We start from the raw sequence: 56,011 nt of genomic DNA on the forward strand, positions 1-56,011 counted from the left end.
ACGCCTACCGCACCTATAAGGGCATACCCGAGCACGAACAGGCGCGCACCGATATCGAGGCCGAGGGCGAGGCGCCGTCAGCCTTTCGCAGCATGCGGCTTTACGAGCGGACGCTGAAGAACGATCGGCCACCGATCCGCCTACTCGGCCTGTTCGATACGGTGGCCTCGGTCATCGAGCCGGGCAAATGGCGCCCGCAGTGGAAGACACACCCTTTCACCCATCGCAATACATCGGTTGAAACCGTTCGCCATGCCCTCGCCATCGATGAGCGACGCACCATGTTCCAGCCGGAACTATGGCCCCTGGATGGCGACTACTGGGGTGGCCCCTTCCGGCCGGCAGATGAGGCGTGCATCCGCAAGCAGGATGTGCGCGAACTGTGGTTTGCCGGCGTGCATGCCGATGTCGGCGGCGGTTACCCCGAAAAGGAAAGCGGCCAGATCAAGATCCCGCTGCGCTGGATGATTGCCGAAACGCGCGGCCTTGGCCTTGTCTATGACCAGCGCTCCATTGACGAACTGGTGGAAGGCAAGGGTGACGCCAAATATGTCCCACCCAACGACCGCACGGACCTGCATGATTCGATGCGCAAGATCTGGCCCCTTGCCGAATATATACCGCGCAGAATACCGAAAACCTCCTGGCGACGCCGCGATCAACCGGGCCGCCTCTACCTACCGCTTTGTGACCATAGACTGATCCCGACGAATGCCTTGCTGCATAGCTCGGTCCAACACAGGCGGGATGCCGGTGGCTATCATCCACCAAACCTGCCAACAGATCCGAATTTTACGTCTTGAAGCCAAAGAGCGCCTGCACCGATGCAAGGCGACCAATAGGGGGCTCACCGACAATGCCTCTTACAAAACGAGTGGCGCGCCTATCTCGAATTTTCTGGAAATACACGTCGTGATTCTGTTATGATTCACGGCACTAGAGTTTTCGCATGGTTCCGGGGTCACGCTCCGGGACCTGTTTCTTTTTGTGGCCGCAGGTTCGGCCATGAGACTGAGGATAAGGTAAAATGGTTGAAAAGGTACCGATGACGCCGTCCGGCTTCGCCAAGCTGCAGGAAGAGTTGCGCTGGCGCCAGCAGGAAGAACGTCCCCGCATCATCGAAGCCATTTCCGAGGCACGCGCCCATGGCGACCTTTCGGAAAATGCGGAGTACCACGCGGCCAAAGAAGCACAGAGCCACAATGAGGGCCGCGTCACCGAGCTTGAGGATCTGACGGCACGCGCCGAGGTAATCGATCTGACGAAAATGTCCGGCACGAAGATCAAGTTCGGCGCCCGCGTCAAACTGGTCGATGAAGATACGGATGAGGAAAAGACCTATCAGATCGTTGGCGATCAGGAAGCCGATGTAAAGGAAGGCCGAATCTCCATCTCGTCGCCGATTGCGCGCGCGCTGATCGGCAAGGAAGTCGGCGATTCCATCGAGGTGAATGCACCGGGCGGCTCCAAGGCCTATGCGGTCCTGCAGGTCACCTGGGGCTGATGCACGGTCAAGCCGCATGGTGAAGCCTGACATCGCGCACGTGGACCCCGCCGGGGTCCACGTCATCGCGCCGAATTTCAAGGTCCGCCTTTCGGGCGTTACCTCCACCATCATCCAGCTCGTGCCGATCCAGAACAGCCTTCATCAGAAGGTCGCGGTGCTCGGTCCGGGCTTGCCACCGCATTTGCCGCATCTGCGCTTCCGCGACCTGTGGAAACTTTGGAAGCGGCCGGCAGGCCACAGCCACCGCATCTGGCACGCACGCCGCAATATCGAAATGCTGCCGGGCATCGTGCTGCGCGATGTGTTGCGAATCCCGCTCAAGCTCGTCTTCACGTCAGCCTCGCAGCGTCATCATAGCGGCTGGACGAAGTGGCTGATCTCGAAGATGGACACGGTGATTGCCGTTTGCGAAAAGACCGCCTCCTATCTGGAGCGCGACAGCACGGTCATCCTGCATGGCATCGATTTGCAGCGCTTCTCGCCGGCAGCCGACATGGCCAAGGCAAAGCGTTCTTTGGGGCTCGACCCGCAAAAAAAGCATATCGGCTGCTTCGGGCGCATACGGCACCAGAAGGGCACGGATCTATTCGTCGATGCGATGATCCGACTCTTGCCAAAGAATCCGGATTGGGTGGCGGTAATTGCCGGTCGCGCAACACCAAAGCACGTCGCCTTCGAAGACGATCTGAAAGCCCGTGTGATAGCGGCCGGCCTGTCGGACCGCATCCTGTTTGTCGGCGAACACAAGAATATCAATGACTGGTACCGGGCGCTCGATCTGTTCGTCGCGCCGCAGCGCTGGGAAGGCTTTGGCCTCACCCCACTGGAAGCCATGGCAAGCGGCGTGCCGGTCGTCGCATCCGATGTCGGCGCCTTTGCCGAACTCATCCTGGATGGCGTGACCGGTCGCATGGTCGAGCGCGGCTCGCTGGACAGCTTCTGCGATGGCATTGCAAGCTATCTTGCCGATGAAGACCTATGCCAGGCGCAGGGCAGCACGGCCCTGGCACATATGCGCGAGAATTTCTCGATCGATCGCGAGGCAAGCGCGATCGGCGCTGTTTACAAAAGCCTTGGGTGACAAAACGGCCTGACGAGGGATTCTTCGTCAGGCCGCAATCAGATCCGGCAAAACCTGGAAAAATGCTTAGGGCTTGCGCTTGAACAGCTCGATATAGGCATTTGCAACAGCCTCTTCCGAAAACTGACCGACAAGCGTCTGGCGCCCCTTTTCGGCAATGCTGGCGGCAAGCTGCGGATCGGCGATCAACTGGTTGATGGCGCGCGTATAACCGGGCACATCGTCAATATCGACCAGCAATCCGTTTTCGCCATGCTGCATGAACCAGGACGGGCCTTCCGAGCGGGAGGAAATCACCGGCTTTTTCTGCGCCCAGGCTTCGAAAATGACATTGCCGAGCGGCTCATGGCTGGACGGCATCACGAAGATGTCGCAAGCGGCAACGAAAGGTCTCGTATCCTTATGCCAGCCGAGGAAGCGCACACGGCCTTCCATCTTGTGCTCGCGCACGACGGCTTCGAGCGCCTCGCGCTCCTCGCCTTCGCCGGCAATCCACAGATAGGCATCCGGCACTGCGGCCACCGCCTCGATCAGCAAATGGAAGCGTTTGCGCTTGACGAAGCGCCCCATGGTCATGACCAGCGGCACGCCTTCCGGCGTATCGGCAACGGAGCGGGAAACGGGCGCCACGGTCGTGGTATCAGTGAAGTTGGAAATCACCTCAACGCCGCGCGTCCAGCCCAGCGTGTTGCGCACATGGTCGGCAATGCCCGGCGTATTGCACACCAGGATGTCGGAATTCTTGAAGTAGCCAAGATGCGTGGGATAGTCGCCGAGACGTGACAACTTGATGCCGCCCTTGTAGGCTGGCATCAGGCGCGCGCCGCGCGTCGACCAGGAAATAATGGCATCGGCCTTTTCCTGCTTTGCCAGTGAAAGAACCTTCATCGGCAAAAGGATGCGGTCAATCGACAGATTGCGGAAATTGCTTTCGATGACGCGGGCATGTGGCTCTACATCCGGCTTCCAGCGACGGTTCCAGCGCATGACCGCTGTCTGCTCCACGCCACGGCGGGCAAGCGCCCCGACCAGATGAACGAAGAACTTCTCCGCTCCGCCATCCTTGCCGAAAATATACTGATGCACGCGCATTGGCCGTCCCCCAAACTTGTGTCCTGCCGCCTGACCCTGACAGCCTATCGGCAGCGCGGCCTATATGTTCCGGTTTCCGCAGAGGCGCAAGAGCAAAGCAACGGGCTTTTGTCGAGGATCAGCCCACAATATTGCAGGAGATGACTTCCCCGGAACAGAGGAAGGAGCTACCGCAAGGAACCGATTTTTTAGGGCATGGCCAAGACATTCGCCGCCGTCTTCTCGAAAGGGACATCATGCAGTCGCTCGAAACCTATGTCATCAATCTGGATAGCAGCTCATCTCGCCTGCAGGAGATCAAGGATCGCCTCAATACCTATGGGCTGTCCTTCCAGCGTGTGTCAGCCGTGGATGGCCGTGGTCTCGATCTGGAGACGCTTGCCGACTATGATGGCCTACGTGCTGGCCGCTACATGGGCCGCAGTCTGGTGGGTGGCGAGATCGGCTGCTATCGCAGCCACTTGAAAGTGGCCGAACAGTTCCTCGCCTCGGATGCCGCTTACGCGCTGGTTCTGGAAGATGACGCTCTACCGCTCTGCAATCCCGTGGAATTGCTGGCGAGTGCCCTACCCGATCTGGAACGCGCCGACCCGGACTGGATGTTGATCAATATAGGCAACAACAAGCTGAAGATCGCAACACCTCTTTCCCGCTATACCGTGGGCACGCATGCATGCGAACTGGTGGCCGCCCATTACTTCCCGATGACGACAAGCGCCATTGTCTGGTCCCGCAAGGGTGCAGCAGAATTCCTCGCACAGCACCGGACGATCTTTGCACCGGTTGACAATTACTTCCGCTACTGGCTGACCCGCACCGGCCACGGCTATTCCTTCTGGCCATCTCCCGTCACCACGACGGATGCCGCGAGCGACATTCTGGCCAGCGCCGGCCGCTCACGAAAGACCAACAAGCGGAAATGGTATTATGGGCTGGCCAAACAGTTTCGCCTGTTTCAGGACAAGCTGATTGCCTCGGCAAAAAAGCGTGCCTTTCACCCGAAAGCTTAGAGACGAGCCGCCGTCAGACTTCGACGAGTCCGAGCTTCTTCACCTGGCGAATGGTCAGCATAGTACGCACCGTATCGACATGCTCGTTGGCGGCCAGCACCTCAATGACGAAATCCTGGAAGCTCGTCAGGTTTTCCGCCGTGCAGCGCAGCAGGAAATCGCTGTCGCCGGACACCATCCACGCCTCGCGTACAATAGGCCAGCTCTGGGCCAGCGCGGAAAACGCCTTCAGATTGGCTTCCGACTGGTGCTTCAGGCCGACAAGACAGAAGGCGACCAGATCATAACCGAGCTTAGGCCCGTTGAGGATTGCCGCATAGCCCTCGATAATGCCAGCCTCTTCCAGCTTGCGCACCCGGCGCAGGCAAGGCGGCGCAGAAATGCCGACGCGCTCGGCCAATTCCACATTGGTCATGCGTCCGTCGCGCTGCAATTCCCGCAGGATCTTGATGTCGATGGCGTCGAGTTCGGCTTTGAGCACGGAAACCCCCTGTCGTATTCCGGCTTGCTTTTAGCCAATGCGCCCCCGAACGCAAGGATTTCGCGCAAGATTATGTCGCCGTCACGAACCATTGTTGTGCGTAAACCCCTCTCACGCCCTGCCATTGCAGAGCCGACCTTGAATTGAGGCGGGGAACGATCATAAATGTTGAGGAAAGGCGCCGTCTGCAGGGAACCGCCCGTCTGGCTGTGTTCCGCACCATCCTGCTGCGCCATCTGAAAGGATCACGATATGTCTGCCCGTCACGCCCAGGTTCTCATCATCGGCTCAGGCCCTGCCGGATATACCGCCGCCATTTACGCCGCACGCGCCATGCTGAAGCCGGTTCTGATCGCCGGCATGGAACAGGGTGGCCAGTTGATGATCACCACCGACGTGGAAAACTATCCGGGCTTTGCCGATCCCATCCAGGGTCCCTGGCTGATGGAACAGATGCTGAAGCAGGCGCAGCATGTGGGCGCCGAGATCGTCAGCGATCTGGTAACCGAGGTGGAGATGAATGGCCGCCCCTTCACGCTGAAGACCGATTCCGGCCAGGTCTGGACCGCCGATACGCTGATCATTGCAACCGGCGCCAAGGCCAAGTGGCTGGGCATTGAAAGCGAGCAGCAGTTTCAGGGCTTTGGCGTTTCCGCCTGCGCCACCTGCGACGGCTTCTTCTATCGCAACCGCGATGTGATCGTGGTCGGCGGCGGTAATTCGGCCGTGGAAGAAGCACTCTATCTGTCCAATATCGCCAAAAGTGTCACGGTCGTGCATCGCCGCGACAGCTTCCGTTCGGAAAAGATCCTGCAGGAACGGCTGTTCCAGCGCCCGAATGTCGAAGTGCTGTGGAATGCCGAAATTGCCGAAATCACCGGCGATGCCGCCAAGCCGCCCATGCCGCCCTCGGTGACCGGCGTCAAACTGCGCAACACGCTGACCGGCGCCATCACCGAGCGGCCGATCCACGGCGTGTTCGTCGCAATCGGCCATGCGCCGGCCACCGAACTGTTCAAGGACAAGGTCAAACTGAAGTCCAATGGCTATATGTGGACAGCGCCGGATTCCACGGCGACCAGCGTGCCCGGCGTGTTTGCCGCCGGCGATGTGACCGACGACACGTTCAGACAGGCAATCACCGCTGCAGGCTTGGGTTGCATGGCGGCCCTTGAAGCAGAACGCTATCTGGCTGGCATACAGCCCATGGCGCAGGCGGCGGAGTAAAAATGGGCGTGCCACTCGATTGGGACAAACTGCGCATCTTTCATGCGGCGGCCGAAGCCGGATCCTTCACCCATGCGGCCGACAAGCTGCACCTGTCCCAATCGGCGATCAGCCGACAGGTGAGCGCGCTGGAGCAGGACGTGGGGGTCAAGCTCTTCCACCGCCACGCGCGCGGCCTGATCCTGACCGAGCAGGGCGAACTTCTCTACCGCACCGCCCATGACGTGCTGCTGAAGCTGGAAACCGTCAAGGTACAGCTGACCGAGACGACGGAAAAGCCGAGCGGCAAGCTGCGCGTCACCACCACCGTCGGTCTCGGCCAGGGCTGGCTGACAGACAAGGTGCAAGAATTCCTGCAGCTTTACCCGGAAATGGCGATCCAGCTGATCCTCGACAACGAGGAGTTGGACGTCAACATGCGCCATGCCGATTGCGCCATTCGCCTGCGCCAGCCGCAGCAGTCGGATCTCATCCAGCGCAAGCTGTTTACCGTGCACATGCATGTCTATGCCGCGCCCTCCTATATCAACCGGTTCGGCGAACCGCAGACGATCGAGGATCTCGACCAGCATCGAATCATCACCTTCGGCGAGCCGGCACCCAATTATCTGCTCGATGTGAACTGGCTGGAATATGCGGGGCGCAATTCCGACAATCCGCGCCTGCCGCACCTGCAGATCAACAGCCAGACCTCGATCAAACGGGCCTGCCTGCTGGGAATCGGCATCGCCGTGCTGCCCGATTATATCGTCGGACGTGATCCGGGACTGATTCAGCTCGCCATCAATGCCGATATTCCCTCCTTCGACACCTATTTCTGCTATCCAGACGAGATGAAAAACGCGGCAAAGCTGAAGGTATTTCGGGATTTCATCGTCTCCAAGGCGCGCAACTGGACGTTCTAAAAGTACCAAAACAGGCAGATGGGATAAGGTAAAACCTAGATAATCCAACTGGTTGGTAGGTTTTAGAATGACCTTGTAGAAGTACTGCCAAATCTACCCTGCGCTCAGCGCATAGCTGGCCTGCACAAAAACGGATTGTTCACTGCACAAGAAAGCACCATATCGCACACAGCTGATGCACATGGTGGCTTTTCCTCCCAGTTCCACCGCAGCAGCTGTTCCCCTCTGGAGGTTAATTGACCTTCACAATTATAAGGGCCCTGGAGCAATCCGGTGGCCCTCTTTTTTTAACCTGCCATTGTCCTAAAATGACAAAATATACCGAAACCGAAGGGCAATACCCTTGTCGGCTGGTCCCTTGGCATCCATATTAACGGTAGCTGGCGCCACTTGGTAACATCCCCTCGTTGCCCGCGCCGGCTGTTCCCCTCTGGAGGTTCTATAACCTTCACACTTTACGGGCCTCGGAGCGATCCGCAGGCCCTTTTTTTTGCTCCGCAGCAATCTGCCCCTTTAAATCGAAATTTCCCGATCCATATATCGATCATAAACGATTTAAGGTTTGCACCGTGGACAAGACTGAAATTCTGAAAGCGCTGTCGCACCCGGTGCGCGTCGATTTCCTGGAATGGATGCGTGCACCAGAGGCGCATTTCTCATCGCAGGCTCACCCGCTGGATATGGGCATCTGTGCCAACCAGTTCGAAAAAAGGTGCGGCCTGTCGCAATCCACCGTTTCGGCCCATCTCTCCACGCTGGAAAAATCCGGCCTGGTGAAGACCACCAAGGTCGGACAATGGACCTTCTACCATCGCGACGAAGACGCGATCCGCGCCTTCATCGACACCCTCAGCGCGACGCTCTGAGGCCTTCTCCTGCCGATCCCTACCAATGAAAGAGGTATCCCATGCCTACTCTGTTTGACGCTGTCACCTTTGGCGACCTTGCCCTTGCCAACCGCATCATCATGGCACCGCTGACCCGCAACCGCTCGCCGCATGCCGTACCGAACGACCTTAACGTCGTCTATTATGAACAGCGCGCTACAGCCGGCCTTATCGTCTCGGAAGGCACGCCCATCACCCACCAGGGTCAGGGCTATGCAGACGTACCAGGCCTTTATCTGCCGGAAGCGCTTGAAGGCTGGAAGAAGGTTACCGATGCTGTCCATTCACGCGGCGGCAAGATCGTTGCCCAGCTCTGGCATGTCGGCCGCATTTCGCATGTCTCGCTGCAGCCGAATGGACAGGCTCCAGTTGCTCCCTCGGCCATTACCGCAAAATCAAAGACCTATATTCTCCATGAGGATGGTTCTGGCGCCTTTGCCGAAACCTCTGCGCCGCGTGCGCTGGAACTTGACGAGCTTCCCGGCATTGTCGCAGATTTCGCCAAGGCCGCCCGTGCCGCCGTGGATGCCGGCTTTGACGGCGTCGAGATCCATGCCGCCAATGGCTACCTGCTCGACCAGTTCATGAAGGACGGCGCCAACCAGCGCACCGACGCCTATGGCGGCTCGATCGAGAACCGCGTGCGCCTGACGCTCGAAGTGGTGGACTCAGTCGCCAAGGCCATCGGCGCCGGCAAGACGGGCATTCGTCTTTCGCCCACCACACCGGCCAATGATGTGACCGACAGCGATCCGCAGGCCGTGTTCAACATGGTTGTCGAGCATCTCGCTTCGCGCAACCTGGCGTTCATCCACGTGATCGAAGGGGCAACCGGCGGCCCGCGTGACTACCAGTATGAAGGCACAAGCTTCGACTACGCAGCCTTCAAGGCGGCCTATGTCAATGCCGGCGGCAAGGGCGCCTGGATGCTCAACAATGGCTATTCGGCAGAGACAGCCAAGGAAGCCGTGGAAAGCGGCAAGGCCGACCTCGTTTCCTTCGGCAAGCCGTTCATCGCCAATCCGGACCTCGTACGCCGCATCAAGGATGGCGCTGCCTGGAACGACATCAACCCGCAGACACTCTATGGCGGCGGCGCTGAAGGCTATACCGATTATCCGGCGCTCGCAGCTGCCGAGTAAGCGTCAAGCCCTTCCCAGCCTAAACCGGGGCCCGCAGCAATGCGGGCCTTGTCAATCGGGCGACATGCGACGGTCTTCAAGGCCAGACCGGGAGAGCTGACTGGTTCTTTCGTGTGAGCCGCGATACTCTAACCATCCTCCGGATCAAGACATCCAAGCGCGACCAGCGTGTCCCGGACTGCCTTATCCAGCGGCGTGGACGGCTCATCGCCGAGAAACTGCAGCAGCCTGCTATTGGACATGCGTACCGGCTGGCGCCAGAGATAGCGCATTTCCTGCAACTCGAAGAACAAAGGTACGGCGGGGCTGAGCAACTGCACCAGCCACCAGGGAAACCGGCTGTATTTTTGCCGGCGTCCGGTCACCCGCGCGATAGCCGCAGTCATCTGCGTGCCGTCCCCATCCCAGACACCTGCCATCTGGAAGACGGCAAACATCGGCAAGCGCTGAGCTTGCCCCAGCAAACGCACCACGGTTTCGGCAACATCCGGCAGGTAAGCCCATTGATGGCCGATACCAGGTGCCGCCGGCAACGTGACGCGCATCACCGGCTTTCCCGGTTTGACCAGGCCCTGCGAAAACCAGCTGCTGCGGGCATCTGGCCCAAAAAAATCACCGGCGCGCACGATCAGGACCGGCACGCCCTCGCCTGCCGCCGCCCGCAGGCGGCGCTCAAGCTCCACCCGAATAGTACCCTTGCGCGTTTTCGGGTTTTGCGGGCTCTCCTCGCTAAGGTTGGGAAGCGCATCCGGCCCATAATTATAGACCGTTCCGGGTAAGAAAATGCGTGCGCCGCTGGCCTTTGCTGCGATGATGCTGTTGTCGATCATCGGCAGCACCAGCGTGCCCCAATTGCGGTAGCCGGGCGGATTGACTGCATGGACGATGAGGCTTGCGCCCATCGCCGCTGCTACCACCGCATCGCGGTTCATAGCATCGCCCTTGATCCACTGGAAGGCGGGCTGGTGTGCTGCAACCGCCGGGGGATTGCGATGCAGCGCCCGAACATGCCAACCGTCTGCCATCAGGCGGCGGGCAACACTGCCGCCGATACCGCCCGTTGCACCGAGAACCAGGGCAATGGGTGGGCAGTTTCCGGAATTGCCGGCACTCTCTGTCATTTGCTGAAGGGTCATGAGGTTCAACTCCTTGTCTGATGGCTGGAGTATCGCTCGACGATCCGCTATACGGAACTGACGCAATGAATATAGTATCCATTCAAAAATGAATAACCCGGACTGGAACCTCTACCGCACGCTGCTTGCCGTTCTGCAGACCGGCTCGCTATCTGCGGCGGCCCGCAAGCTGGGTCTCACCCAGCCGACGGTCGGACGGCACGTGGACGAACTCGAAGCGGCACTTGGCTATCCGCTGTTCACCCGCTCGCAGCAGGGCTTGATGCCGACTGAGGCCGCGCTCGCGCTGCAACCCTATGCGCAAACGCTGTCATCCACGGTCGCAGCACTCCTGCGGGAAGCCTCCGGCACACTCGGCGCGGTGGATGGCGTCGTGCGTATCAGCGCCAGCGATATCATCGGCATCGAGGTGCTAGCGCCGATCCTTGCCAAGCTTCAGGCAGAACATCCGCACCTCATCATCGAGCTTTCGCTTTCCGATACGGTGGAGGACCTTTTGCGACGGGAGGCGGATATTGCCGTGCGCATGACTGAACCCCGTCAGGATGCGCTGGTGGCACGCCACATCGGCGACATCGAGCTTGGATTGCATGCGCAGAGGGATTACCTTGAACGCAACGGCTATCCGGCGGATCTCGCGGCCCTTGCCCACCATCGCATGATCGGTTTTGACCGCGAGACAGCCTTCATCCGCGCAAGCCTTGACCACATCCGCCGCGTGGCGCCGGATTTTCCAACCGATATCACCCGGTCTTATCGCTGCGACAGCAATCTGGCACAGCTTTCAGCCATCCGCGCCGGTGCGGGCATCGGCATCTGCCAAGTCAAACTTGCCGCGCGCGATCAGGGCCTCGTGCGCCTGCTGCCAGAATTTTCGCTACCGCTGGAAACCTGGGTTGCCATGCACGAAAACCTCAAGCAGTCGCGGCGCTGCCGGACAGTGTTCGACGCTCTCTGCAAGGGGCTGCTCGAATACACGCGTGGCCGACCGGATCACCAACTGTAATGCGCCTCAGCGCGCCTGGCGCGTTTCCGGCTCCATATCTTCGACTTCGGCCTCCGGTCGATCGCCGCCATCACTATATTCGATGTGCCAGATGCCTTTTTCGTCCTGCCAGCTGATCTCTTCGGCATCGCCGCCCACCTGCTGCTCGGCGGCCACGATGCGCGCGGCCGCAAGCGCATCCGAATGGCTTGGAAACGTTTCCGAATAGACATCGCCCAGCCGATAGGCCCAGCCTCCGTCGTGCTGCACCACTTTGTAGATCACCTTGGTCATAGCGTCCTCCTGATGTCGGTCTTGTTGTTTGAACAGTCGAGCATGCAATGTGCTCAAACCGCTGCGGTTCCGTTGAAATCGAAAGCCGGTGGCCAATGCCAACGTGAAGGCCGGCAATGCCGCCATAGATTGCCCCTCACACAGGAGCACAAGCGCCAGCATGCCATCTCTCGTCCGGCAGGAAAAGTTTCTTCTCATCGCCGCTCTGGTTAGCCTTGGCACCTTCTTCGTCGAGCATAGCCTGCTTGAAGCGGGAAAGGTCGTTGCGATCGCAGCAGCCATTCTGCTGATCGGCGTCACCGTGATGGTGTCAACGCGGGTCGCCCACCATGCCGAAGTTCTGGCCCACAAAGTGGGCGAGCCCTGCGGCACGATGATCCTGACGGGAATGGATATTTCCATGGTCGTGCCGGAATTCGTGCCGGCGAACCGCTGGCACTATTACTCGGCCTTCACCATCTGCGCCATGATCGCGCTCTATGCTCTCTTACTGCGCATGCAGGTGGGCGTGCACAGCTACTTCTTCAGCTACAGCTATCCGGCGGCCAAACCGTCTGGCCAGCCCCGTGCAGACGGTGATGGTGACCATCACCCTGATCGCCGCGGCCATCAACATCAATGATGGAGAAACCAATGCCATCGAGGGCATGACGCATTTCGTGTTGTTTGCCACCTTCATTACGCTGACGATGATCGGACTTTAGCGTTTCAGAAACATGGACTTATCCGGAAGCGGTGAATCAGATCGGCAGGTACTTGATTCACACTTTCAAGACAGTGTTCAACCGCTGATAAAGTAAACTTGAACGCCCGCCATAAAGGCATTCGGCGAAAATGCCCTACATCTTGGTGACAAGATCGCGCAGGAGCGACGCGCGATATGGGAGCCGAACCGTCAAGGTTCGCATACGACCGGGAGAAGATCATGAAGCGCCTGCCCCACATCCTTTCCAGCACCATTCTGTCTGCCGCCCTTTCCGCTCTGCTTGCGACTGGCCCTGCCAGCGCCCAGAGTGCCGGCAAACCTGTGGAGACAAAGGCGCCCAACGCACCCAACCAGCAGCCGGCCTTTGCCGGCCAGACGCGCGCACCGCAACCAGCCGCGATGCCGAAGATTGCAACGCAGGTGGTGGCAAAGGATCTGCCGCATCTCTGGGCCATGGAATTCCTGCCGGATGGCCGCATGCTCGTGACCGCCAAGCGCGGCGCCATGCACATCATTTCGAAAGACGGAAAGGCAGGCCCGGAACTCTCAGGCGTGCCCAAAGTGCTGGCCAGTGGCCAGGGCGGCCTGCTCGATGTGGCCCTTGCCCCCGACTACCCGACGAGCAACCGCATCTTCTTCTCCTTCTCCGAAGAGCGTGAGGACGGCAATGGCACCTCGGTCGCCTCGGCCAGTCTCGTTCCCAATGCCCAAGGCGGCGGCGCGCTCGAGGATGTCACCGTCATCTTCCGACAGATGCCGGGCTATGCCGGCAACAAGCATTTCGGCTCGCGCCTCGCATTCGGGGCGAAAGGCGAGCTATATGTAACGGTCGGAGAACGCTCGGATGCCGAACCGCGCGAACAGGCGCAGGACTTGAACAGCGGTCTCGGCAAGATTTTCCGTATCAGCCAGACGGGCAAGGCCTTGCCGGACAATCCATTTGCCAATCAGAAAAATGCCCTGCCGGAAATCTGGTCGCTCGGCCACCGCAATCTGCAATCAGCGGCTATCGATGACCGCGGACGCTTGTGGACGGTGGAACACGGACCGCGCGGTGGCGATGAGTTGAACCTGCCGGAGCCGGGCAAGAACTATGGCTGGCCGGAAGTCACCTATGGCGTCGAATATAGCGGCCAGCCGGTCGGCAATGGCGTGACGCGCATGGCCAATACCGAACAACCCGTCTACTACTGGGACCCGGTCATCGCCCCCTCCGGCATGGCCTTCTACAATGCCGATGCCATACCCGAATGGAAAGGCGCCTTTTTGGTCGGCGGCCTTGTGAGCCAGGGCGTCGTGATCCTGCACATGGAAAACGACCGCGTGAAATATGAGGAGCGCGTGCCGCTGAATGCCCGTATCCGCGATGTGAAGGTCGGGCCGGATGGCGCGGTCTATGCCGTCACCGAACAGCGCGGCGGTGGGGCTTCCACCATCGTCAGGCTGACAAAGACGTAAGGCACGGCAATCCAATCCGGTTCTGACGGTCTCAGGCTTTCAGAACCGGAACGCCAGCGGGTGACCGACCAGCGCCCGGTCGATCGTCACGAGTTAAAGATCCTCGACCTGGCACTGCGCCAGTAAAAGCCGGTCGAACGGATCACGTGTTGGCGGCTCGGGTTGCGCAGCTGTGAGGACGTGTCCAATAGTAATCGGCAGGATCGCTAGTCCGCTTGCCTGCAGACTGTCCGGCATGCGTTGAAGAGGCATGTCAATGTTCAGCTTACCCAACCTGTGTTTGATCGCGATTTCCCAAAGGCTGGCCACAGAGGCGTAGCCCTGCCCGACATGTCCCGACAGCATCCGATGTACCTGCGGATATTGCATAGGAAAGGTCTGTCGCAGGAAAGCGATGACGAAATGTGTATCCAGCAAGACGCCCATCGTTCACGGCAAAGGCTGGAGAAGGAAATCCTCGGGCAACGGATCATCAAAATCATCGGCGATATAGGGAAAGGGATCGGTGACACCGATGGAGCGGAGGTAAGCTTGCCCCGCCTCCCAATCAAATCCGCCTTTCTTAGGCACCGCGCCTTCGCGCGGTACAAGATCAAAAACCGGCCTTCCGTCGCGCGTCACGGTCACGGTTTCGACCTGCTCCACATCCTGGGCAAGTTCGTCAAAACGATCCTGAGCTTCGCGAATGGATACGGTTTTCATGATCGAAACATACGCGCGTAGCGTGAAACCGTCAACGATGGCCGGGCACCATGCAAAAGGGCCCGCCTTGCGGCGAGCCCTTTCGGATATCATTGATGCAAAGGTTTACTTGCAGGCGTTGCAGAAACGCTGGATGCGGCGGCAAGCCTCTTCCAGCAGGTCTTCCGACGTCGCGTAGGAAATGCGGAAATTCGGGCCAAGGCCGAAGGCCGAACCATGTACGACGGCGACGCCTTCGGTTTCCAGAAGTTCGGTAACGAAATCCTCGTCCGTTTCGATGACCTTGCCGGACGGCGCCGTCTTGCCGATGAGCCCGGCGCAGGACGGATAGACGTAGAAGGCACCTTCCGGGTTCGGGCAGACAATGCCCTTGGCCTGGTTCAGCATCGAGACAACGAGATCGCGGCGGCCTTCGAAGATAGCCTTGTTCTTTGCCACGAAATCCTGCGGACCGTTCAACGCTTCGACAGCCGCCCACTGAGCGATGGACGAGGCACCCGATGTCTGCTGGCCCTGGATCATGTCCATGGCCTTGATCAGCTCCAGCGGGCCGGCAGCATAGCCGATACGCCAGCCGGTCATGGCATAGGCCTTGGAAACGCCGTTCATCGTCAGCGTGCGGTTATAGAGCGACGGCTCCACTTCCACAGGTGTTACGAACTTGAAATCACCAAAAGTCAGGTGCTCGTACATGTCATCGGTCAAAACCCAGACATGCGGATACTTGACGAGAACATCAGTCAGCGCCTTCAGCTCGTCATGCGTATAGGCAGCGCCCGACGGGTTGGATGGCGAGTTGAACAGGAACCACTTCGTCTTGTCGGTGATCGCCTTTTCAAGCTGGTCCGGCTGCAGCTTGAAGCTGTTTTCCTGGGTGGTCGTCACAATCACCGGCGTTCCACCGCACAAAGCTACCATTTCCGGATAGGATACCCAGTAAGGTGCCGGGATGATCACTTCATCGCCGGGGTTCAGCGTTGCCATGAAGGCGTTGAACAGGATCTGCTTGCCACCGGTGCCGACAATAGTCTGGGCTGCCGTGTAATCGAGATTGTTCTCGCGCTTGAACTTCTTGGCAATCGCCTCGCGCAGCTGCGGAATGCCGGAGATCGGCGTATACTTCGTCTCGCCGCGATTGATCGCATCGATGGCCGCCTGCTTGACATTGTCCGGCGTATCGAAATCCGGCTCGCCGGCACCAAGCCCGATAACGTCGCGGCCGCTGGCTTTCAGTTCGCGGGCTTTTTGCGAAACGGCGATGGTGGCGGACGGCTTTACGCGGGAAAGTGCATCGGCAATAAAGGCCATGATGATGTCATCCTGAAGCTGTTGAAAACGGCAGGCCGTCTCGGCTCTGCCGTCAGGTTCTATGTCGAAAGAAACGGAAGGTTTCAAGGCCAAACCCGGCAATTTTGACGGTTTGTCGCACGGCAAGAGAACCGTCTTTCCGGCAAGCTTGCGCTGCGGAAAGCAGGGCGCTTTGCGTGATGTTTCAGCAACACAGCCTAGCGCCTTGATTCTGCCCTAATAAATGCCGGCAACAGCCCCATTCCGGTCCTTCTGACGACGCTTTCCGGCGGTCTTCTGGCGTCATTGAACGCGCCTTGAGAGGATTGACCATGTTTCTGGATGATGAAGAGGCCACCGCCCGGATCCGGTTGCGTCGCAAGAATACCAGCCTTTGGGTGGCCGTGACCGCCCTGACGGCCTGCGTGGTCATGATGCTGGCCCTGATCGGAACCGCGCATGCCGATGACCTGCCAACCTTCTCGCAGGTTCTGACGCCGCAACTGCTGGTCGGAAACGGTCCGAATGCAGATCAGCGTATTCTGTTCAGCGCATTGATGGTGGCATTCTCGGTGGCCGCCGCCGGCCTCTGGCGCTTAAGCTTGCGCCCGCCGACCAGCGACCGCCGCAAGAAGCGCTCCAGAGACCATATCAACCAGTCGTAAGGCAGGTCCCCAAGCAAGTCCCCAACAGGACTCTGGCGCCTAGCCTTCTGCCGCTTGAAGCCACCAGCACCTGCTGATAGGAACCGCCCGCAAGGCCAATGCCTTCCATCAGGATATCTCCCATGTCGCGCATCAAGGCCAATCTCGTCCTGCTTCTGGCGGCAGCCATCTGGGGCGGCGGTTTTGTCGCCCAGTCGACGGCCATGGACACCATTGGCCCCTTCTGGTTTGTCGGCCTGCGCTTTGCCATCGCGGCCATTGCCGTTCTGCCCTTTGCCGTGATGGAACAGAAGCGTCTGGGAAGCGCACCGAACGCAAATGATCTGCGCGCCTTCCTGCTCGTCGGTCTTGCCTTGTTTGGCGGCGCCATCACCCAGCAGATCGGGCTGCAGACCACCACGGTCACCAATTCGAGTTTCCTCACCGGGCTTTACGTGGTCTTCGTGCCGATCCTGTCCATCCTGCTGTTTCGCCGCGCACCGCACTGGGTCATCTGGCCGGTAGCGATTCTGGCGCTCATCGGCATCTTCCTGCTCGGAGGCGCAACGGTTGAAACCATCTCGACAGGCGATCTGTGGAGCATCGCCTGCGCGGCATTCTGGGGGTTGCAGATCGTGCTGGCCGGCCATGTCATGAGCCGTTCTCCCCGGCCTCTCGCTTTGTCGGTCACACAGTTTGCAACCTGTGCCGTCTTGTCCCTGGCGGTGGGCCTGATGCTGGCCGAGCCGATTTCGATGCAAGCCATCTCCGCATCACTCGCCGAGATCCTTTATGTCGGGCTCATCTCATCCGGGCTCGCCTTTGTCCTGCAGGTCATCGGCCAGCGCTATACAACAGCACCGCAGGCAGCGATCTTCCTGTCCTCGGAAGCCCTGTTCGGCGCCTTTTTCGGCGCGATTCTGCTTGGAGAAACCCTGCCCTCAATCGGTTATGTCGGCTGCGGTCTCATTTTCATTGCCATGCTGACCGTGGAAATCCTGCCGGAATTGCTCAGTCGTCGGCGGCAGCACGCTTGAAACTATTGATTCGCGCAGCGCTGTAATAACGCTATTTTAGCGTGTATACCGACGAAGGAAAACAGGAACCCCCGGCTTCTCGGGGGCCGGAAACGTAGCGTTTGTGTTGCAAAGAAGCTTCAGAAAACTTTTTCTTGCCAATTTACGATAAACACAGCACTCTGTGCATGTTCGGGCAATTTACGAGCATGGGAAGAGCTATAATGAAGCGTTTCGGAAGCGCCAAAACTTCCGGGCGGGGGATGCGGGGCAAGATTGCAGTGATCTTTTCTCATGTCCCACGCGGTAATACGGGCCCCTTTCCTCCATTTCGAAATGCCTGCCGCCCAGCCCCCTTCGGGGCAATATCGTAATGCTGTCCGCCGCTGAACACGGACAGAGGAAAAAGGACCTGATGCATGGCCGAGACTGGCACTGTAAAATTCTTCAACACCGACAAGGGCTTCGGTTTTATCAAGCCAGACAATGGTGGCGCTGATATCTTCGTACACATCTCAGCCGTACAGGCTTCCGGCCTGTCCGGCCTTTCGGAAAACCAGAAAGTAAGCTTCGACACTGAACCGGATCGTCGCGGCAAAGGCCCCAAGGCAGTCAATCTGCAAGTGGCCGGCTAATCTCCGTTACGGCTTTCTATTCGAGTTGAAGCCCGGCAGGAATGCCGGGTTTTTTTGTGGGCTGACAGCCGGTCACAGCCGGAGATCTCGGCTGCACAGCACCTCAAATCGGCACGGATACGGCAGGTCTCGCGACCTATAGACCTCTCAGATAGGGATTGCTGCGGCGCTCGTCGCCGATCCGACTACCTGGCCCATGACCGCACAGAAAGCTCATCTGGTCTCCGAGCGGCAGCACCTTGTCGCGAATAGAATCGAGCAATTGCTGGTGATTGCCGCCCGGCAGGTCCGTGCGGCCGATCGAGCCATTAAACAGAACATCACCCAGAATGGAAAACTGCATATCGCGGTTCACATAGATGACATGCCCCGGTGCATGGCCGGGCGTGTGGTAGATCTCGAAACGGTGATCGCCAAGCGAGACGACATCACCCTCTTCCAGCCAGCGATCCGGCGTCAGCTTGCGTGCCGGAATGTCGAAACCGAGTGCGGCAGCCCGGGTATCCAGAATGTCGAGAAGCGGCTTGTCGTCCTTATGTGGACCGATGACCGGTACGCCAAGCTTTTCGCGCAATTCGTCGGCGCCGCCGGCGTGGTCGATATGGCCGTGGGTGATCCAGATTTCCTTGACCGTCACACCCTGCTGCTGAACAATCGCGACTATCGTATCCACATCACCACCGGGATCGACAACCACGGCCTCGCGGCTCTCGGTATCGAACAGCAAGGTGCAGTTCTGCTGAAAGGGAGTGACGGGAATGATGCCGGCCTGGAGCTTGCCCATGAGATCTCGCATTCGGTGTTTCGGATGGCGTTAGAGAGGGTTTCGATCTGATTGGATCGAAACCCTCTCTCAGCGCCGCACATCCGTTCCTGCCGCGAAAATGCTCAGTCGGCAAGCAAATATCGGCCATCCGCGCCAAGCGGCGGCGCAAGCGCCACATTGGCCAGAAGTGCTCCGGCAACCGCGAGTTTCAGCGCAAAGACGAGGTAAAGGATGGGACGAAGCGGATGCGCAAGCCTGACGGCGCGAACCTCATCGCCCAGCGATATTGTGCTCTCGGAAGCGAGCAAGGTCATGCTTGGTCTCCACTTGTCCTTTGCATGCAACGAGGGGCCGCAGCAAAGGTTCCGGCCACCTTTTCCTTCGCCCTCCCCTGTGGCGCAGGAAGCACAAACCATACAGGCACGTGCCACCCGGCCGCCTCTCTCAAACGGACTTTGCGTGGGGACATGACGGTGAAATCAGCACATTCAGGTTGATTGTTGAGGCACTTCGCGCTTTATCAAGTTCTTCAAGATTTGCGTCGCGCCGACCATGACGGTAGGCTGCGGGAGCCGCCCGCCAATGGTCGGCACCGACGACGTCGCTGGAAAGGAACGCCACCGTGTCACCGGTATCGACTGGAAAACCCCTCAAGAAGGTCCAGCCAACGATGCCTGCGGTCGATGAAGGAAAGATCGACTTCGAGACCATCGAACTGTTCTTTTTCGCCTATCGCGATTTCGTATCCGATCCGGATGCCATTCTCGCCAAGATAGGCATGGGCCGCGCGCATCACCGTGTCGTTTATTTCGTCTGCCGACAGCCCGGCATGATGGTGACAGACCTGCTCGACATCCTGCAGATTACCAAGCAGAGCCTGGCCCGCGTTCTCAAACAGCTGATCGACAATGGCTATATCCGCCAGATGGCGGGTGCCAAGGACCGCCGCCAGCGCAGGCTCTATCCGACCCTTGCCGGACGGGAGCTGGCGCTGGCCCTTTCCGAGCCGCAATCGCGCCGTATATCGAAAGCCATGACGGATCTGACGCCAGACCAGAAAGACGGCGTACTCGCTTTTCTGCGCGCCCTGCGCGGACGGGAAGAGGGATTGGCACCAGCAGAAACAGAGGTCGATTAAGATGGGTAACAGTAGTGCGTCCCTTGCTGATGATGCGGCCCACCTGCTGGTGGTGGACGACGACACCAGGATCCGCGCGCTTCTCAATCGCTACCTGATGGAACAGGGTTTTCGTGTGACCGTGGCCGGCGATGCCGCCGAGGCACGCCGCAAGCTCGAAGGCCTGAATTTCGATCTGATCATTCTGGATGTGATGATGCCCGGCGAAACTGGCATTGCACTGACCCAGGCCATGCGCGAGAAACGAGCGATACCGATTATCCTGCTGACGGCGCGGGCCGAAGCCGAATCGCGCATTGCAGGGCTGGAGGCCGGCGCCGACGACTATCTGCCCAAGCCGTTCGATCCGCGCGAACTGGTGCTGCGCATCAACAATATCCTGCGCCGCAGTGCGAGCGCCGATGCGCCTAAGATAGACCAGGTCATGTTCGGCCCCTTCACGTTCCTGATTGCCCGCAAAGAATTGCGCCGCGCGGCCGAAACCATCCGCCTGACAGACCGCGAACAGGAGATCATGCTTCTGTTTGCGCTGCGCGCCGGCGAAACCATTCCCCGCCACGAATTGATCGGCGACGATGCCGAAGTGGGCGAGAGAACGATCGACGTGCAGATAAACCGTCTTCGCCGCAAGATTGAAGACGATCCAGCCAACCCGATCTATCTTCAAACCGTGCGCGGCATAGGGTACCGTCTCAGCATTGATTGACGGGGAAAACCGGGCAAGGCGCCCGGCCGGGATGGCAGGCAAAGCGACGGCGACAGCGCCGCAAGAGGCACAATGGCGATCTTCGACATCATGCGCCGCGATATCGGCAAGATTCGTCTGCCTGGATGGACACCCTTCGGGCGTTGGCTGAAGCGCCGCATGCCGACAGGCCTCTATACGCGCTCCGTGCTGATCGTCATTATTCCAATGCTGCTGCTGCAAAGCGTGGTGGCGGCCGTCTTCATGGAACGGCACTGGCGACTGGTGACCGAGCGCCTGTCAAACGCCGTCACGCGCGACATTGCCGCCATCATCGAAGTCATCCGCACCTATCCCTCGCCAGCCGACGACTATGCGCAGATTACCCGGATTGCCCGTGACACGTTCCAGCTCAACATTTCCGTCGAGCAGGGTGGCGAACTGCCACCACCGCGGTCAAAGCCATTCTTCTCCATTCTCGATGATATCCTCGCCGATCAGATCAGCGAACAGGTACGCCTGCCCTTCTGGATCGATACGGTTGGCGACAGCCGGCTGATTGAAATCCGCATCCAGCTGGACGATAGGGTTCTACGCATTTTTGCCATTCGCAATCAGGCCTATGCTTCCAACACGCATATCTTCCTGGTCTGGATGTTCGGCACCTCGCTTCTGCTGATCGGCATTTCCGTGCTGTTCCTGCGCGGCCAGATCCGGCCGATCCTGGCACTGGCGGACGCGGCAGAGAATTTTGGCAAGGGTCATCGCGCCGATCCGTTTTCGCCCCGCGGTGCCGACGAAATCCGCCGGGCGGGTATTGCCTTCATGCAGATGCGTGAGCGCATCGAGCGGCAGATGGAACAGCGCACGGCCATGCTGACCGGCATCAGCCACGACCTGCGCACCATCCTCACACGCTTCAAGCTGCAATTGGCTTTGTCTGGCGACAATCCCGACCTCAACGGCATGAGCGCCGATGTGGACGACATGCAAAGCATGTTGGAAGGCTATCTCGCCTTTGCCCGCGGCGAAGCGGAAGAGGATTTCGGCGAACTGCGCCTCAGTGATCTTCTGGAAAAGATCCGCTCGGATTTCGACCTGCATGGCAAGGAAATGACCTATCGCATCGATGGCGAGGATCTTCTGTCCGTGCGGCCCAATGCCTTCATGCGGCTGGTCGGCAATCTGGCCGCCAATAGCGAACGTTATGCCGACAAACTGCATGTGGAAGCCCGCCATAGCGCGCGGTGGCTGACTCTGACCTTCGACGACAACGGCCCCGGCATTCCCGAAGCCTCGCGCGAGGATGTCTTCAAGCCCTTCTACCGGCTGGACGAAGCGCGCAACCTCAATGCCTCCGGCACCGGCCTTGGCCTTGCCATCGTCCGCGACATTGCCCGTGCCCATGGCGGAAATGTCACCCTGGCCGACAGCCCGCAGGGCGGGTTGCGCGCCATAGTGCGGGTTCCGGCCTGACCAAAAGGTATCACATCATCTTCATGCCGTTCGGCACGGCACGTTCCACACCGGCCAGCACGATGGCACCAGCCTCATCCGCAAATCCGAGGGTGAGGACTTCCGAGCGAACAGGCCCGATCTGGCGGGGTGGAAAATTGACGACACCGAGCACCTGCCGACCGATGAGCGTTTCCGGCGTGTAATGCACCGTAATCTGAGCAGACGACCGCTTGATGCCGATCTCAGGGCCGAAATCGATCCTGAGCTTGTAGGCCGGCTTGCGCGCTTCCGGAAAATCCTCGACCTCGACGATCGTACCGACGCGGATATCGACCTTTTCAAAGTCACCCCAGCTGATCTCCTCGGCCATGGCCCGTGCTCCTTGAAAAATCAGCTGCCGAGTTCCTGCGCCCGCTGGCGCGCCGCAGCAATCGCGTCGTCAAACAGCGGCTGCATGCCACCCTCTGCCATCAGCACGGCAAGGGCCGCGGCTGTCGTACCGCCCGGCGAGGTAACGTTCTGGCGAAGGCGCGATGCTGCATCGCTCGATTGATGTAGGAGTTCGCCAGCGCCCGCCACCGTTTCGCGCGCCAGCCGCATGGCAAGATCAGCCGGAAGACCAAGCTTGCGACCGGCTTCCGCCATGCATTCCACCAGATAGAAGACATAGGCAGGGCCACTGCCGGAAACCGCCGTCACCGCATCGATATCGGCTTCGCTCGCTACCCATTCGACAGGGCCGGATACTTTCAGCAGATCATGCACCGTGGCGCGCTGGTCTTCGGTGACCTCGCCATTGGCATAGGCACCAGTGACGCCGCGACCGATCATCGCCGGCGTATTAGGCATGGCGCGCACCATGGCGGCCTGGCCGAGATGCCCCGCCAGGAAAGCCAGCGTCTTGCCGGCAGCCACAGAAACAACAACCGTCCGCGGGCCGACCAAAGCCTTCAGATCCGGCAGTACGGCATCCATCACCTGCGGCTTAACCGCCAGAAACAGGATCGAGGCCTTGGTATCAGCAGGTGCGGCCACGGCATGACGCACACCATTTTCCGCAAGATTCGCCTTCATCGCATCCGAGGGTGCGGGATCCAGAACCAGGATGGAAGCACCGGCAACGCCGCTCTTCAACCAGCCGGACAGCATGGCGCCGCCCATATTGCCAGCGCCAACCAGCACCAGCGGACCAGACATGCCTTCAGACATCAGCACTCCCCGACAGTCTCGAACAGAACCACGTCCATGGCGCTCTTGGCATCCATGCCGGACCAGACGACGAACTGGAAGGCCTGGTAATAGGTTTCGCAGGTTTCGAGCGCATTGGAGAGAAGCACTTCCACCTGCTGGTTGGTTGGCTCGGCACCGCCGGCCAGAAGCAGCGACTGGCGGAAGATCACTACATCCTCCTGACGCCAGAGGTCGAAATGGCCCATCAGAACCTGACCATTGACATGCGACAGAAGCCGGATGACCTCGTTGACGCGGGCATCCGGCACCTTGATATCGAAAGCACAGGCCAGATGCAGAGCCTCGAACTCCTCCATCCAGGAGAAGGAGACATGGTAATCGGTCCAGTGACCCTCCACGGTCATGGCGATCTCGTCCTCGCCTGAGCGTTCGAACGTCCAGTCGTTCGAGGCGGCGACGAACTCGATCATATCGACCGGGTTCGAATGACGTTCCATTTGCATCTCAATGAGGCTCATGCGGCACCTTCTTAACCGGGATGAATTGCGGCTTACGTTTGAGGCACTTCTACCAACGGACGCAGAACAGCTAACCGGATACTTCATTTCTCGATGACCGCTGGCGACTGCCAGATTAGCGCTTGCACCCTGTCTGGAGCTTACGAGCGCTGCTTCGAATCATCATTTAAAATCAGTGTATAGGCGCCGAGTCTGAGAACCAGCCCCCGGACCCGCAATTTGCGGGGACGACTCAATCACGCCTCTCGAAATGGCATCAGAGACTCGGATTAAACGACTCTGCCGTCAGGCTTTTTCGGCAGTGTCCACAGGCCTGAATTTAGTTAGGCACAACCTTGGGGCAAAAGCCTGGTCAACCATTAAAAAAGGCGCGTCCCCGCTTTTAAGGAGCCGCGCCGCGTCATTCCGGAACAGAAAAAAGTATCAGCCCTGCGTTGTTGCAGCCAGCTTTACCTCGAGTGCCTCGATGCGGGCGAGCAGCGCGTCATTTTCGTCGCGCGCCTTGATGGCCATCTCGCGCACCACTTCGAACTCCTCGCGCTTGACCACATCCATGGAATTCAGCAGACGCTCCACCTGCACTTGGAAAGCCGTCTCGGCTTCCTTGCGCACGCTCTGCGCTGCCCCTGCGGCATCCGTCATCAAACGTGCAAATTCATCCATCATACGGTTGGTTCCGGTCGACATCAGATCGATCTCCCTTTGCGTCGCCGGCCGGGCCGGCGATCTTCATAGTGATGAGGATGAGGTAGGGTCTGCGCCGCGCCCTTGCAAGAAGAATCCACGCATCTTCCAGCGGTTGAACGACACTTCTCTGAGGATGAACCCCAGGTGGGCGAGATTCACCTTGACCCGCCAAAAGTGGAAAGTCATGTTCCGCCGATGATGCGGCACTAAAGGCCGAGGTAATATAACGTTGTATTCGATACCCAGCCTACTCGCGATCCTGCCCTACCCGGATATCGACCCGGTGGCCTTTTCCGTCGGGCCGCTGGCCGTTCACTGGTATGGGCTGGCCTATGTCGTCGGCATCATGCTCGGCTGGTACTATGCCAAGCGCATGGTGACACGCGCCGATCTGTGGCCGGGCGGCACCGCACCCATGACCGTGGAGGCGCTCGACGACTTTCTCGTCTGGGTCGCCGGCGGCGTCGTGCTGGGCGGGCGCATCGGCTATATCCTCTTCTATGACATGGCCGCGATCATCGACAATCCCATCCGGGCGATCGAGATCTGGAATGGCGGCATGTCCTTCCATGGCGGGCTGATCGGCACGACGATTGCCATGATCCTGTTTGCCCGGCGCAACAATGTGCCCGTCTGGAGCCTGTTTGATACGGTGGCAACTGTTGCCCCCTTCGGCCTGTTCTTCGGACGCCTCGCCAATTTCATCAATGGGGAGCTTTGGGGTCGCATTGCCGATGTGCCCTGGGCCTTCGTCTTCCCCACCGGCGGCCCCTTTGCCCGCCATCCGAGCCAGCTTTACGAGGCAGCGCTGGAAGGCATCGTGCTGTTTCTTGTGCTCCGCGTGATGACGCACCACGTCAAAGCGCTGAGAAAGCCAGGCACGGTGGCCGGCGTATTCGTCTGCGGCTACGCACTGTCGCGCATATTTGTTGAATTCTTCCGCGAGCCGGATGCGCAGCTTGGCTATCTGGCCTTCGGCTGGCTCACGATGGGCATGGTTCTGTCGCTCCCCATGCTTTTCCTCGGCGTCTGGGCGATTGTTCGCGCCCGCCGCGCCACCCCGAACTCCTGACGCGACGACGAGGCTCCCCTTGACCACGCCGCTTGCAGAAAAGATCAAGACACTCATCCGGATGAACGGTCCCATCAGCGTGACCGACTATTTCGCGCTGTGCCTGGCCGATCCGGATCACGGTTACTATAAAACGCGCGACCCCTTCGGCGTGAATGGAGATTTCATCACAGCCCCGGAAATCAGCCAGCTTTTCGGCGAAATGCTCGGCATCTTCATGGTGCATGCCTGGCAGCAGCATGGCATGCCGACACCGGTCAATCTCGTCGAGATCGGCCCTGGTCGCGGCACGCTGATGCTCGATATGCTGCGCGTCGTGCGCAAGCTGTCACCCGAACTCTTCGATAGCCTCAATGTTCATATGGTAGAAACCAGCGACCGGCTGCGCGGCGTGCAACGCATCACGCTGGAAGCCTTTTCCGCAAAAATCGCCTGGCATGCCTCTTTCGAGGATGTGCCGGATGGCTTCATGCTGCTGGCTGCCAATGAGCTGTTCGACGCCATCCCGATCCGCCAGTTCATCAAGACGCCGACGGGATACCGCGAACGGCTGGTCGGTCTCAATGCCGATGACGGGCTCAGTTTCGGCATCGGCATCGCCACGCTCGATCCGCTGCTTTTGCCGTCCGGCTCTGGCGGCGAACCGGAAGGCACCGTGCTGGAGATCGCCCCGGCCCGCCAAGCCGTGATGCAAGCGCTCTGCCACCGGCTGAAGCGCAGCGGCGGCACGGCCCTCATTCTCGACTATGGCCATATGGCAAGCTCCTTCGGCGATACCTTGCAGGCGGTCCTGCGCCATGAGTTCGATCCGCCGCTGGCCCATCCGGGCGAAGCAGACCTGACCAGCCATGTGGACTTTGCCGATCTGGCGCGCGTGGCCCGTAGCGCTGGCCTCCAGATCAACGGATGCATGCACCAGGGCGATTTTCTCTATGGCCTGGGCCTTGCCCAGCGGGCGGCAGCCCTTGCACAAGGCAAGGCCGAACCCGAGCAGCATGCCATAGCGGTCGCGGCAAACCGTCTGGCCGGCATAGGGGAAGGCAAGATGGGCGAGCTTTTCAAGGCGCTTGCCGTCTCCAGCCCCTCGGTCAAGCTGTCACCCTTCCGGCCCGTGCGCGACTGACAGCAGACCCTGGCACAGGAGCCGGCGGTTGACATTCTCGCCAAGCCTGGTCCACATTCGCGCCGAAACGAAGCAGCCACGCGCCTGCGGTCGCGCCCATGGGCGCCCCGAAACCCGTTCCGGGACATATCCCTTCCACGACCCTCACAGCGACAGAACAAACGCCAATGCAGGATCTCTTGCCGACGCCGATCGAAAGCACCTTGCTGGCCGCAAACAGCCAGGCCCGCATCAGGCATGGCTTTTTCACGCGCAAGGGCGGCGTCTCCCATGGGATCTATGCAGGGCTGAATGTCGGGCTGGGCTCGAAGGATGATCGCACGCAGGTGCTGGAGAACCGAAGGCGGGTGAGCGCCCATTTCGGCCAACCCCTCGAACGGCTTGCAACCGTCAACCAGGTCCATTCTGCAGACGTCGTCACAATCGATGGCGCCTATGCCGGCGAAAGACCGGCAGCCGATGCGCTGGTCACAAGCACGCCGGGCATCGTGCTGGGCGTGCTTGCAGCCGATTGCGGCCCCATCCTGTTTTCCGATGCAAAAAACGGCGTCATAGGTGCAGCCCATGCCGGCTGGAAAGGTGCGCTGGGCGGTATCGCCGAAAACACCATCGAGGCGATGATCGCCCTTGGAGCCGAACGCCGCGAAATCACCGCCTGCCTCGGCCCCTCGATTGCGCAAGCGAGCTATGAGGTGGGACCGGAATTCGTCACACGCTTTCTCGACGAAGACGAGAGTTTTGCCGAATTCTTCACGCCCTCGAAGAAGCCAGCGCATTTCATGTTCGACCTGCCGGCACTCACCACGCGCCGCCTGCTAAAGGCTGGCGTGCGGGCTGAAAATCTCGGCATCGATACCTATCCGGATGCCGAACACTTCTTTTCCTATCGCCGCACAACCCATGCCGGCGAACCCGACTACGGACGTCAGATCTCAGCGATCGCGATCATGGAGGAATAATATGGCCCTGCATTTCGACAGAAGCGACTATGCCGAACGCCTCGAGCGCCTGACCTCTGCCATGCAGGCAGAAAAACTCGATGCCATGCTGCTATTTGCCCAGGAGAGCATGTACTGGCTGACCGGCTACGACACCTTCGGCTACTGCTTCTTCCAGTGCCTGGTGGTGAAGGCCGATGGGTCGATGACGCTTCTGACGCGCTCGGCAGACCTGCGCCAGGCCCGGCACACTTCCATCCTCGACAATGTGGTGATCTGGGTGGACCGGGTGAATGCCGATCCGACAGTCGACCTGAAGAACCTGCTCAGCGACATGGACCTGCTCGGCTGCCGCATGGGTGTCGAATATGACACCCATGGCATGACCGGTCGCGTCGCCCGCCTGCTCGACAACCAACTCGCATCTTTCTGCGAGATCGGCGACGCCTCCTATCTCGTCAGCCGCTTGCGACTGGTGAAGACCCCCGCCGAGGTTGCGCATGTGGTGCGCGCAGCCGAATTGGCCGATGATGCTCTGGATGCCGCTCTGCCGCTGATATCAGCCGGCGGCAGCGAAGCCGCCATCCTTGCCGCCATGCAGGGCGCTGTCTTTGCCGGCGGCGGCGATTATCCGGCCAATGAATTCATCATCGGCTCGGGCACGGACGCGCTTTTGTGTCGGTACAAGGCCGGACGCCGCACCCTGGACGCCCAGGACCAGCTGACGCTCGAATGGGCCGGCGCCAGCGCCCATTATCACGCCGCGATGATGCGCACCGTGATCGTCGGCCAGCCGACGCCGCGCCACCGTGAACTCTATTCCGCCTGCCGCGAGACCATCCTTGCCATCGAGGAGGTCTTGCGTCCCGGCCACAGTTTCGGTGATGTCTTCGATACCCATGCGCGCATCATCGATGATCGCGGCCTGACGCGCCACCGGCTGAACGCCTGTGGCTATTCGCTAGGCGCCCGCTTCTCGCCCTCCTGGATGGAGCATCAGATGTTCCATGCCGGCAATCCGCAGGAGATCCTGCCCGACATGTCGCTGTTCGTGCACATGATCATCATGGATTCCGACAGTGGCACGGCCATGACGCTGGGCCAGACCTATCTGACGACGCAAGGCTCACCCCGCAGCCTCTCACGCCACGATCTCGACCTGATTCAGCGTTGAGGAGACGGCATCCTTCAGTTGACACTGAGGAAAGTCGAGCCGTACTCTCCTGAACTATTGCGGAGCACGGGGAGAGGACATCGGATGCGCCGGACAGGGCCTGTGCTTGCAATGCCAATGCTCGCCATTCTCCTGTGCGCCTGCAACACATCCGATGCGCTGACGCCGAAAGTGGATATCGGAGGCGGGCTCCGCCCCTCCGCTCCGGTCAGCCAGGCGGACGCCAACCGCATGGCCGCCTTGCCCGATGCGCAGGCCGGTTCCGGCAGGAACCAGAGCTCACAATTTCCGCCACCCGCCACCGGACCGCAGACGACGCTGGAGGCGCAGGCGCGCGCCATAGAGAATGGCAGCAACTCACCGGTGGCCTCGGCGCCTCTGCCACCACTTGCAGGCGCTGAGCAAGCATCCTCGCCGCAAGCAGTTTCTGAGCCTGCGCCGCAACCCGCAGCCGCCTCTCCGCCACCACCCCAGCAGAACACCACACCCACATCGGCAAGCCAGCAGCCCGCCGCCGTGGCCGCCGGTACTATCCGCTTCCTACCCATCATCGGCGCACCCGTTCAGGCCGTCACACCCTTGTCGCGCCAACTCGGCGCCTCCGCGCGCGCCGCCGGCCTCACCATCAAGGCCTCGGCCGATACAACCAGCGAGCATATCCTCAAGGGCTATCTGTCTGCCTTCGAGGACGGGGAGAAGGTCACTGTGGTCTATGTCTGGGATGTGCTGGATGGCGCCGGTGGACGTCTGCACCGTATCCAGGGCCAGGAAACGGCACCGATCACCGGCGGAGACCCCTGGGCAGCCGTGCCGACGGCGACAATGCAGACGATCGGCCAGAAGACTATTCTGGAATATATGCGCTGGCGTCAGACGCAATCCGGGTGACCTGCACCCTGTGCAAGGCTACAAAAGTTCCCCCTGCCCTCATAAAAACGGGGGTCAGGCTATGAACGGTCTTGCATTCGGGGGTGACCTCGGTAAAAGGCCCCCATCCAGCGTCAATACAGGCGGACCCCAATGAAGGTTTTCGCAGGGAATTCGAACCGGCATCTCGCCGACGCGATCTGTTCCTATCTTAATGTCCCTCTCGGGAGAGCCAGCGTCAGAAGGTTCGCAGACCAGGAAATCTTCGTTGAGATCCAGGAAAACGTGCGCGGTGAGGACGTCTTCGTCGTCCAGTCCACGTCCTTTCCGGCCAACGACCACCTGATGGAACTGCTGATCATGATCGACGCATTCCGTCGGTCATCGGCGCGTCGTATTACGGCCGTGCTGCCCTATTTCGGCTATGCCCGTCAGGACCGCAAGGCCGGACCGCGCACGCCGATTTCGGCAAAGCTTGTTGCCAACCTCATCACAGAGGCCGGCGCCGACCGTGTGATGACGCTCGACCTGCATGCAGACCAGATCCAGGGGTTCTTCGATATCCCGACGGACAATCTCTATGCCGTGCCGATTCTGGCCCGCGACGTGCGCGAACACTATGACCTGAAGAACGTCATGGTCGTTTCACCGGATGTCGGCGGTGTCGTGCGGGCACGCTCTCTGGCAAAGCGCATCGGCACCCAGTTGGCGATTGTCGACAAGCGTCGTGAGCGCGCCGGTGAATCCGAGGTCATGAATGTCATCGGTGATGTGAGCGGCAAGGACTGTCTGCTGGTCGATGATATCGTCGATTCCGGCGGCACGCTCTGCAATGCGGCAGAAGCACTGCTAAAAAACGGTGCCACCAGCGTCACCGCCTATATCACGCATGGTGTTCTCTCAGGCGGCGCCGTTGCCCGCGTCAGCTCCTCCATGCTGCGCGAACTGGTGATCACCGACAGTATCCAGGCAACGACTGCCGTCCAGTCGGCGCCCAATATCCGCGTCGTCTCGACTGCTGCCCTGCTCGGCGAAGCAATCAATCGCACCGCGCTCGAACAATCCGTCTCCAGCCTCTTCGACTGAGACTGAGTCTGAGAGAGTGACCAACACAACTCAAAGATGGCCCCGGATGATATTTCCGGGGCTATCTCCTTGGAATTTGACCAACCGTTAAGCACATTTAAACGCCGCCGTGCTGCACTCTCCTGACATCAGAGGGGAGACTGGCAATGTTATCGATAACAAATCGTCGCACGGTATTGTCCAGCGTCAAGGCCAAATTCGCGGCGCTGGTGCTGGGGGCAACACTGGTCTCCTGCCTTTCCGTCGGCGCCATCAGTTATCAGATCGGCAAAACAGGCCTGATCGAAGCCAGCAAGCTGCGTCTTGAATCGGTGGCCGAAAACCAAGCCAAGGCCATTGGCCGCCAGGCCGCCCGCATTGACCAGAGCCTTGGCGAACTGGCCCAGAACACAGCGATCGGTGATGCGGCAGATGTCATCGTCAATCTGCTGCGCGCCGAAACACCGCGTATCCGCGAAGTCTTCCAGATCGCCGGCCAAACGCCGGAGCAGCGGGCGGAAAACACCGGCGCCGGCAAGAAGTTGCTCTATGGCGTGCAGCATGCCGGCATTCACGGCACGATCACCAGCGCGCGGAAAAACACCAATGTCAGTGACATCTATATCATCGATAGCAACGGCATCGTCATTTACACAGTCACGAAAGGCGCCGAATTCCTGACCAATCTGAACGAGGGCGGCGATGCATCGCTGAAATCGATCTTCGACAAGGTCAATAATGGTGGCATGGATGATGTCCATTCGACCGGTTTCATTCCCTTCAAGACTGAAGACAGCGAAACCTCTGCCTTTATCGGCCGTCAGCTGGTCGTCAGCAGCTGGGGAGAGCGAAAGAAGAAGGGCGTCATTCTGGTGCGCATCGCGCCGGCAAAGCTGGCCGCTTCCGTCATTCCCGATGAAATCGGCAAGAGCATTGACGAGGCCTATCTGATTGCCGGCGATGGCGGCATCCGCGCCGGCTCTGCCCGCACGGCTCCGCTCTCGACGGATCTGATCGCCATGGCCGGCGCAACCACCAGCGGCTCGCTATTTGCCGTCTCCGGGTCCGAGCCAATGTTCTACACCTATCTGCCGCTGCAGGTCTTTGGACAGCCACATCTATTGGCCATCGGCCAGAGAGAAAGCCAGGTTCTTTCAGCCGTCAAGGAGCTAGCGGTCTGGGCCGTTCTGGCCACCGCCGCCGTGCTGGTCTGCATGGGCGCCATCGGCCTGCTCGTGGCCTCCGGCCTCACCCGGCCGCTGACGCATCTGGCCGCGCTGATGAACCGTCTGAATGAGGGCGACACATCCATCGACATTTCCTCCGCCAACCGGGCCGACGAGATCGGCACCATGGCGCGCGCACTCGATTCCTTCCGCAGCAATGCGCTCGACAAGGAACGCATGGAGGTAGAAGCCCGCGAACGCGGCGCCGAAATCGAAAGCGAGCGCAGGCAAAACGAGGCGGAGAAGGCCCGCAGCGCCCAGGAACTGCAACGAGCCGTCAGCGCATTGGCAGCCGGCCTGCGTCGCTTAGCACGCGGCGAGTTGAACCTATCGATCGATGAACCCTTTGGCCCGACGCTGGACCAGTTGCGTATCGACTTCAATCAGTCCGTCGAACAGCTGCAAAGCACGCTCCTCATCATAGCCGGCAGCGCCGACACCATTCGCGCTGGCGCCGGCAATCTGAAAGCGGCCTCCGAGCACCTGGCTCACCGCACGGAACGTCAGGCAGTCTCGCTGGAAGAGGCCGCCGCCGCCCTTGCGGAAATGACAGGCTCCATCAACGAGACGCTCAAACAATGCGATACGGCCGTGGATGTGGCGGCCTCCGCCCTCGGCAGCGCCAAGGCCTCCTCCTCCGTCGTCGCCGAGGCCATACTCGCCATGAACAATCTGGAAAATTCATCGGCCAAGATCCGCCAGATCATTGACGTGATCGACCAGATCTCCTTCCAGACCAATCTTCTGGCACTGAATGCCGGCGTGGAAGCCGCTCGTGCTGGTGAAGCCGGCAAGGGCTTTGCGGTCGTGGCGCAGGAAGTGCGCGAACTTGCCCAGCGCTCCTCCACCGCCGCCCGCGATATTTCCGCCCTGATCAACACCTCGACGGCTGATGTCGACAAGGGTGTCGCCCTGGTTCTGAAGACCGGCGAAAGCCTGACGATGATCGAGAGCAGCATCAGCTCGATCAACGACAATATCGGCATCATCGCGCGCACCTCGCATGAGCAATCGGGACGCCTGAATGAAATCTCCTCCTCCGTCACCGATCTTGACCAGGTGACACAGCAGAATGCCGCCATGGTGGAAGAAACGACCGCCGCCGTCTTCTCGCTGTCGCATGAAGCAGACGAACTGGGCGATCAGATCGAACGCTTCACACTGACATCCGACCAATCGGGGCGCCGCGCCGCCTGATCCAGACGCCCGCCACATCGCTTGCCTCCACGGGCCACATGGTTTATAGGGCCCTCGTCCGCGTAGACACCCTTGGAGGCAACGCGGATGAAGCGCATCGGATGATGTCCTTCCAATCCGTCTGCGGTCTCATGCTCGCGGCGGGTTCTCCAAATAACCTCGAAAGGATATGCCATGAGCCACGCATCTTACGAGCTCAAGGCCGAGGCGCGCGAACGGGTTGGTAAGGGGTCCTCCCGTGAACTTCGCCGCAACGGTTTGATTCCTGCCGTCATCTATGGCGACAAGCAGGCCCCGATTTCTATCGCTCTGTCCACCAATGAGGTGACGAAGCGCATCCACGCCGGCGGTTTCATGACCACCGTCGCTTCCATCGTGCTCAACGGCGAGACGATCTCCGTTCTGCCGAAGGACTACCAGCTGGATCCGGTGCGTGATTTCACCATGCACGTCGATTTCCTGCGCGTTTCGGCCGACAGCCAGGTCACCGTTGACGTTCCGGTTCACTTCATCAACGAAGAGAAGTCCGGCATCAAGATCGGTGGCGTTCTGAACATCGTTCGCCACGAAGTCGAAATGATCTGCCCGGCCAACGACATCCCGGAATTCATCACCGTGGACCTCGCAGGCTTCAAGATCGGCGACAGCATCCATATCTCGCATGTCAAGCTGCCCCAGGGCGCAAAGCCGACAATCACCGACCGCGATTTCACCATCGCGACGCTGGTTGCACCGGCGGCTGGCGTGTCCGAAGAAGACGCTGCTTCCGAGTAAGCCCGATCCATCGGACTTTCCTGAAACCCGCCCGGGCAACCGCGGCGGGTTTTTTACGTTCATCCTTTGATTTCGTTAAGCATATTGAGAACTTCAACAAGCGTCGATGCCCGATGGCGCAGTAGATACAGCCTCAACCGCAAGTTATCGCGGAGTTATCGCATCGACGCTTCAGCAATGTTTAATGAATGAATGAAAGCATAGATCAAACAGGGGAATACCCGCGTCATGCCGATCTCGATGATCGGAACCCGTTGCGAAGGATGCAAGCATCCGGTCCCATGCAATAGGTTTCCATCATCGAGACTTGGTATCAATCAGAGCCATCGTCTTTCAAGGGGGCCGAGCGGAGTCGAATGACTCATTCCGTCGAAAGTCGCTTCATTGCGATCATATCTGCCGCACTGCTGATCGTGGTCGCGCCCCTGTTTACGTTGTTTCTCGCCCTTTCGTCGCAGCAGGCGGCCGAAAGCCTGCATGAACATGTCGAAATCCTCATCAATGCCAATGCCCAGGCACTGGCCAAGCCACTCTGGGATCTGGATGTCGAAAGCATTCAGCAGATTACCGGCACCCTTCTCAACGAGAAGGGTATTCGCCTCGTCCACGTGACAGATACGCTCGGCAAACTCGACCTGACCGAAAGCAGCGTGCGCGACGCCAGCGAGACGCTGGAAGTGATGACGAAGCCGATCCTCTACCGCTCGACCGAAGGCATGCGCGAGGTCGGCGCGATCACCATTCGCTATGATCACGTCGGCCTGTTTTCAGCGCTCAGCCATATGGAAACGGCGTTCATATCAATCTTCGTCGTGGCCATCCTGACCGTCGTGGGCGCGGCCATCCTCGGCAACCGGACGATGATCATCCGCCCGCTTCTGAGACTGACGGCTGCCATCGAAGCTACCCGTCGCCTGGGATCGCGCCACCATGTCGACTGGCGCTCCACCGACGAGATGGGCCGTCTGGCAAAAAGCTTCAACGAGATGCAGATCCAACTGGAGCGAGAAGAACGCGAGTTGAAGCGCGCGCATCAGCAGACCACCGAAATCTACAATCTCACGCCGGCAATGCTGTTTTCACTGAACGATGACGACATGATCTGGGCCGTCAGCGAATATTGGCTGCGGGCAACGGGCTATCAGCGCAAGGATGTCATCGGTCGCCCGTTCATCGAACTCGTCGCCGAGGATGATCGTGCCGCCTATACCGAGCGCCAGCAGCAGACCCGTTCGATATCAGGCGTCAGCGGCGTGACCGTGCGCTTCCAATGCGCCGATGGCCGACTGATCGACGTACTGATCCTTGAAACCGTCCTCAAATCGGCCGGCGCCGATCTGCCGGCATCGCTCAGCGTCATGACCGATGTGACGGAACTCAAGCAGTCGGAACTGCGCAATCGCCGCCAGGCCATTTCCGACCACCTGACCGGCCTTCTCAACCGCCAGGGCTTTGAAGGCGTGCTGGACGACAAGATCGCCCTGGCCGACAAGACGGCGACGGATGTCGCCTGTCTGTTCATCGACCTCGACCGGTTCAAGGCGATCAACGACACGCTCGGGCACGCCGCCGGCGACAGCGTGCTATGCCAGTTCGTCGAACGCATCAGGCCGCTGATCCGCCATAGCGACGCCGCAGCCCGCCTCGGCGGCGACGAGTTCGCCTTGCTGATCACGGGACATGGCGCCGAAACGCGCGCCAACGAGATCTGCCAGAAGATCGTCGATCTGTTCGAAGTTCCTTTCAAGGCCGATGGAACAAGCGTGCGTCTGAGCGCCAGTATCGGGCTTGCCTATTATCCGCGCCACGCGACAAGTGCCGCCGAACTGCTCCAGCGCTCCGACATGGCCATGTATGTGCGCAAGCGCGATGGCAAGAACGGCGCCAATATCTATGACGAAGCGATCCTCGAAAGCGCCCGTCAGCGCGCCGAAATCGAAAGCGATATCGAGGTTGCCATCGCGGCCAACTGGTTCGAAGCACATTTCCAACCGATCGTTGCCGTGACCGATGGCCGCATTCTCGGCTTCGAGGCCCTGATGCGCATGCGCCACCCCCGCAAGGGACTGGTTTCGCCGGCAGCGATTATCGATGTTGCGGAAGAAACGGGTTCAATCGGCCAGATCGGCAATCTGATCCTGGAAGATGCGCTGGCCAATCTCGCTCGCGTCTCCAGGCTGCCCGGCATGGATCACACCTATGTGGCGGTCAATTTTTCGCCACTACAATTCGAGCCTGGCCTGCCCACACGCATTGCCGCCATGGCCGGCCGCTACGACATCCTGCCGCAACGCATTGTCGTGGAAATCACCGAGGCCGTGCTGATGCACGACAATCCGGAAATCCGCACCATTCTCGAGCAGGTCCACAAGCTGGGTTGCCGCATCGCACTCGACGATTTCGGCACAGGCTTCTCCTCGCTCAGCTATCTCAGCCGCTTCCCGGTCGATATCGTCAAGATCGACCAGTCATTCGTGCGCTCCATCGGCACCGATGTCGAGGAGGTCGAGCGCAAGAACCGCATGCTGGTTGAAGGTATCAGCGCCATATCGCACAAGATGAACTGTACCGTTGTCGCCGAAGGCGTGGAAACGGTGAAGCAGCACGACCTACTTAAGGAAATCGGCATAGACTGTGCGCAAGGTTATCTCTTTTCCCGTCCCCTCAGCATCATGGATATTCTTGCTAAATTAGACCACAACACAAAGGTTCTGGAAAACCGCGTCGGATGAGTTCATAGTGCACACGGGGATTTTCGGGATGGAGAGGCGCATGTGGCATCTTGTTCTTGCTCTCGGCATGGTGCTTGCGCCGTCCTTTGCCCTATCCGCCGAGATCCGCTTTGCCACAGAACCCTATCCGCCCTTCAGCTTCCAGAATGCCGAGGGCAAGGCCGATGGTGCCGGCGTAAAACAGGTGGAAGCCGTCATGAAAGCGGTGGGAGCCGATATCGGCTATTCCATTGAGGTGATGCCCTGGGCCAGAGCCCTTGCACTGGCTGAGGCCCGTCCCGACCATTGCGTGTTTGCGACAGCGCGAACGCCGGAACGGGAAGCGCGCTTCCAATGGGTCGTCCCGCTGCTGCGCGACATCAATGTGCTTGTCGCCCGGCAGGGGTCGAGCGTCACGGCCACGCGGCTTGAAGAGGCCACGGGCTTTACGGTCGGAACACAGCGCGAGGATTACAGCGAAGCCCTCTTACGCAATGCTGGCTTCACCAAGATCGATCTCAGCGCCAGCTTTGACATTACTTTAGCCAAGCTTCTGGGTCAGCGCATCGAACTGATGGCGATGTCCCTGCCTGTCTACCAGAAGCTGCTGCGCGACAATGTGCCGGTGCGCCTCCTGACGACGCTTTCCGCCCAGGATCTGGGGATTGCCTGCAACAAGGATATCGACACGCAGCTAATCGCTCGTATGCAAAAGGCACTTGATGCCCTGATCGCGAGTGGCGAGCAGGCGAGGATCCAGCAAAGCTTCGGAGTTCCCCCCGTTCGTTAGAAACTATGGCCGCCTGGGGCGCTTGACATCCACTCCATTTCACGATGGAAGGCTTGCCAACGCCAGAAGGATCATTCGCCATGCTGATCATCGCCGGCCTCGGAAATCCGGGCGCCAAATATGCCGGCAACCGCCACAATATCGGCTTCATGGCCGTGGATGCGATCCAGCGTCTGCCGGGCTTTGCCCCGTGGTCGAAGAAGTTCAAGGCGGAGATTTCCGAAGGCGAGCTTGCCGGCGAAAAGGTTCTGCTGATGAAGCCGCAGACCTTCATGAACCTGTCGGGCGAGGCCGTCGGCGAGGCCATGCGCTTCTACAAGCTCGAGCCGGCAAACATCGTCGCCATCTATGACGAGCTGGATCTGGCGCCCGCCAAGGCGCGCATCAAGACCGGTGGCGGCCATGGCGGCCATAATGGCGTCAAATCGCTCGATGCCCATTGCGGCAGGGAGTACCGCCGTCTGCGGCTCGGCATCGGCCATCCGGGCAATAAGGCACTCGTCGAAAATTATGTGCTGGGCGATTTCGCCAAGGTGGACCGCGACTGGCTGGATCTGCTGCTTGGCGCCATTGCCGATAATGCCGCCATGCTGGTGAAGGCCGAGGATTCGCAATTCATGAACCGGCTGGCGCTTGCCGTTGGCGGCAAGACCGAAGACGACCCGGCAAAGCCTGCCAAAGGCGACAAGCCGCAAAAGGCAGGCACCGGCGCGGGCCAGTCGCATATCCGTGCCGCCCGCAACTTCAATCAGCCAAAAGCCCTGCCGACGACCGGACCGATGGCCGATATGCTGAGCAAGATGTTCGGCAAAAAAGAGGATTGAGGGCTGAGCCTCGCGGCGCGTCAGTGCGAAGCGCCCCCCTCTGCCTTGCCAGGCATCTCCCCCTCAAGGGGGAGATTGGCAGGTGGCACCATCGTACGCATTCCAGCAAAACAAGTGCCGTTGGCACGTCGCGTCACCGTCTTGCATCTGAGATTAGCGAGGGATCTGCATCAGCGCTCCATCCGATCTCCCCCCTTGAGGGGGAGATGCCTGGCAAGGCAGAGGGGGGTGAGAGTCGGATCATTGTTGCCCGCTCACTCTCCCCCTACTCCTCCGGTTCGGCCTTGAACATCAGCGGAAAGCCTGCCTCCTTGGCCAGATCCATGGCTTCCGTCACCTTGGTCTCGGCAATATCTTTGGCGCAGACGATTACGACGCAGGATCCCAGCCGATGAGCGGTCATCATCACCCGGTGACCGGCATCCTCGCCGATACGGAAGACGACCTTCAGCACCAGCGTGACGAATTCTCGTGGCGTGTAATCATCATTGAATAGAATGACCTTGTAGAGCTTTGGTCGCTCCAGCTTCGGCGTGGTGATGGTCTTCGGCTTGACGGTGGTTCCGTTCGCCATGACGGGCAGGCCTCCTGATGTCACCTGAGGCGGTGCAGCCAATCGGTTTTGCGATACTGTTACTAGAGATAGGAGATGCGCGCCGCTTGAGCAAGAGAAGCGGCGAAACGGCCCGTAAACAAAGCCTGCACTTGACCCTTTGGCCGCTTTCCCCCATAGCCAAGCCAAGAACGAAATCAAGCACGGGCGGAACCCTTATGGGCTTCAAATGCGGTATCGTCGGTCTGCCGAATGTCGGCAAGTCGACCCTTTTCAACGCGCTGACCAAGACGGCAGCGGCGCAGGCGGCAAACTACCCCTTCTGCACCATTGAACCGAACACCGGCGAAGTGGCCGTGCCGGATCCGCGCATGCAGACGCTGGCCACGGTCGCCGGCTCCAAGGAAATCATCCCGACGCGCATTTCCTTCGTCGATATTGCCGGCCTGGTGCGCGGCGCTTCGAAGGGCGAAGGGCTTGGCAACAAGTTCCTCGCCAATATCCGCGAAGTCGATGCCGTGGTGCATGTGCTGCGCTGCTTCGAGGATGACGACATCACCCATGTCGAAGGCCGCATCAACCCGGTCGGCGATGCCGAGACGATCGAGACCGAGCTGATGCTCGCCGATCTGGAAAGCCTGGAACGCCGCGTCGAGCAGACCCGCAAACGCGCCGCCTCCAAGGACAAGGATTCGGTTGCCCAGCTGCCGATCATGGAAGCAGTGGTGGCGCTGCTCAACGAGGGCAAGCCAGCCCGTCTTCTTCTGAAGACGCTGGCCGCCGACGAAATCGAGATCCTCAAGGGTCTCAACCTTCTGACCTCGCATCCGGTTCTCTATGTCTGCAACGTGGCCGAAGCCGATGCGGTGGATGGCAATGCCCATACCAAGGCGGTTGCGGAGATGGCGAAGTCTCAAGGTGCCGAATGCGTCATCATTTCGGCAGCCATCGAATCGGAAGTCGCCCAGCTGCCGGAAGAAGAAGCCAAGGAATTCCTCTCCGCCCTTGGCCTTGAGGAAGCCGGTCTCGACCGCCTGATCCGCGCCGGCTACCAGTTGCTGCACCTCATCACCTATTTCACCGTCGGGCCGAAGGAAACGCGGGCCTGGACCATCGTTCGCGGCACCAAGGCCCCGGCGGCGGCCGGCGTCATCCATACGGATTTCGAACGTGGCTTCATCCGCGCCTTCACCATCGCCTATGACGACTACATTGCCTACAAGGGCGAAGTGGGCGCCAAGGAAGCCGGCAAGGGCCGCGACGAAGGCAAGGAATATGTCGTGCAGGATGGCGACGTGATCCACTTCCGCTTCAACACCTGATCGATCCACATCCACGATCAAAAAAGGCGCCTGCGGACAGCATGGCGCCTTTTTCATGCCTGTCATTTCCCGAGCCGGTCACTCCGGCAGGAGAAGATTTCCGGACAGGAAGGCCTTGACCGTCGCCCCGAAGACGAAGGCGACAACGAGGGAGACGAAGCCGACCAGCAGCCAGAGCACCGGCGTCATCAGCGGGAACGGATGCGAATGGGAAGCCTTCATGCTGGCAGTGGCAAAGGCGGCGCTGGGAAAGGTATAGCCCCACCAGGACATGGAAAAGGGCACGGTGCGAAACTTGGGCACCAGCAGCAGCATGACGGCGGCAATCAATACCCCATAGCCATAGATTGCCAGCGGCCCCGGCCCGAATCCATCAGTCAGCAGCGAAAGCGCCAGACTGCCAACCGCTGGCGGCGCCAGCAGAATGACCAGACCCGGCCACATCTTGGCCGGCAGGATAGGCCCCGTGGAAATCCGGTAGAGAATGAGCGGCTGCACGATGATCCACAGCAGAGCGCCGAGCCCGAACAGCATCCAGGACAGCGTCATGAAGCCGAGCTTGGCGCCAATCACCGGCGCCAGCACATTGCCGACCAGTGGCAGAAGCAGCGGCGGCGTCAGCGTTGCCGCCTCGCGCGGGCTGACAAGGAGGCTGCGCACGATATAGGCGCCGATCATCAGGTGAATAGCGACAGCCAGCCCCCAGATCGCTGCGGCAGGACCTGCCGCATAGGGAACCAGGCCGCCGGCAATGATCATCAACCCGATCGACAGCCCGCCGGCAAAGGCGCTTCGGATCGGATGCTTGAGATCAGACACCAGTGCCTCGGGATGACGGACAACCCGCAGCACATGCCCGATGAAGATGATGCACCAGAAAATACCGGTTGCCAGCATCAGCCCTTCACCGATGGCTGATGGCGCACCGAGCATGACGGAGGCCTCCCGCCAGGTCATCGCCAGTCCACCCAGCCCCATGGGCACGGAAAACAGCGGTAGCGGAAGGTGACGCAGGCCAGCGGCAGACGGCGAAGGTTCCGGTAATGATGGAGAAATCGAAGATTGAAGAGGGTTCATGAAAATCTCTTTTGATAGAATATCAGGACGCAAGCACTGAAGACCGGGCAGCAGCGGCACCGGGATAGGCCTCAAGGGCTCCAGCGCGTTGCGCCAATGCGACAACCGCCCATAGACCCTCCCGAATTTCCAAGGCATAAACTGCATTCTGCACATCGCAGAGGAGGAAGAAACACCGGATGCAGGCAGATTGGCTCTATTTCGAGGACTTCACGCCGGGGCGGGAATTTCCGCTTGGTCCCCGAACAGTTTCGGCGGAAGAAATCATTGAATTCGCAAAAGAATTTGACCCACAACCAATGCACCTTTCCCAGGAAGCCGGCAAAGCCAGCATTCTGGGCGGGCTATCGGCCTCCGGCTGGCACACGGCCGCGCTGCAGATGCGCATGGTGGTCGACAGCTATATCGGCCATTCCAGCTGCCAGGGCGCACCGGGCGTCGATTTCATGGACTGGAAGAAACCCGTGCTGGCCGGCGACACGTTGAACGGTCGCGGCATCGTCACGGAGGCACGCATCCTGCGCAGCCGGCCGGGCCTTGGCCTGGTGCGCATGCGCACGGAACTGGATAACCAGCGAGGCGAAACGGTCTGCATTGCCGAACAGGTGATCATGTTTCGCATGCGCGAGCCACAGCAGGAGGCGACCCCATGAGACTGGCCGAACTCACGCCGATCGGCACGCGCATCGAGACGGGCACGCTGGAATTCACCGCAGACGACATCATCCGTTATGCCAGCAAATTCGATCCGCAGCCCTTCCACATTGATGCCGAAGCCGCCAAGACCTTTGTCTTCGGCGCCCTCTGCGCCTCGGGCTGGCATACCTGCGCCGGCTGGATGAAGACATTCCTGGCCCATTGGGCAGAGGAATCGGCCAGACTGAAGGGCCAGGGCATCAAGCCGCCGAAGCTTGGCCCCTCGCCCGGCTTCAAGAACCTCAAATGGATGCGCCCGGTGTTTGCCGGAGACCGCATCAGCTATTCCGTTACGCTGCTCGACAGCCGGGAACTTGCCTCGCGTCCCGGCACCTGGCTGAATTCCACCTTCAACGAAGGCGTCAACCAGAATGGCGAGGTGGTCATCCGCTTTGAAAGCAGCGTGCTGGAATTCACCTGACCGGACAGCGCCGGCGAAAGCGCTGGTGGATCAGCGGGTTGCGACCACCACCACGCCGGCGCCGACCATGGCTGCACCCGCTCCACGGTTCAGCCGTCTGACCGCGCGCGGATTGCGCAGCATGCGACGCGCGCGACCGGCCAGAACCACATGCGCGCCTATCACCACTGCCTCAACCAGGAGGATGACGAGTGCAAGGCTTGCCGCAGCCCCCAGCGTCAGATTTGGCCCGACGACATTGGGCAAAAGCGCGATGTAGAAGAGCGGCATTTTCGGATTGCCGAGATTGAGCACCACGCCGGCCAGAAAACCGCGACGCAGATCGCCGGCCTCCGTCATCGGGCCTTCCTGCGGCACCACGACCGGGGATGTCCACATGCGAATGCCCATCCAGATGAGATAGGCAGCGCCCGCATAGCGCAGCACGGTCATCACCACGCCCATTTCGCCGGCCAGCGCCGACAGGCCAAAGGCCGCCAGAAACAGGAAAATGAGAATGCCGGTCACGGTGCCCAGACCATAGGCTATGCCGGAGGCCGCACCATTGTGAATGGTACGGGCAAGGATGGTCATATTGTCCGGGCCGGGACTGGCGGCAAACACAAAAAACGTCGCCCCGAAGGCGATCAGCGTGTGAAGATCCATCATTACTCCCCAAGGCTTGTTGTTGGCGAGAAGGTTAGCGCACGGCACGCCCCAGCCACAAGCCCAGAGAAATCAGGGATCAGTGCCCGTCGAAGGAGACGAGCGTGCGCACCTCGACGCCGAGCGCCTCAAGCTTCTGGCGCCCGCCAAGCTCCGGCAGGTCGATGACGAAACAGGCCGACACGACATCGGCGCCCAGCTGGCGCAACAACTTCACTGCGCCTTCGGCCGTGCCGCCGGTGGCAATCAGGTCATCGCAGAGGATCACCTTGTCGCCCGGCTTGACCGCATCGACATGCATTTCCATCTCATCGACGCCATATTCCAGGCTATAGGCCACGCGCACCGTGGTGTGCGGCAGCTTGCCCTTCTTGCGGATCGGCACGAAACCCGAAGAGAGCTGGTGCGCCATGGCACCGCCAAGGATAAAGCCGCGCGCCTCGATGCCGGCGACCTGATCGATCGCCAGATCGGCATAAGGCTTGACCAGTTCGTCCACGGCACTGCGGAAGGCGACGGCATCGCCCAGAAGCGTGGTGATGTCGCGAAAGATGATCCCCGGCTTCGGGTAGTCGTGAATGGCGCGGATGGAGGCGGCAAGCGTCGTTGCGATATTGGACATCAGGTCTTCCGATGAATGGATAAGTTTGAAAGAGAACGCTCGTCTTGAAATGCGAAAGGCGGCCCCAGGACCGCCTTTCTAACCATCATACCGGCAAGGCTCAATGTTCCTTGTTGGAATAGACTGATTTCTTGGTGAGATAGATCAGGATGGTGAAGATCGCCAAAAACACCATGACCATGAAGCCGGTGCGCTTGCGCTCTTCCAGATGCGGCTCTGCAGCCCACATCAGGAAGGCCGAGATATCCTTGGCATACTGGTCCAGTGTTTCGGGGGAACCGTCCTCATAGGTCACCTGACCGTCGGACAGCGGCGGGGCCATGGCAAGCGCCGCAGCATTGGCGAAATACGGGTTGTAATGCGTGCCCGTCGCCACTTCGACACCGACCGGCGGCTCCTGGTAGCCGGTCAGCAGGGAGTAGATATAATCCGGCCCACCCTGCTGATACTGTGTGAAGATATCGATGACGAACTGCGGAAAACCACGCGTGATACCACGCGCCTTGGCGATCAGCGAGAAATCCGGCGGGGCAGCGCCATTGTTGGACGCAGCAGCCGCCTGGGCATTGGCAAAGGGTGCCGGGAAGTGGTCGGACGGCACTGCCTTGCGGGTAAACATATCGCCCGCTTCGTTCGGTCCGTCCTGCACTTCGTAATTGGCGGCAAAGGCCTTTACCTGGGCATCCGAATAACCAAGTGCCTCCAGGGTGCGGAAGGACACAAGGTTCATGGAATGACAGGCTGCACAGACTTCCGTGTAGATCTTCAGCCCGCGCTGCAACTGGCCCTTGTCATAATTGCCGAACGGCCCGGCAAAGCTCCAGTCCACCTCACGCGGCTTGTGGATCGGGTAATGCGGCGTTCCGCCTTCGGCATGCGCCCCCTCCTCGGCGGCGCTCACGCCGGTCGCAAGACCGGCAATCAGCGCCAGGGACAGGAGGCCTTTTATAAGCATTTTCATCGTTTTGTCCTCTCGGTCTCTGGCGTCAGGCGCGCATGTCGGCGGTCGCGGTGCCGTTCTTTTGCAGAACAGCTTCCGTGATGGAGTTCGGAATGCGCCGCGGCGTCTCGACCAGGCCGAGAATCGGCATGATGACGAGGAAGAAGCCGAAGTAGTAGAGAGTGCCGATCTGCGACAGGATGACATAAATGCCATCGGCCGGCATGGCACCCAGCCACCCCAGGATGATCGCATTCACGACAAACAGCCAGTAGAACAGCTTGTACCAGGGACGGTACACGGCCGAGCGAACCTTGGACGTATCGAGCCAGGGCAGGAAGAAGAGCACGATGATGGCGCCGAACATGACCAGAACGCCGCCGAGCTTCGAATCGATCGGACCGACATTGAAGGTGATGGCGCGCAGCATGGCGTAGAAGGGTAGATAGTACCATTCAGGCACGATATGCGCCGGGGTCTTCAGGGCATCGGCCGGAATGTAGTTGTCCGGGTGACCGAGATAGTTCGGCATGTAGAAGACGAACCAGGCATAGGCCATTAGGAATACGGACACACCGAGTGCATCCTTCAGAGTCGCATAGGGCGTGAAGGGAACCGTGTCGGTCTTGGTCTTCACCTCGACGCCGGTCGGGTTCGTCTGGCCAGTCACATGCAGTGCCCAGATATGCAGGATCACCACGCCGACGATCATGAAGGGCAGCAGGTAATGCAGCGAGAAGAAACGGTTCAGCGTCGGCTGGTCGACGGCAAAGCCACCGAGCAGGAATTGCTGGATCCACTCGCCAACCAGGGGGAAGGCGGAGAAGAAGCCGGTGATGACCGTCGCACCCCAGAAGGACATCTGGCCCCAAGGCAGAACATAGCCCATGAAGCCGGTGGCCATCATCAGGAGGTAGATGACGACGCCCAGGATCCAGAGGATTTCGCGCGGCGCCTTGTAGGAGCCGTAGTAGAGGCCACGGGCAATGTGCAGATAGACGGCGATAAAGAAGAACGATGCACCATTGGCATGCATGTAGCGCAGCAGCCAGCCATGATTGACGTCGCGCATGATCTTTTCGACGGAATTGAAGGCCACCGTCGTTTCAGCTGCATAATGCATGGCCAGAACAATGCCGGTCAGGATCTGAACGATCAGCATGACCGCCAGCATGGCACCGAATGTGTAGGCATAGTTGAGGTTGCGCGGCACCGGATAGGCCACGAAACTGTCATACATCATGCGCGGCAGGGGAAGCCGCGCGTCGATCCATTTTTCAAGGCCAGTGGATGGCTGGTAATTGGAATGCCCGCTCATGCTGTGTCCCCTCACCCGATCCGGATCACTGTATCGGAAGCAAATGTAAATGTCGGAATGGCCAGGTTCTGCGGCGCCGGGCCTTTGCGAATACGGCCCGCCGTATCGTAGTGCGAGCCATGGCAGGGACAGAACCAACCGCCGAAGTCCCCGGCCTGGCCAAGCGGCACACAGCCCAGATGAGTGCAGGAACCGATCATGACGATCCAGTTTTCCTTGCCTTCGCCGGCCGACCGGTCAACGTCGGTCGCCTGCGCTTCGGCCGCGATATTGGCGTTGCGTGCCACCGGATCCTTCAGATCGGCCAGCGCCACGGCCTTGCCTTCGGCAATTTCCTGTTCGGTGCGGTTGCGGATGAAGACCGGCTTGCCGCGCCATTTGACGGTCAGCGACATGCCCGGCGCCACGCTCGAAACATCCACCTCGATGGAGGCCAGCGCCAGCGTCGATGCGTCAGGCCGCATCTGGTCGATGAAAGGCCATGCGACGGACACTGCGCCCACTGCGCCTGCCATGCCTGTCGTCAGATAAAGGAAATCGCGGCGAGTAGGCTCGCCCACGCTTCCGCTATTCGTGTCGTGCTCGCTCACGGTCAAACCATCCTCTGCACATAAATGTGATGAATACTCATTGCCCCTCGCCCCTTCACAATCCAATTCGGACACAATTGGACCTTACTCCCCACTCAAATTTTTAAGCTTCACCCGACAATAAGTCTAGCCTCCGCACCAGCATATGGGCACATTGTCGCGGGTGCGGGAACCGCGAAACCCTGCATAGCGCAAGATTTTTTCGCAACGCATTGTTTCAGATCAAGTCAGAGCCGGTATTTGCTGCGCTGCACGCGCAGATGGTCGATTCGCCATCGGTCATCCGCGGCAAAATTGCTGCGCTGCACAGTCAAAGATGCCCGAATGCTGGGCAGAGCCTTCAGCTGCCCTCCAGGTCAAGTTGCAAACGCAGCCAAATATGGTGATCGGCTGTGATCCGCATCACAAGCTGATTCGCATCATCAGATGCCTGCAACCCGAACCAAAGGCCAGATGCAGATATTACGCAGGCTCATCGATTGCCAGGAAGCCGCCGGACTGACGCGACCAGAGTTCGGAATAGAGACCGCCTGCGGCGACAAGCTGGGCATGCGTTCCCTCCTCCACAATACGGCCTTTGTCCATGACAATCAGCCGATCGAGCGCTGCAATCGTCGATAGCCGGTGGGCGATAGCCAGCACAGTCTTGCCGTGCATCAACTGGTCGAGGTTAGACTGGATGGCCGCCTCCACCTCTGAATCCAGTGCAGAGGTTGCCTCGTCGAGCACGAGGATGGGAGCATCTTTCAGCATGACACGGGCAATGGCGATGCGTTGGCGCTGGCCGCCCGACAGCTTGACGCCGCGTTCGCCCACATGCGCATCAAATCCGCTGCGCCGCCGCTGGTCTTCCAGCGACAGGATGAAACCGTCAGCCTCCGCCCTCTGTGCCGCGAGCAGCAATTGCGCCTCATCGGCTCCCGGCTTGCCAAACAGGATATTGTCGCGGATGGAGCGATGCAGAAGCGAGGTATCCTGCGTCACCATGCCGATCTGCGCGCGCAGCGATTCCTGGCGGACCTTGGCGATATCCTGCCCGTCAATCAGAATGCGCCCCTCTTCCACATCGTAGAAACGCAGAAGCAGGTTGACGAGCGTCGATTTTCCCGCGCCGGAGCGCCCGACAATGCCGACTTTTTCGCCCGGCCGAATGGCAAGGTCCATATGTTCGATGACGCCCTTGCCGCGCCCGTAGTGAAAGCTGACATTCTCAAAGCGGATGTCTGGCTGGCGCACAATCAAATCCGGTGCATCCGGCACGTCCTCAAGCCCGATCGGCTGCGAGATCAACTCCGCAGCATTCTGGACCGTACCGAAATTGCGCATGATGCCGTTGAATTGCGTCATCAGCCGGCCAAGCAGGAAATTCAGCCGCAGCACAAGCGCCAGTGTAAAGGCCACAGCACCGGCGCTGATCCGGTTATCCAGCCATAGATGGATGCACAGCGCCGCCATGCTGGTGATCATCACGCCCGACAGAAGCGCCATGGACGCGCGCACGCCGGTAATGAAGCGGGTAAACATCATGGTCGAGGTCTGGAAAGTATCAAACCCCTCGCGCATATAGCGGTCGTTTGCCTCATCACGCCCAAACAGACGCAGCGTCTGGATATTGCTGTAGGAATCCACCATGCGGCCGTTCAGCATGGAGGCGGCCTCTGCCGTATCCTTCGAATGGGCGCGGATGCGCGGCACGAAATAGCGGGCGAGGAAGGAGAAAATGCCGACCCAGACGAGAACGATCATTGCCAACCGCCAGTCCAGCCCGCCGATCAGCGCCAACATCGAGACCGAATAGATGGCCACGAACCAGACGCTTTCCATGAGCGAGGTCACGAGATCGCCGGCGGCCTGCCCGCCCGACCAGACCTTGGTAACGATGCGTCCAGCAAAATCATTCTGAAAGAAGGATAGCGACTGGCGCGCCACATGCTGATAGGACTGCCAACGCACGAGATTGTAGAAGCCCGGCGTAATCACCTGCTGGTCAACCAGTGCCGTCGTCATGGTCACGAGAAAGCGCACCAGCCCGATCAGCACCAGCATTCCGGCAAGCTCATAGCCATGAGTGGCGAGAAGCCCCGACCAGCCTGCCGCACGATCGACGGTTGCCAGAATATCGACAAGCCGACCCACGAACCAGAAGAGAGCCGCCTCGATAGCAGCCGTCAGGCCGCCCAGCACCAGCATGGCGAGGAAGGGTGTCTTTGCCTGGCGCACATAGAACCAGATGAAGGCAACAGTGGTGCGCGGCGGACGCAGCTCCCGCCGTTGGGCGAAGGGCTGGATGCGGGTTTCGAAGAAGCGGAACAGCGTATCGATCATGCTGATCGGTATAGGGCCTTTCGCGCCGGCAACAAGTATGGCGCGGCTTAAATCTTGGCAATGTCAGCCGCTCACAGGCCGGGGCTCACCGACGCCCATAGATCGCCGGATACCGGCGATTGGCAGCCGACGGCGACACCCGATTGATCAGCAAGCCGTCATTTTCGGTCAGTTCGGCGCGCTGGAGGGCAAGCCGGGCACTGCTGTATAGCTGAGCCGGAGACACGGCCCCCAGCGCCAGCGCGCAGCCGAAACGGGCGCCAACCGGTGTCAGGTCCTTGACCGTCCGGCGTGCATGCGTGAACGCGCCATCGACGAGACGCCGCAGGCGCTGGCTCACATCCGTCAGATGGATCTCGTTGTCGGAATTCAGCAGTAGCCCCATTTCATCGGCGGACATCCAGCAGGCGCTGTCCTGCTTGCCGATCATCCGGCTGGTCTGGCGCCCCAGCGTATCGAGGAGGAAATCACGTGCCTTGCGCAGGATCGGGGTGCGATAGGTATCGAGGCCCGTCACCCGGCACAGCATGAGGCTGTAGCCATCCAGATGCTGCTCACCGGAATGCAGAGCCTGAAGGCGGCTCATCATTTCGGTCCGTTCGCCCAGCCCATGGCTCAATCCCGGCGCAAGCGGATGCGCAATGATATCGGCATGGCCAGCGTGGCTTTCGTCCGGCGCCGGGGTCTTCTGCTGCATCTGGCTCTGGGGGGACTGCATGGCCGCAAGCGGCTCGCCGGCTCGGTCGAGATCGCCCAGCCATCCGGCAATCGCGTGCAGGGCGCGCGTATTGACCTCGGCCTGAGCTTCGGCCGATTGCGACAGTTGTGTCAATACATGGGCGACGGGCGGCGCGGCGGCCTCGCCTACCGCCAGGATGACCGATTGCGTCTTGGTCAGCTGCGCGCCGAAATCCGAAAGCGATGTCTGCATGCGCTCCAGCAGGTGCTGAACCGTGGGCAGGGCCTGCGACAGCGCCACGGCCGCGCTGATGCTTTGTGGCGCAAGCGTCAGGAAGGGCACGAACTGCCGCGCCAGTTCGCTCATGTCGGCTTGCGAAATCGGACGGCGGAGCTGGGCAAAACTCCGCTTCAGATCATCGTTACTTCCACGCAACAGCAAGGTAACGACGTAGAAGTTCTCAGGCGTCAGCTCAAGACCCAGCCGCGTCAGAACGGCAACGGCCTGTCTGCCGACAGATGGCTCTGCATGGTGTTCCGACTGGGGCGAGGACATGGACGAGCTTCCCGTTGGGTATTCTCGTCCATGCTAGTCCGCAGTCGCGTAAAAGACTTTAAACGAAACGTTAAAATCTGACACAAAGTCGCCTATAAAGGGCAAATTGCCGCAGGTTACTCTGCGGCACTTGCTTCCTCGATTTCCTCGTCATCGCTCAGAAATCCGCCGGACTGGCGGCTCCACAGGTCCGCATAGATCCCGCCCAGCGCCACGAGTTCACTATGCGAGCCCTGCTCGACGATGCGGCCTTTATCGAGCACGATCAGCCGGTCCATCTGCGTCAACGTTGACAAGCGATGGGCAATGGCAATCACCGTCTTGTCCTCGATCAGCTTGAACAGGCTTTCCTGAATGGCCGCCTCCACTTCCGAATCAAGAGCCGATGTCGCCTCATCCAGGATGAGGATCGGCGCATCCTTCAGGAAGACACGGGCAATCGCGATGCGCTGGCGCTGACCGCCCGACAGCTTGACGCCGCGTTCGCCCACATGCGCTTCAAGCCCCCTACGCCCCTGAAGGTCGGAAAGTCCCTCGATGAAATCCCAGGCATTGGCGCGCTGTGCCGCCTCCTTCACCTGCGCATCGGTGGCATCGGGCCGACCATAGGCAATATTGTCGCGAATGGAGCGATGCAGAAGCGAAGTATCCTGGGTGACGACGCCCACCAGCGCCCGCAGACTGTCCTGCGAGACATCGGCAATATTCTGGCCGTCGATCAGGATGCGGCCCTTTTCCACATCGTAAAAGCGCAGAAGCAGGTTCATCAGCGTTGTCTTGCCCGCGCCGGAGCGTCCGACAAGACCAATCTTCTCGCCAGCCCGGATGGTGAGCTTGAAATCCTCGATGACGCCCTGCTGCTTGCCATAATGGAAGCGCACATCGTCATAGACGATCTCGCCTTTCGGCGCCGCAAGCGGTTTCGCGGACGGCCGGTCAACAATGTCATGGCTCTTGGTCATCATGCTCATGCCATCATAGATCGTGCCGATGCTTTCAAACAGGGCCGCCACCTCCCACATGATCCATTGCGACATGCCGTTGATGCGCATGGCAAGGCCGATCGCCACGGCAATCGCACCGACCGACATCGTGCCATCCAGCCAGAACCATATGCCGAGGGCAGCCACGGAAAACTGCACCAGCGCATTGTTGATATCGACACAGATGTTGAGGAGCGAGATCTGCCGCATCTGGCGATGCACGGTCACGAGAAACGCATCCATGCCCTCCCTGGCATAGGTTTCCTCACGGCCCGCATGCGAGAACAGCTTGACCGTGCCGATATTGGTGTAGCTATCGACAATGCGGCCCGTCATCATCGAGCGTGCATCGGCCTGCTCGCTGGAACTCTTGCGCAATCGTGGAATGAAATTGCGCAGGATGAGCCCATAGATGACGATCCAGGCGAGCAGCGGCACGCCCATCCGCCAATCGATGGAGGCGACAAGCGCCAGCATCGAGACGAAGAAGCTGAGGGCATAGACGAAAACGTCGATGATCTTGATCGTGGCTTCGCGCACCGCAAGCGAGGTCTGCATAACCTTGGTGGAAACACGACCGGCAAACTCATTGGCAAAGAAGCTCATCGAGTGGCGCAGCAGGAAGCGATGCATCTGCCAGCGGGCAATCATCGGGAAATTGCCGGCCAGAACCTGGTGCATGGTAACAGTGTGGACAGCGCCGGCCAGCGGCAGGCCGATCAACAGCAGTGCCGCCATGCCGATCAGGCGATGACCTTCATTGCTGAGAAAGGTTGCCCGGTCGGCATTGCTCAGCCAATCGACGATATTGCCGAGAAACTGGTAGAGAAACACCTCGGCCACGGCAATCGCCATGGAGCAGAAGCCGAGCAGAAGCAGCCAGGGCCAGACAGGCCTGGTATAGTGCCAGCAGAAAGCGAGCAGCCCCTTGGGCGGCAATGTCGGCTCCCCGGCGGGATAGGGATTCACACGGGATTCAAACCAGGCGAACATGACTAAAGGCTCCGTCAATCGGAAGGCCGTGACCGACCGCGCAATGCTTAAGCGCGCATCAGTGCAAGTGTCGGAACACGGACGCTATTCAAGTGTCGAGGCTGGCTTCAGCCCCGGAAACGATGGAGAGATGAGAAAACTGCGAGAACCGCGAGCGCCCTATGCCGTGAGCAGCAAGGGCTGCGGCGGGAGGCGCGTGAACACGGTCATTTCCATGGGGGCCTCCGTCTGCTGGCGTTGAAGATGAACAGGATCTAGCAGCATCCGCGCCCATTGAGAAGGCACTATCTGCAAGCACCCTCTAGGACAGGATCACCTGTGACGGTTGCGCGACACCGCCTGTCGATGACATAGCAGCCTTGCACCATTCGACAAGGACACAAGAGCCATGACACGCCTGCGCATCGCCCTCTACCAGCCGGATATTCCGGGCAATACCGGCACGATATTGCGGCTGGCCGCCTGTCTCGGCGTGCAGGTCGATATCATCGAACCGGCCGGCTTCGTGTTGTCGGACAAGAACCTGAAACGCGCCGGCATGGATTATCTGGCAAGCGTTTCCATGACGCGCCATGTCAATTTCGCGGCGTTCGACGCCTGGCGGGCCGGCGAAAACCGTCGCATCGTGCTCGCCTCCACAAAGGCGGCAGAACGCTACACGGATTTTCAGTTTCACGATGGCGATGTGCTGCTGTTTGGCCGCGAAAGCGCCGGCGTGCCGGATGCCGTGCACGACAGGGCCGATGCCCGCCTTCTCATTCCCATGGTCGAGGGCCAGCGCTCGATCAATGTGGCGATTTCCGTCGCAATGCTGGCGGGCGAGGCCATGCGGCAAATCGTCTGGCGCTAAACAAACGCCACACTCCGAAGTGGTATTGTCGGCCTGTCATCTTTATGAGAGATTGCTGTAACGAATGCCTGCCATGAACACTCGCCAGCCTCGGAGAGAAGCACATGTTCCCTACCGCATTCACGCATAACATTACCCAGTTTGCCCGAACTCTGACGCTTCCTGAACGAATCCAGCATTCGCCGGCGCGCAATCTTTCGCTGGAAAGCCTGCGGCGCAGAAACACCACGCTCGACTCACTGTTCTACGACGTGAAGTCCGTAACGGCTGATGAAGCCTTCTATATCAGCGGTTGTCTTGCCGCCGAAGGCGCCATACTCATTGTTCCGCCGACCGGCGGTCCACCCTTGAAGCTCTGCGATACGCTGGATGATTTCATCATGGCCGGCGGCCCCTCAATCGATACGCTGGCCGTGGCCGGCGTCGGTTCCTCGGCGCTCGGATCGGCAGCCTTTGCCCGCAATATCGCCGATGCCATCGACAAGCCGGTCGCCGTGGTGATTTCCGGCTATGGCCTGGCGGATGTAATGACCGAGGCCATGGGTGGCTATTTCCTCTTCGGTTACTTAAACAGTGTTCGCCACAGCTTTGAAATGCTGGACGAACTGTTCGGTCGCCCGCAATTTGGCGCAGCCCCCAAGCTCAGCGCCGAAAAGCTGTCGGAGTCCAGCCTCGATACGCAGACGCTGAAAGCCCTGCTTCTCGATAAGCGCCTCAACTTCAACCTCATTCTCGGTCATTCCAAGGGTAACCTCGTCATCTCCGAAGCGCTCTACAGCCTGAAGGACAACCATAAGGAGCGGCTGGAGGCGATCGCCAGGAACTGCAAGATCATCACCTTGAGTGCGCGCATAGCCATGCCGCCGGTCTTCAAGGATGTTGTCGATGTGATGGGCGAATGGGACTGGTTCGGCGAGATCAATTCGCGCGCGTCGATCAAAGCCGATGAAGTCGTACCGCAAGCCTGGCATCATACCAATACCGAATTGCCCAACCATCTGCCGGTGACCGAGGTTCTGCGCCGCGTGCTGGCCAAGTCTGCCGCCGTCGTCGCTCCCCAATTGGCACTTGCCGCCCCCTTACCCGAACCGGCCCCGGTGCCGGTTTCAGCTGCGGCACCTGCGCCGATCCAGCCACCTGCGCCGATCCTGACGCTTGTTCCAGCTCCGGTTCCCGAACCTGTCATGGCAAAACCGGAAGTCCTTGCGACGGTGGCTGATGAGCCCGCAATTGCCGAGGTCGCAGATCCCGTGGCCGAAGACGTGCCGCCCCCGATGGAGGCAAGCGCCCCGCAGGTGATCGAGCCGGAAACTGTCGAGCACGAGGTGGAGGCTTCACCGGAAGAACCGACTGAACCGCCGCCCTCGACGGTGACACCGATCCTGCGCAAACCCACCGCAAATCGAGCTGGCCGCGCGCGCAAGCGCTGAGGGCCGAAAAATCCAATAGAATTGGCTGCAATAGAAAATGCCGGCGGGGTGTCCGCCGGCATTTTCGGGATGGCTGACGCGACGCTCGACCGACAAGGGAAGCAGTCTCGCGTCGCGCAGCCAAACTTTTAGCGAGGTGTTCGCGACTATACGAACAGCTTCAGCGAATTCGCCATGGTGGCATTGGTTATGTTGAGACCAATCGTCTGCAATTGTTTCTGAGCCGCAAGCGACGACAGACGCGCCGATTGCTCTTCCATATCCGTATCCAGCAGCCTTCCAATGCCCATATCGGTAACGGCCTGCAGGTCCTTCAGGAAATCCGTGTTGGAGCCAATGCGCGAACTGGTCGATCCAAGATCCGATCCCGCATTGGTCATTCCCTTCATCATACTGTTGACCGCCGACAGCATGCCATCGATTTCTTCCGACGTGGTTGTGCTGGAAAGGGCAATTTCCTTTGCCCCGCCGCCATTCGGCACGCTTGAACCGGCGTCAAGCAGATAGAAATCAAAGGCAGCGCCCGATTTGCTGATACCGGCATAGGAGCGGGTCAAAAGCCCATCGGCTGCATCGCCTTGCGCAACCAGATTGGACTTGGCCGTATCGAAATCGATCACATTGATCGACACATCGCCATTGGAATTGTTGGTGACCGAACCCACCATGGATTTCACCTTGGGCGCCTGGGTGGCATCGGTCTTCAGCCAGTTCTGGCCGTTGAAGGCGCTGGAGTCGATGATGGAGCCCAGTTGCTCCTTCAACTGGCCGATCTCGGAACCGATGACATCCTTGTCGACGCCGGGGCTTTTCGCCAGGATCAGCTTCGACTGGATTTCGGACATGATGTCTGTGGCTGCGGCCATGCCAACCGATGCCGTATCGGCTATGGCAGCCGAAAAAGCCTGGGCATCTTCCGCACTCGACAGCGACAGATTGCTGGATTTCATCGTCGTGGCGATGGACCAGTAAGCGGCGTTATCGGCAGCCTTCTGCACGTCCCGGCCAGACGCGACCCGTGTCACCGTCTCGGTCATTGCCCGCGATGTGCCGCCCAGAAGAGACAGAGCCGAGGCTGCGGTGGAATTGACAGATGAGCTGTACATGAAGTCCCCGTATTTCAGTGTTCGGAACCACACTCTTTCCGATCATGAAGACGGTTTACACCGTGAGACTTTGCAGTTTGGTTGAGCGAAATATTCGGATTTTAGTATTTGCGAAAATATCGAAACGAACCACCTGCAATCAGTCAGATGTCGGCAAACGGCGCATGGTGAACTCGATCTGGTCGCCTTCCAGCTGCCGCCAGCTTTCCACTTCGGTCCAATAGGCGGCTTTCGGGAAGGCATCGAACCATTCCCGCGCCTTCTGGCGGGCTTCCTCGCGGGACAGGCGATAGGTTTCGCGCACGAAATAGCCTTCCATACGGCCAGCCTTCTCCTGGCGGTGACGGGTAATTCTGCGCTTCAAGCCATCGAGCGGCGGGGACGTGTATTTCGCCATGCTCTCTACCTCCGGGATCGGCAGGAGTGTGGCACAGCTTATTTTGCCTGTCGAATCGGATTGCCCCTGCCCGCTATCGACCGACCGTGACAGTCAATGGGCACGCTCCT

At 59.8% G+C, this 56,011-nt stretch carries 57 protein-coding genes and 1 pseudogene (1 of these 58 only partly in view); 33 read left to right on the forward strand and 25 right to left on the reverse strand.

The annotated features are described in order from the left end of the window. The 3 genes from E8M77_RS09010 to E8M77_RS09020 all read left to right on the forward strand — a co-directional run. Window positions 1-803, forward strand: the 3' portion of a protein-coding gene (locus tag E8M77_RS09010; RefSeq protein WP_137130287.1) for a DUF2235 domain-containing protein. Its footprint begins 415 nt before the window's first position; the window shows 803 of its 1,218 coding nt (coding positions 416-1,218); its start codon lies beyond the left edge, outside the window; its stop codon occupies window positions 801-803. A 224-nt stretch (window positions 804-1,027) separates the two neighbouring features. Then, the gene (gene greA, locus E8M77_RS09015; RefSeq protein WP_137130288.1) at window positions 1,028-1,504 is read left to right on the forward strand and encodes a transcription elongation factor GreA; all 477 of its coding nucleotides are present in this window, start codon (window positions 1,028-1,030) and stop codon (window positions 1,502-1,504) included. Window positions 1,505-1,520: 16 nt separating this feature from the next. Further along, the gene (locus E8M77_RS09020) at window positions 1,521-2,588 is read left to right on the forward strand and encodes a glycosyltransferase family 4 protein (protein ID WP_137130289.1); all 1,068 of its coding nucleotides are present in this window, start codon (window positions 1,521-1,523) and stop codon (window positions 2,586-2,588) included. A gap of 66 nt (window positions 2,589-2,654) precedes the next feature. Here E8M77_RS09020 and E8M77_RS09025 read toward each other — a convergent pair whose 3' ends face one another. Next, window positions 2,655-3,680 (reverse strand): glycosyltransferase, encoded by a 1,026-nt coding sequence (locus E8M77_RS09025; protein ID WP_137130290.1) that lies wholly within the window; start codon window positions 3,678-3,680, stop codon window positions 2,655-2,657. Between the two features lie 236 nt (window positions 3,681-3,916). Between E8M77_RS09025 and E8M77_RS09030 the strand changes: the two genes are divergently transcribed. Beyond that, entirely contained in the window at window positions 3,917-4,690 is a 774-nt protein-coding gene (locus E8M77_RS09030; RefSeq protein ID WP_170975800.1) for a glycosyltransferase family 25 protein, read from the forward strand. Between the two features lie 13 nt (window positions 4,691-4,703). Here E8M77_RS09030 and E8M77_RS09035 read toward each other — a convergent pair whose 3' ends face one another. Continuing rightward, complete coding sequence (locus tag E8M77_RS09035; RefSeq protein ID WP_137130292.1) at window positions 4,704-5,171, reverse strand: Lrp/AsnC family transcriptional regulator; 468 nt, start codon at window positions 5,169-5,171, stop codon at window positions 4,704-4,706. Between the two features lie 252 nt (window positions 5,172-5,423). Between E8M77_RS09035 and trxB the strand changes: the two genes are divergently transcribed. The 4 genes from trxB (at window position 5,424) to E8M77_RS09055 (ending at window position 9,332) form a co-directional block, all read left to right on the forward strand. Further along, on the forward strand, window positions 5,424-6,398 hold the full coding sequence (gene trxB, locus E8M77_RS09040) for a thioredoxin-disulfide reductase (RefSeq protein ID WP_137130293.1): 975 nt from the start codon (window positions 5,424-5,426) through the stop codon (window positions 6,396-6,398). Between the two features lie 8 nt (window positions 6,399-6,406). Next, entirely contained in the window at window positions 6,407-7,303 is an 897-nt protein-coding gene (locus E8M77_RS09045) for a LysR family transcriptional regulator VtlR (RefSeq protein WP_348639899.1), read from the forward strand. A 569-nt stretch (window positions 7,304-7,872) separates the two neighbouring features. Next, window positions 7,873-8,169, forward strand: coding sequence for a metalloregulator ArsR/SmtB family transcription factor (locus E8M77_RS09050; RefSeq protein ID WP_137130295.1), 297 nt, complete (start codon window positions 7,873-7,875; stop codon window positions 8,167-8,169). 41 nt (window positions 8,170-8,210) lie between these two features. After that, on the forward strand, window positions 8,211-9,332 hold the full coding sequence (locus E8M77_RS09055) for an alkene reductase (protein ID WP_137130296.1): 1,122 nt from the start codon (window positions 8,211-8,213) through the stop codon (window positions 9,330-9,332). A 128-nt stretch (window positions 9,333-9,460) separates the two neighbouring features. Here the strand turns inward: E8M77_RS09055 and E8M77_RS09060 are convergent, their stop codons facing one another. Beyond that, window positions 9,461-10,468 carry an NAD(P)H-binding protein gene (locus tag E8M77_RS09060; RefSeq protein ID WP_246659180.1) on the reverse strand — a complete coding sequence of 336 codons (1,008 nt, stop codon included), beginning with the start codon at window positions 10,466-10,468 and terminating at the stop codon, window positions 9,461-9,463. An 88-nt stretch (window positions 10,469-10,556) separates the two neighbouring features. Here E8M77_RS09060 and E8M77_RS09065 point away from each other — a divergent pair, with 88 nt between their 5' ends. Beyond that, complete coding sequence (locus E8M77_RS09065; protein WP_137130297.1) at window positions 10,557-11,474, forward strand: LysR family transcriptional regulator; 918 nt, start codon at window positions 10,557-10,559, stop codon at window positions 11,472-11,474. A gap of 6 nt (window positions 11,475-11,480) precedes the next feature. On the opposite strand, the gene E8M77_RS09070 is transcribed toward E8M77_RS09065, so the two are convergent. Next, complete coding sequence (locus tag E8M77_RS09070; RefSeq protein WP_137130475.1) at window positions 11,481-11,747, reverse strand: DUF2188 domain-containing protein; 267 nt, start codon at window positions 11,745-11,747, stop codon at window positions 11,481-11,483. A gap of 160 nt (window positions 11,748-11,907) precedes the next feature. Here E8M77_RS09070 and E8M77_RS09075 point away from each other — a divergent pair. Continuing rightward, window positions 11,908-12,451, forward strand: a pseudogene (locus E8M77_RS09075) (hypothetical protein). A 221-nt stretch (window positions 12,452-12,672) separates the two neighbouring features. Further along, entirely contained in the window at window positions 12,673-13,911 is a 1,239-nt protein-coding gene (locus tag E8M77_RS09080) for a PQQ-dependent sugar dehydrogenase (RefSeq protein WP_137130298.1), read from the forward strand. Window positions 13,912-14,004: 93 nt separating this feature from the next. On the opposite strand, the gene E8M77_RS09085 is transcribed toward E8M77_RS09080, so the two are convergent. From E8M77_RS09085 to E8M77_RS09095, 3 genes are all read right to left on the reverse strand, one after another. Then, window positions 14,005-14,337 carry a type II toxin-antitoxin system VapC family toxin gene (locus E8M77_RS09085; protein ID WP_137130299.1) on the reverse strand — a complete coding sequence of 111 codons (333 nt, stop codon included), beginning with the start codon at window positions 14,335-14,337 and terminating at the stop codon, window positions 14,005-14,007. A 3-nt stretch (window positions 14,338-14,340) separates the two neighbouring features. Beyond that, a complete protein-coding gene (locus E8M77_RS09090; protein WP_137130300.1) occupies window positions 14,341-14,613 on the reverse strand; it encodes a type II toxin-antitoxin system Phd/YefM family antitoxin in 273 nt (90 codons plus the stop codon). A gap of 105 nt (window positions 14,614-14,718) precedes the next feature. Continuing rightward, window positions 14,719-15,921, reverse strand: a complete 1,203-nt coding sequence (locus tag E8M77_RS09095) for a pyridoxal phosphate-dependent aminotransferase (protein WP_137130301.1) — start codon at window positions 15,919-15,921, stop codon at window positions 14,719-14,721. 311 nt (window positions 15,922-16,232) lie between these two features. On the opposite strand from E8M77_RS09095, the gene E8M77_RS09100 reads away from it, so the two are divergent. From E8M77_RS09100 to E8M77_RS09110, 3 genes are all read left to right on the forward strand, one after another. Then, complete coding sequence (locus E8M77_RS09100) at window positions 16,233-16,565, forward strand: hypothetical protein (RefSeq protein ID WP_137130302.1); 333 nt, start codon at window positions 16,233-16,235, stop codon at window positions 16,563-16,565. A gap of 122 nt (window positions 16,566-16,687) precedes the next feature. Then, complete coding sequence (locus E8M77_RS09105; protein WP_137130303.1) at window positions 16,688-17,581, forward strand: DMT family transporter; 894 nt, start codon at window positions 16,688-16,690, stop codon at window positions 17,579-17,581. 398 nt (window positions 17,582-17,979) lie between these two features. Beyond that, window positions 17,980-18,195, forward strand: coding sequence for a cold-shock protein (locus E8M77_RS09110; RefSeq protein ID WP_137130304.1), 216 nt, complete (start codon window positions 17,980-17,982; stop codon window positions 18,193-18,195). Between the two features lie 136 nt (window positions 18,196-18,331). On the opposite strand, the gene E8M77_RS09115 is transcribed toward E8M77_RS09110, so the two are convergent. Next, window positions 18,332-18,979, reverse strand: a complete 648-nt coding sequence (locus E8M77_RS09115; RefSeq protein WP_137130476.1) for an MBL fold metallo-hydrolase — start codon at window positions 18,977-18,979, stop codon at window positions 18,332-18,334. 104 nt (window positions 18,980-19,083) lie between these two features. Next, window positions 19,084-19,275, reverse strand: coding sequence for a hypothetical protein (locus E8M77_RS09120; protein WP_137130305.1), 192 nt, complete (start codon window positions 19,273-19,275; stop codon window positions 19,084-19,086). A gap of 356 nt (window positions 19,276-19,631) precedes the next feature. Here E8M77_RS09120 and E8M77_RS09125 point away from each other — a divergent pair, with 356 nt between their 5' ends. The 3 genes from E8M77_RS09125 (at window position 19,632) to E8M77_RS09135 (ending at window position 22,260) form a co-directional block, all read left to right on the forward strand. Then, window positions 19,632-20,099, forward strand: coding sequence for a MarR family transcriptional regulator (locus E8M77_RS09125; RefSeq protein ID WP_137130306.1), 468 nt, complete (start codon window positions 19,632-19,634; stop codon window positions 20,097-20,099). 1 nt (window position 20,100) lies between these two features. Next, window positions 20,101-20,805, forward strand: a complete 705-nt coding sequence (locus E8M77_RS09130; protein WP_137130307.1) for a response regulator — start codon at window positions 20,101-20,103, stop codon at window positions 20,803-20,805. Window positions 20,806-20,895: 90 nt separating this feature from the next. Then, window positions 20,896-22,260 carry an ATP-binding protein gene (locus E8M77_RS09135; protein WP_246659195.1) on the forward strand — a complete coding sequence of 455 codons (1,365 nt, stop codon included), beginning with the start codon at window positions 20,896-20,898 and terminating at the stop codon, window positions 22,258-22,260. Between the two features lie 10 nt (window positions 22,261-22,270). Here the strand turns inward: E8M77_RS09135 and E8M77_RS09140 are convergent, their stop codons facing one another. The 4 genes from E8M77_RS09140 to E8M77_RS09155 all read right to left on the reverse strand — a co-directional run bounded on the left by E8M77_RS09140 (window position 22,271) and on the right by E8M77_RS09155 (window position 24,638). Beyond that, window positions 22,271-22,612, reverse strand: a complete 342-nt coding sequence (locus E8M77_RS09140) for a tRNA-binding protein (protein ID WP_137130309.1) — start codon at window positions 22,610-22,612, stop codon at window positions 22,271-22,273. Window positions 22,613-22,632: 20 nt separating this feature from the next. Beyond that, window positions 22,633-23,451 carry a pyrroline-5-carboxylate reductase gene (gene proC, locus E8M77_RS09145; protein WP_137130310.1) on the reverse strand — a complete coding sequence of 273 codons (819 nt, stop codon included), beginning with the start codon at window positions 23,449-23,451 and terminating at the stop codon, window positions 22,633-22,635. Continuing rightward, on the reverse strand, window positions 23,451-23,951 hold the full coding sequence (locus E8M77_RS09150; RefSeq protein WP_137130311.1) for a YbjN domain-containing protein: 501 nt from the start codon (window positions 23,949-23,951) through the stop codon (window positions 23,451-23,453). The genes proC and E8M77_RS09150 overlap by 1 nt, the downstream gene beginning before the upstream one ends. Window positions 23,952-24,374: 423 nt before the next feature. Next, window positions 24,375-24,638 (reverse strand): accessory factor UbiK family protein, encoded by a 264-nt coding sequence (locus tag E8M77_RS09155; RefSeq protein WP_137130312.1) that lies wholly within the window; start codon window positions 24,636-24,638, stop codon window positions 24,375-24,377. Window positions 24,639-24,867: 229 nt separating this feature from the next. Between E8M77_RS09155 and lgt the strand changes: the two genes are divergently transcribed. The 11 genes from lgt to pth all read left to right on the forward strand — a co-directional run bounded on the left by lgt (window position 24,868) and on the right by pth (window position 38,399). After that, complete coding sequence (lgt, locus tag E8M77_RS09160) at window positions 24,868-25,710, forward strand: prolipoprotein diacylglyceryl transferase (RefSeq protein WP_137130313.1); 843 nt, start codon at window positions 24,868-24,870, stop codon at window positions 25,708-25,710. Between the two features lie 19 nt (window positions 25,711-25,729). Beyond that, a complete protein-coding gene (locus E8M77_RS09165; RefSeq protein WP_137130314.1) occupies window positions 25,730-26,833 on the forward strand; it encodes a class I SAM-dependent methyltransferase in 1,104 nt (367 codons plus the stop codon). A 167-nt stretch (window positions 26,834-27,000) separates the two neighbouring features. Beyond that, window positions 27,001-27,792 (forward strand): peptidoglycan editing factor PgeF, encoded by a 792-nt coding sequence (gene pgeF / locus E8M77_RS09170; protein ID WP_137130315.1) that lies wholly within the window; start codon window positions 27,001-27,003, stop codon window positions 27,790-27,792. A gap of 1 nt (window position 27,793) precedes the next feature. Then, window positions 27,794-28,945 (forward strand): Xaa-Pro peptidase family protein, encoded by a 1,152-nt coding sequence (locus E8M77_RS09175; protein ID WP_137130316.1) that lies wholly within the window; start codon window positions 27,794-27,796, stop codon window positions 28,943-28,945. 111 nt (window positions 28,946-29,056) lie between these two features. Beyond that, window positions 29,057-29,833, forward strand: a complete 777-nt coding sequence (locus tag E8M77_RS09180) for a hypothetical protein (RefSeq protein ID WP_246659196.1) — start codon at window positions 29,057-29,059, stop codon at window positions 29,831-29,833. Window positions 29,834-29,965: 132 nt separating this feature from the next. Continuing rightward, a complete protein-coding gene (locus tag E8M77_RS09185) occupies window positions 29,966-30,898 on the forward strand; it encodes a ribose-phosphate pyrophosphokinase (RefSeq protein ID WP_137130318.1) in 933 nt (310 codons plus the stop codon). A 146-nt stretch (window positions 30,899-31,044) separates the two neighbouring features. Beyond that, on the forward strand, window positions 31,045-33,300 hold the full coding sequence (locus E8M77_RS09190; protein WP_137130319.1) for a methyl-accepting chemotaxis protein: 2,256 nt from the start codon (window positions 31,045-31,047) through the stop codon (window positions 33,298-33,300). A gap of 174 nt (window positions 33,301-33,474) precedes the next feature. Further along, on the forward strand, window positions 33,475-34,074 hold the full coding sequence (locus tag E8M77_RS09195) for a 50S ribosomal protein L25/general stress protein Ctc (RefSeq protein WP_137130320.1): 600 nt from the start codon (window positions 33,475-33,477) through the stop codon (window positions 34,072-34,074). 356 nt (window positions 34,075-34,430) lie between these two features. Next, entirely contained in the window at window positions 34,431-36,806 is a 2,376-nt protein-coding gene (locus E8M77_RS09200; RefSeq protein WP_137130321.1) for a bifunctional diguanylate cyclase/phosphodiesterase, read from the forward strand. Between the two features lie 40 nt (window positions 36,807-36,846). Continuing rightward, a complete protein-coding gene (locus tag E8M77_RS09205; protein WP_246659181.1) occupies window positions 36,847-37,575 on the forward strand; it encodes a transporter substrate-binding domain-containing protein in 729 nt (242 codons plus the stop codon). Between the two features lie 80 nt (window positions 37,576-37,655). Next, window positions 37,656-38,399 (forward strand): aminoacyl-tRNA hydrolase, encoded by a 744-nt coding sequence (gene pth, locus E8M77_RS09210; RefSeq protein ID WP_137130322.1) that lies wholly within the window; start codon window positions 37,656-37,658, stop codon window positions 38,397-38,399. A 265-nt stretch (window positions 38,400-38,664) separates the two neighbouring features. Here the strand turns inward: pth and clpS are convergent, their stop codons facing one another. Beyond that, entirely contained in the window at window positions 38,665-38,973 is a 309-nt protein-coding gene (gene clpS, locus E8M77_RS09220) for an ATP-dependent Clp protease adapter ClpS (RefSeq protein WP_137130323.1), read from the reverse strand. A gap of 197 nt (window positions 38,974-39,170) precedes the next feature. Here clpS and ychF point away from each other — a divergent pair, with 197 nt between their 5' ends. Next, complete coding sequence (gene ychF, locus E8M77_RS09225) at window positions 39,171-40,274, forward strand: redox-regulated ATPase YchF (RefSeq protein WP_137130324.1); 1,104 nt, start codon at window positions 39,171-39,173, stop codon at window positions 40,272-40,274. Window positions 40,275-40,352: 78 nt separating this feature from the next. Here the strand turns inward: ychF and E8M77_RS09230 are convergent, their stop codons facing one another. Then, window positions 40,353-41,351 carry an SLAC1 anion channel family protein gene (locus E8M77_RS09230; RefSeq protein ID WP_170975801.1) on the reverse strand — a complete coding sequence of 333 codons (999 nt, stop codon included), beginning with the start codon at window positions 41,349-41,351 and terminating at the stop codon, window positions 40,353-40,355. 179 nt (window positions 41,352-41,530) lie between these two features. Here E8M77_RS09230 and E8M77_RS09235 point away from each other — a divergent pair, with 179 nt between their 5' ends. Both E8M77_RS09235 and E8M77_RS09240 read left to right on the forward strand, forming a co-directional pair. Continuing rightward, window positions 41,531-42,004 carry a MaoC family dehydratase gene (locus E8M77_RS09235; protein WP_137130326.1) on the forward strand — a complete coding sequence of 158 codons (474 nt, stop codon included), beginning with the start codon at window positions 41,531-41,533 and terminating at the stop codon, window positions 42,002-42,004. Next, window positions 42,001-42,468 (forward strand): MaoC family dehydratase, encoded by a 468-nt coding sequence (locus E8M77_RS09240; RefSeq protein ID WP_137130327.1) that lies wholly within the window; start codon window positions 42,001-42,003, stop codon window positions 42,466-42,468. Before E8M77_RS09235 ends, E8M77_RS09240 begins: the two co-directional genes overlap by 4 nt. Window positions 42,469-42,498: 30 nt before the next feature. On the opposite strand, the gene E8M77_RS09245 is transcribed toward E8M77_RS09240, so the two are convergent. The 8 genes from E8M77_RS09245 to E8M77_RS09280 form a co-directional block, all read right to left on the reverse strand. Then, a complete protein-coding gene (locus tag E8M77_RS09245; protein ID WP_137130328.1) occupies window positions 42,499-43,113 on the reverse strand; it encodes a LysE family translocator in 615 nt (204 codons plus the stop codon). Between the two features lie 79 nt (window positions 43,114-43,192). Then, window positions 43,193-43,735 carry an adenine phosphoribosyltransferase gene (locus E8M77_RS09250; RefSeq protein WP_137130329.1) on the reverse strand — a complete coding sequence of 181 codons (543 nt, stop codon included), beginning with the start codon at window positions 43,733-43,735 and terminating at the stop codon, window positions 43,193-43,195. Window positions 43,736-43,835: 100 nt separating this feature from the next. Further along, a complete protein-coding gene (locus tag E8M77_RS09255; RefSeq protein ID WP_137130330.1) occupies window positions 43,836-44,696 on the reverse strand; it encodes a cytochrome c1 in 861 nt (286 codons plus the stop codon). Window positions 44,697-44,721: 25 nt separating this feature from the next. After that, complete coding sequence (locus tag E8M77_RS09260) at window positions 44,722-45,993, reverse strand: cytochrome b N-terminal domain-containing protein (protein ID WP_137130331.1); 1,272 nt, start codon at window positions 45,991-45,993, stop codon at window positions 44,722-44,724. A gap of 11 nt (window positions 45,994-46,004) precedes the next feature. Then, window positions 46,005-46,583: a ubiquinol-cytochrome c reductase iron-sulfur subunit gene (gene petA / locus E8M77_RS09265; protein ID WP_137130332.1), complete on the reverse strand. Its 579-nt coding sequence runs from the start codon at window positions 46,581-46,583 to the stop codon at window positions 46,005-46,007. 462 nt (window positions 46,584-47,045) lie between these two features. Further along, window positions 47,046-48,908 (reverse strand): ABC transporter ATP-binding protein, encoded by a 1,863-nt coding sequence (locus E8M77_RS09270; RefSeq protein ID WP_137130333.1) that lies wholly within the window; start codon window positions 48,906-48,908, stop codon window positions 47,046-47,048. A gap of 85 nt (window positions 48,909-48,993) precedes the next feature. Continuing rightward, on the reverse strand, window positions 48,994-50,142 hold the full coding sequence (locus E8M77_RS09275; RefSeq protein WP_137130334.1) for a hypothetical protein: 1,149 nt from the start codon (window positions 50,140-50,142) through the stop codon (window positions 48,994-48,996). A 116-nt stretch (window positions 50,143-50,258) separates the two neighbouring features. Beyond that, window positions 50,259-52,118 carry an ABC transporter ATP-binding protein gene (locus E8M77_RS09280; protein WP_137130335.1) on the reverse strand — a complete coding sequence of 620 codons (1,860 nt, stop codon included), beginning with the start codon at window positions 52,116-52,118 and terminating at the stop codon, window positions 50,259-50,261. A 388-nt stretch (window positions 52,119-52,506) separates the two neighbouring features. Between E8M77_RS09280 and E8M77_RS09285 the strand changes: the two genes are divergently transcribed. Beyond that, a complete protein-coding gene (locus E8M77_RS09285) occupies window positions 52,507-52,968 on the forward strand; it encodes a tRNA (cytidine(34)-2'-O)-methyltransferase (protein WP_137130336.1) in 462 nt (153 codons plus the stop codon). 104 nt (window positions 52,969-53,072) lie between these two features. Further along, entirely contained in the window at window positions 53,073-54,398 is a 1,326-nt protein-coding gene (locus tag E8M77_RS09290) for a hypothetical protein (protein ID WP_137130337.1), read from the forward strand. A 146-nt stretch (window positions 54,399-54,544) separates the two neighbouring features. Here E8M77_RS09290 and E8M77_RS09295 read toward each other — a convergent pair whose 3' ends face one another. Together E8M77_RS09295 and E8M77_RS09300 are read right to left on the reverse strand one after the other, a co-directional pair. Beyond that, window positions 54,545-55,504, reverse strand: coding sequence for a flagellin (locus tag E8M77_RS09295; protein ID WP_137130338.1), 960 nt, complete (start codon window positions 55,502-55,504; stop codon window positions 54,545-54,547). A gap of 139 nt (window positions 55,505-55,643) precedes the next feature. Next, window positions 55,644-55,901, reverse strand: a complete 258-nt coding sequence (locus tag E8M77_RS09300; protein WP_137130339.1) for a hypothetical protein — start codon at window positions 55,899-55,901, stop codon at window positions 55,644-55,646. Window positions 55,902-56,011 lie beyond the last annotated feature (110 nt).

The organism is Rhizobium sp. FY34 (genome assembly GCF_005222845.1).
Taxonomy (GTDB): domain Bacteria; phylum Pseudomonadota; class Alphaproteobacteria; order Rhizobiales; family Rhizobiaceae; genus Neorhizobium.

Bases quoted from the DNA above. Each gene is read 5' to 3' on its own strand.
- greA (WP_137130288.1), top strand. From the start codon at position 1,028: ATGGTTGAAAAGGTACCGATGACGCCGTCCGGCTTCGCCAAGCTGCAG.
- E8M77_RS09020 (WP_137130289.1), top strand. From the start codon at position 1,521: ATGGTGAAGCCTGACATCGCGCACGTGGACCCCGCCGGGGTCCACGTC.
- E8M77_RS09025 (WP_137130290.1), bottom strand. From the start codon at position 3,680: ATGCGCGTGCATCAGTATATTTTCGGCAAGGATGGCGGAGCGGAGAAG.
- E8M77_RS09030 (WP_170975800.1), top strand. From the start codon at position 3,917: ATGCAGTCGCTCGAAACCTATGTCATCAATCTGGATAGCAGCTCATCT.
- trxB (WP_137130293.1), top strand. From the start codon at position 5,424: ATGTCTGCCCGTCACGCCCAGGTTCTCATCATCGGCTCAGGCCCTGCC.
- E8M77_RS09055 (WP_137130296.1), top strand. From the start codon at position 8,211: ATGCCTACTCTGTTTGACGCTGTCACCTTTGGCGACCTTGCCCTTGCC.
- E8M77_RS09060 (WP_246659180.1), bottom strand. From the start codon at position 10,468: ATGACCCTTCAGCAAATGACAGAGAGTGCCGGCAATTCCGGAAACTGC.
- E8M77_RS09065 (WP_137130297.1), top strand. From the start codon at position 10,557: ATGAATAACCCGGACTGGAACCTCTACCGCACGCTGCTTGCCGTTCTG.
- E8M77_RS09070 (WP_137130475.1), bottom strand. From the start codon at position 11,747: ATGACCAAGGTGATCTACAAAGTGGTGCAGCACGACGGAGGCTGGGCC.
- E8M77_RS09080 (WP_137130298.1), top strand. From the start codon at position 12,673: ATGAAGCGCCTGCCCCACATCCTTTCCAGCACCATTCTGTCTGCCGCC.
- E8M77_RS09085 (WP_137130299.1), bottom strand. From the start codon at position 14,337: ATGGGCGTCTTGCTGGATACACATTTCGTCATCGCTTTCCTGCGACAG.
- E8M77_RS09090 (WP_137130300.1), bottom strand. From the start codon at position 14,613: ATGAAAACCGTATCCATTCGCGAAGCTCAGGATCGTTTTGACGAACTT.
- E8M77_RS09095 (WP_137130301.1), bottom strand. From the start codon at position 15,921: ATGGCCTTTATTGCCGATGCACTTTCCCGCGTAAAGCCGTCCGCCACC.
- E8M77_RS09100 (WP_137130302.1), top strand. From the start codon at position 16,233: ATGTTTCTGGATGATGAAGAGGCCACCGCCCGGATCCGGTTGCGTCGC.
- E8M77_RS09105 (WP_137130303.1), top strand. From the start codon at position 16,688: ATGTCGCGCATCAAGGCCAATCTCGTCCTGCTTCTGGCGGCAGCCATC.
- E8M77_RS09110 (WP_137130304.1), top strand. From the start codon at position 17,980: ATGGCCGAGACTGGCACTGTAAAATTCTTCAACACCGACAAGGGCTTC.
- E8M77_RS09115 (WP_137130476.1), bottom strand. From the start codon at position 18,979: ATGGGCAAGCTCCAGGCCGGCATCATTCCCGTCACTCCCTTTCAGCAG.
- E8M77_RS09120 (WP_137130305.1), bottom strand. From the start codon at position 19,275: ATGACCTTGCTCGCTTCCGAGAGCACAATATCGCTGGGCGATGAGGTT.
- E8M77_RS09125 (WP_137130306.1), top strand. From the start codon at position 19,632: ATGCCTGCGGTCGATGAAGGAAAGATCGACTTCGAGACCATCGAACTG.
- E8M77_RS09130 (WP_137130307.1), top strand. From the start codon at position 20,101: ATGGGTAACAGTAGTGCGTCCCTTGCTGATGATGCGGCCCACCTGCTG.
- E8M77_RS09135 (WP_246659195.1), top strand. From the start codon at position 20,896: ATGCGCCGCGATATCGGCAAGATTCGTCTGCCTGGATGGACACCCTTC.
- E8M77_RS09140 (WP_137130309.1), bottom strand. From the start codon at position 22,612: ATGGCCGAGGAGATCAGCTGGGGTGACTTTGAAAAGGTCGATATCCGC.
- proC (WP_137130310.1), bottom strand. From the start codon at position 23,451: ATGTCTGAAGGCATGTCTGGTCCGCTGGTGCTGGTTGGCGCTGGCAAT.
- E8M77_RS09150 (WP_137130311.1), bottom strand. From the start codon at position 23,951: ATGAGCCTCATTGAGATGCAAATGGAACGTCATTCGAACCCGGTCGAT.
- E8M77_RS09155 (WP_137130312.1), bottom strand. From the start codon at position 24,638: ATGTCGACCGGAACCAACCGTATGATGGATGAATTTGCACGTTTGATG.
- pgeF (WP_137130315.1), top strand. From the start codon at position 27,001: ATGCAGGATCTCTTGCCGACGCCGATCGAAAGCACCTTGCTGGCCGCA.
- E8M77_RS09175 (WP_137130316.1), top strand. From the start codon at position 27,794: ATGGCCCTGCATTTCGACAGAAGCGACTATGCCGAACGCCTCGAGCGC.
- E8M77_RS09180 (WP_246659196.1), top strand. From the start codon at position 29,057: ATGCCAATGCTCGCCATTCTCCTGTGCGCCTGCAACACATCCGATGCG.
- E8M77_RS09185 (WP_137130318.1), top strand. From the start codon at position 29,966: ATGAAGGTTTTCGCAGGGAATTCGAACCGGCATCTCGCCGACGCGATC.
- E8M77_RS09190 (WP_137130319.1), top strand. From the start codon at position 31,045: ATGTTATCGATAACAAATCGTCGCACGGTATTGTCCAGCGTCAAGGCC.
- E8M77_RS09195 (WP_137130320.1), top strand. From the start codon at position 33,475: ATGAGCCACGCATCTTACGAGCTCAAGGCCGAGGCGCGCGAACGGGTT.
- E8M77_RS09200 (WP_137130321.1), top strand. From the start codon at position 34,431: ATGACTCATTCCGTCGAAAGTCGCTTCATTGCGATCATATCTGCCGCA.
- E8M77_RS09205 (WP_246659181.1), top strand. From the start codon at position 36,847: ATGTGGCATCTTGTTCTTGCTCTCGGCATGGTGCTTGCGCCGTCCTTT.
- pth (WP_137130322.1), top strand. From the start codon at position 37,656: ATGCTGATCATCGCCGGCCTCGGAAATCCGGGCGCCAAATATGCCGGC.
- clpS (WP_137130323.1), bottom strand. From the start codon at position 38,973: ATGGCGAACGGAACCACCGTCAAGCCGAAGACCATCACCACGCCGAAG.
- ychF (WP_137130324.1), top strand. From the start codon at position 39,171: ATGGGCTTCAAATGCGGTATCGTCGGTCTGCCGAATGTCGGCAAGTCG.
- E8M77_RS09230 (WP_170975801.1), bottom strand. From the start codon at position 41,351: ATGAACCCTCTTCAATCTTCGATTTCTCCATCATTACCGGAACCTTCG.
- E8M77_RS09235 (WP_137130326.1), top strand. From the start codon at position 41,531: ATGCAGGCAGATTGGCTCTATTTCGAGGACTTCACGCCGGGGCGGGAA.
- E8M77_RS09240 (WP_137130327.1), top strand. From the start codon at position 42,001: ATGAGACTGGCCGAACTCACGCCGATCGGCACGCGCATCGAGACGGGC.
- E8M77_RS09245 (WP_137130328.1), bottom strand. From the start codon at position 43,113: ATGGATCTTCACACGCTGATCGCCTTCGGGGCGACGTTTTTTGTGTTT.
- E8M77_RS09250 (WP_137130329.1), bottom strand. From the start codon at position 43,735: ATGTCCAATATCGCAACGACGCTTGCCGCCTCCATCCGCGCCATTCAC.
- E8M77_RS09255 (WP_137130330.1), bottom strand. From the start codon at position 44,696: ATGAAAATGCTTATAAAAGGCCTCCTGTCCCTGGCGCTGATTGCCGGT.
- E8M77_RS09260 (WP_137130331.1), bottom strand. From the start codon at position 45,993: ATGAGCGGGCATTCCAATTACCAGCCATCCACTGGCCTTGAAAAATGG.
- E8M77_RS09270 (WP_137130333.1), bottom strand. From the start codon at position 48,908: ATGATCGATACGCTGTTCCGCTTCTTCGAAACCCGCATCCAGCCCTTC.
- E8M77_RS09275 (WP_137130334.1), bottom strand. From the start codon at position 50,142: ATGTCCTCGCCCCAGTCGGAACACCATGCAGAGCCATCTGTCGGCAGA.
- E8M77_RS09280 (WP_137130335.1), bottom strand. From the start codon at position 52,118: ATGTTCGCCTGGTTTGAATCCCGTGTGAATCCCTATCCCGCCGGGGAG.
- E8M77_RS09285 (WP_137130336.1), top strand. From the start codon at position 52,507: ATGACACGCCTGCGCATCGCCCTCTACCAGCCGGATATTCCGGGCAAT.
- E8M77_RS09290 (WP_137130337.1), top strand. From the start codon at position 53,073: ATGTTCCCTACCGCATTCACGCATAACATTACCCAGTTTGCCCGAACT.
- E8M77_RS09295 (WP_137130338.1), bottom strand. From the start codon at position 55,504: ATGTACAGCTCATCTGTCAATTCCACCGCAGCCTCGGCTCTGTCTCTT.
- E8M77_RS09300 (WP_137130339.1), bottom strand. From the start codon at position 55,901: ATGGCGAAATACACGTCCCCGCCGCTCGATGGCTTGAAGCGCAGAATT.